The sequence below is a fragment of the Paracerasibacillus soli genome (assembly GCF_042432965.1).
GTDB lineage: Bacteria > Bacillota > Bacilli > Bacillales > Amphibacillaceae > Paracerasibacillus > Paracerasibacillus soli.
The window spans coordinates 1-57,671 of sequence record NZ_JBHLWL010000035.1 but is presented as its reverse complement, the minus strand read 5'-3'; the positions used below and the strand labels follow the sequence as shown (position 1 = coordinate 57,671).

The following is a 57,671-nucleotide window of genomic DNA, read 5'->3' as shown; positions in this document are numbered from 1 at the left end:
ATTACAAGGGTCCTGCGTAATCCTATTAAAGGCAAAGATGGAGAGAATAAAATATGTTAGGAAATGACGGATTGGTATTATAATTTATTGCTCCTTCTGATTACTGCCATCAAATAGACCCAGTTGTGCCATCTTTTTGATCCACCTGTGACAAAGGTTGTCCTCCCACAGATATATACTATCTTAGCCACAGCTTTAGCTGCTTGCCCTTGGCCGCCGTGCCACTTTTTAGTGATCATCGGAAGAGGGGTCAGGGGCTCCACAGGGGAACTTAGAAGTGATTGTCCTGTGTGGGTACGCTATTGATGCGAATGAGCCTCCAAAGGCTTTATTTCCGCCAATTGCCATCAAACCACTACAATGGACACAAATAGGGTTAAGGGCGGTGGGGCTGTTGCTAATTTAATATACTAGCTTTCCTTATGAAAGGGATGGATCAAAATAATGTAATAAGTGAATCAATAACATTGCAAGGTTGGATAATCTTGATGGCAATAATCACTTCAGAAAAAAATCAGGATTACCGAATCATATACCTATATAAGATATGTTTTAAAATAGCTGTTGGTAATCTTAGAAAAATGCTCTATGTACGGAAATATGTCATAAAAGATAAAAAAGACACCACTTTTGATTGCTTATGTTTTAGTACATTGAAAGTACCTAATATGCAATAGTTTTAATTCAGGGTAGAATAAAGGGCACCCATCTACAGGTGTTACCTTCTATTCGGCTTTATCTTATGTCTATATCCTAATCGCAATATTCGACCCAACTCGTCCATTGGTTTGTTATTGATTATTTTAATTACATAACTTCTTTTTAGTTGCTTACCATTATGTGTAATTCCTTCCTTGGAAGCTATTTCTATAATTCTTTTGATGCTATTTAGGGCGTATTGCCTTTATTATCCACTTTTAAAGTGTATCAGTCTCATAGTTCCCCACTAAATCTATATAGTTCTTCAATCTATTCACTTCTCTCACGGCCTTTTCTAATGTTATAAGTTTATTTGCCAGCATTAATATACCATTCTTCTTTTAATTGTTTTGGGTTGGAAAAATAATAATATAAGGGGGATTATAGCTTTCTTTGCATATAGCTAACTAAAACGCCACGTTTTCTTCTATCTATTATCTCGATATTATCGAAAGTTGAAGTAATTTGATATGATAAAGGTATTAAGGTGCGAATTTAAAAGATAGTTTTTAATTCAAATTATCTTTTGAAGAGGAAACTAGAAAAAAGTGTTTAAAAGGTGGGGTTGTCAGATGGAAACTATATTAATGAAGGAAATAAAAAAAGTTTTATTGTACTTTCCGGAGTATTGGGAAAGAGACACATTATTAAAAAACAAAGTGGTTGAGGATGTACGGGAATACCGGACTGATTTGATAGAAGCGTTGCTTTCGAATGATTACATACAAACAGCCTATTCGGTAAAAGTCCGAAATGGTATTGTGTTCAAGACGGATGAATTTGTTACAATGCTTCGATTTAAAAATTATTGGGAGAATAGTTACACTCGTTTCCGTAATGAGGTTGGTTTGACAAGCGAAGGCAAATATTTGAAATATGATTCTGATGTGGTTTTGGATTTTCCTTACAAGGATTGTGTTTTGGAAGGTGGCATGACAAAAGAGGATGTCGGAAAAAGCGAAATCTATTATCATAGCGTATTAGCTAGAGAAGAAATTGACGTAATGCTCTCACCTAAAGTTCTAACTAACATAAAAAAATATGATGTAGAAGGCGAACATGAAATTACTGAATTTGAAGAGACAGACAATCTGATTTTAAAAGGAAATAACCTAATTGCCTTGCATTCCTTGAGAGGACGATATGCCGGTAAGGTTAAATTAATTTATATAGATCCTCCATACAATACTGGCAATGACGGTTTTAAATACAATGATCGTTTTAATCGTTCGTCATGGTTAATATTCATGAAGAACAGACTCGAAATAGCTAAAGAGTTATTGTCTAATGACGGAAGTATATGGATCAATATTGATTCAAATGAAAGTCATTATCTTAATGTGTTGTTGGATTCTGTTTTTGGGGAAGATAATTTTCTTGCCGACGTAATATGGAATCACACAAAACAAAGTAAAAATGACGAACGTTTTTTTTCAAGGCATTATAATCACTTAATAGTTTATGCTAAAGATAAAGAGAACTTGGATCCTTTCAAGTTACCTCGAACGAAAGAGAATAATATCAATTATAAAAATCCAGACAATGATCCAAAAGGTCCTTGGAGAGCTGGAGATGTAAGAAGCCCCAATCTGCGACAAACATTAAAGTTTAATATTATAGCTCCAAATGGTACTATTATCCCCCCACCTGACAATGGGTGGCGTTGGTCTAAAGAGTCCGTGGACGAAAAGATAAAAACAAAAGAAATCATTTTCAAGCCAGACAATTCAGGTATCATAAGAAAAATATATTTATCGAATCAAACTGGAAGAACGCCTGAAAATATTTGGGACAGTACAGATGCAGGGACAACACGAGAAGCGAATAGTGAATTGAAGGGTTTATTCGGAAACTCAGTTTTCTCAACCCCTAAACCTGAAAAATTGATTAATAGAATTATAAAATTAGCGTCAAAAGAAAATGATATTGTTCTTGATTTCTTCATGGGGTCCGCCACGACACAAGCTGTTGCCTTGAAAATGAACAGGCAATTTATAGGCATCGAACAAATGGATTATATCCAAACGGTTTCGGTTCCACGGCTACAAAAGGTGATCGAGGGTGAACAAGGGGGGATTTCTGAGGATGTCCAATGGAAAGGTGGAGGAAGTTTTATCTATGCAGAAATGCAAGAATTGAATACGAAATACGTCCAGCTAATTCAAGAAGTGGAAAATCATGAAAGATTAAATAAGATTATCCAAATAATGATTGAATCTGCTTACTTAAACTTCAAGGCTGATATGGAAAAAATCACAAATGAAAATACTAACTTTGTCAATCTTTCTTTGAATGAAAAGAAATGCTTGTTGATAGAAGCATTAGATATGAACCAACTCTATCTAGGCTATACAGAAATAGATGATACTAAGTTTGATGTAGACGAGTCTGTGAAGAAATTCAATCATTCCTTCTATCGAAATAATGGTGGTGATAGGCATGAGTAAAGAAATTCTACATGCCGTTATTAGCCGTAATTTTGAAGATTTGACGAAGTTGCATGAACTTCCTTTAGAACTCCCCTTGTATTTACAGGATAATTTGAATCATAAAATCCGACCGTATCAGGAACAGGCATTACAACATTTCATTTATACACAGCGTTCAGATGCTGCGGATATAGCGTACAATCATTTACTATTTCATATGGCGACGGGTTCCGGGAAAACATTAGTTCTCGCTGCAAGTATCCTTTATTTATTCAAGGAAAAAGGTTATCAGAATTTCATCTTTTTTGCAGATAGTGATGCCATAGTAAAAAAGACACGAGACAACCTAACAAATACTGTTTCACCTAAATATTTGTTCAATCCAAAGGGTATATTTATAGAGGGACAACCTATTTACATTCAAACAGTAGACATGTTCCCACTGCAACCAACACCGAACACCATCTACTTGAAGTTAACAAGCATTCAGAAGTTGCATGGCGATTTGATGGAACCGAAGGAAAATGGATTAACATTTGATTATATAGAAGAATTGAAAATCGTTATGCTTGCGGATGAAGCTCATCATTATTTTGCTGATACTAAGCGGGATAAGAAAAAATTAACGAAAAAGGAAGCTGATATGCGTTCATGGGAACGGACTATAGAGAACATTTTATCTTTAAAACACTCTAATCGTCTTTTAGGCTTTAGTGCAACTTTTAATTTAGAGAATGATTTATTGTTTTCAAAGATGCAAAACAAAGTTGTCTATCAATATGATTTGAAGAAATTTATGGAACATAAATACTCAAAGAATGTTGTACTTCTTCAAGCAAATGAAGATGATGAACAAAAGATGTTGAATGCCGTTTTATTAAGTCAATTTAGGAAGTACATTGCCAAGGATAGTGGGATTGATTTGAAACCAATCATCCTGTTCAAATCAAATACAATCGCTATATCAATTGAAACCAATCAGAAGTTTATTTCCATGATTGAAAGTCTGTCTGTTAACCAGTTGCAGGAAGCCATAATAAAAGGACTAAACATTTATGGCAAAAGTTCAAGCATTTGGAGCAAGATGTATCAGTATTATAATAACATGGAATTATCTAGTGTTGTTCAACATATACAGTGGGATTTCACAGAAACTTATCTGAATGCGAACGACTCTCAGTTTCAAACAGAAGAAAACACATTGTTGTTAAATACACTGGAAGAAGCCGATAACCCAATACGTACCATCTTTGCTGTTGCCAAACTAAACGAAGGTTGGGATGTGCTAAATCTCTACGACATTGTACGGATTAGTGAAGGAGCAACGGGAACACGAAACACTACGGATAGTGAAGCCCAATTAATTGGTCGTGGAGCGAGATATTATCCATTTGTTGAAAAGGGGGAAAGGTCCTATCAAAGAAGGTACGATGATGTAAGTAGAGATTTAAAGGTGATTGAAACTTTACACTATCACACGATCAATGAAAATGCCTACATCAACAATTTGAACAAATCACTTGAGGCTGCCAATATTCAAGTAAAAGAAGATGGAAGTACTCGCTATGACGCAAAGATAAAGTCGAAGTTTAAAAAGACCAATTTGTATCGTTACGGAAAAATTTATATCAATCAGGTTATCCCGACATCACCAGAAGACTATCAAAGATTATCTGACTATCATGTATCACCCTATTTTGAATCAGATTATGAAACTGCTATCGAAAAAAGATATGGGGCTGACAAAGAGGTAATTATGTCTCAGACTAGAGAAGTGGAGTTAAAGCCAGAGCGGATACTTTTACAAAAGGCAATCCAAAGAAATCCATTTTACTGGTTTTCTAACTTAAAACAATTCGTACCAAGTATTTCTTCCATAGATGATTTTATTGACAGCGACAACTTTTTAGGGAGTTTGAGAATCCACCTGACAATGCCTTCTGGTTTGTCTATTGACAAGTTGTCTTCCTATGAAAAGCTGAGACATGTTGAGAAGTTTCTTGTCTATGCCGAAAGTAAAATTCGTTTAAATTATATGAAGTTGAAAGGCACTCCTAAGTTTGAAGGAATAAGATTTACTGAATTGATAAACGACTATCATGTTGAAGTGAATCAAGTGCGTGGAAATACCCGCACAATGAGTGAGGTCATCCGCACGAAAAATATGAAGTCTCATGATTGGTTCATATTCGACAAAGCTATCGTCAACGGATTGGAACAGGAAATGATTGATTTTATCAACAACTACATGGATGAATTGGAATCTAAGTACGACGAAGTCTATCTAATCCGTAACCATAAAAAGGTGAAAATAACCGAAATCGGAAAGACGAGAGGATTCATGCCAGATTTCCTTCTCTATTTAAAGGATACGGAATGCACCTATCAAGTGTTTTTGGAGCCGAAAAATAAAACGTTACACGAAGCGGATCAATGGAAAGAAGACTTTTTACTGACCCTATCCACCCATCCCGACATTGAGGTGCTGAGCGAAAATGAAGATGTTCGGCTGTTGGGAATTAAATTTTTCTCAGATGATAGCGTGAAACGCCAAGAGTTCCGGGAGGATTTTCAGGAAAAGCTGGTTGATACGTCTGTCAAACTGTAGATATAGTTTTATAGGAAAGATTCTTATTTTAAACCGTCCAACTACTTATGAGGGACGGTTTTTTAATAGTAAAACAGTTTCGGGTGCTTTATATATATTATTTATTTACTAAATTTATATAGGTCGTCACACCCTTGTTTGAAGGAGTCACGGTACAAATTTTTCTACCATATAAAAACATAAAAACAATTTGCCAAGGTAAAAGGGACTGCGTAAGTGACCTATTAACAAGATGTTTTTATTTCTCCCTACTCCAGTTTTGCCACCCCTAAAAGTTTTTTCGGTTTTTTCTACTAAAAGCTACAATCCTATTTACGAAGATGGTAGGAAGGCCTGCGGTTTATCTATCAAACAGTGACAAAAGTGGAGTCTATATTTAATACTACACCTCAAAAATTGTCACTTTTAACTTTATATCATCCACTAAACTGTACTAAAAAAAGTGACAGGTTTTAGGGGCGGGCTCAAACCTTGCTCGAACATGAAAATTTAATATAGTGTTATATCTTTTGAAAAAAAATCTATCATAAAGTACCAAAAGAAAGGGAAGTGATAGATATGAAAAAGAAAACTAAGAAATACAGTGACAATTTTTACGCAAGCAAGGCTAACGAGCTAAACGTAAAATCGCCAAAAGATGCAAAACAAATCTATGAGGGTTTAAAGCATTATACTAGACTAACTGATAAATATGGACATGATCAAGTTCAAGAATGGTTTAATGTTTTACAAGAAAAAAATAACGAATCGCTTGGAGGTGATAAATAATGAGTCAATCACCTCATACAACAAAAGTCTCACAAACTCCTGAATTTCCTCAAAATAACCTACTGATTACCCCTTACACTCATCGCTATAAAACAAAACCATCAAAATATGAAGCAGCTAAAATGCAAAACTACTTCAAATCAGTAAACATTGGAAACAAAACAGAGTACAGTCATATGGATGAACATGAATTGGCCCATAATGTGCTAGAAACTGGAACACCACATATTGTGGCAACTTGGCTTGATTCACCAAATAAAAGAGATGAAGTAAAGGGCTTTATGTCAAATATTTTCGAATTCGACATTGATGACATTAAGCACTTATCTTACGAAAGGAAAAAAGAACTTGAAAAGAGGTTATTTAAAAACTTCTATATGGTTCAAAGATCATTCTCAAGTAGTGATGATTTCAGTGATCCCCGATACCACGTATATGAGCGGGTTATTCCCTTAGAAAACTGTTCTTATGAGCAGTGGGCATATGCGTATAAGAGAAGAATGGAGTATTGGGAACAAGAATTAGGGATTTCCTTTGACAGTAGCCAACATTTGCTAAAGCTAATTTATGCTTCCGGTAATAAGGTCCGCATCAATAGGAAACAAAAACCGGTAAATCTTCAGCCCTACGTTGATGAGTTTCATAAGGAAAAGAAAAGAATGAAATCGAAAAAGAGAAAAGTTAGTGATAAGCGGGTTGCCAGGAAACTAGCCGACAATAGATTCAATAATCATTACCAAACAATTGGAGTTAACTTCGATGCTATTGTTAAGGCACTTGAAGAATTACCATTTATTGATGATTATGATGCGTGGTTTAATCTTTTACAGACCTTCTATAGCATGATGCTTGAAGGGCTAATTGATAGAAACCAAGCATACCAACTATGTGAAATCATTGATGATGGTGAAGGGAAATACCAAGAAGAGCTCTACAAGATTGAGGGTTATGGATATGTTGAAAGAACAATGGGAAGTTTCATTTACGATTTGCACACATTTGGTATTGATACAAAAGGGATTTTTCAACTAAGTGAGAAATGCGAAATGAAAATTGATAAGGAATGGGAAATCGAAGGATACCTTTCGGAAAATAAACAGGTTGCCAAGGAATTTAAAGATTTGCTACTAAATAATCCAGGAAAACGTATCTTATTTGTCGGTGATACAGGAATAGGTAAGTCCAAGTTCATTTTAGATGTACTTGATGAATTTAATGGAAGATTACAGACCTTCAAAAAAGTTTACAGAAGTATTAGCAGCTTATCCTATTCGATCATGTCGATCCCGAGAAGAAACTTAATCAATAACCTCAAGAATAGTTTTTCAACAGAAAAATCAGCCGTTTTAACTGGTTCGGATGAAATGATTAAGGGACAACGTGAAAGTATTATTGCGAACAACGACAAGTTTCTTACAACGCCGGATCATGCACATGTTATTCTCGATATGAAATTGATTGAAGGTGAAAATGTAAGACGAAGTGGCTATGATTTAGCAACGTTAGAAGTTTTGAAAGATCATCGTATCATGATACTCGATGAGTGCCATATGTTAGCTAATGATTCAACATTCAAGTCGGAAACGATTGAAAGGTATTTGGCTGAAGAAGAAAATCATTTGAATAATGATGGTGTAGTATTGCATATGACAGCCACACCCGAGAGCCTAACCATTGAGGGTGTTTATGACTTGGTTATCAAGGTGACACAAAAAAACCGAAAGAATCCTTTTCGCAAGGCCGGATTTAAAGTTCTATCGGGTAAAGATACCAATGAAGTAGATTCAATGATGCTAAAACTAATTAGAGAAGCAATTAAAAAGGATCCGTCAAGAAAACTTCTGGTATTCATTGAAAATAAAAGATTGATCGAGGACTTCAAAAAAGACTTGGCTAAGAAGGGAATCAAAGCGGTTGGAATATATTCGAAGAAAGAGAAGGAACGGAGTGAAGGAGAATTGTCTATAATCGAACTTGGACATATTCCGAAAGGTGCTCAAGTTATACTTGGAACAACGGCAATGAGTGCTGGGATTAGCATTGTATCAGGGTTCGATGAACAGGCTGAAACATGGGTGTACTGTAGTAGTTCCAGTATGAACCATGAGTTTACCCGTCTTGTGCAAATGTCCAATCGTTTTAGAATAAGTAACGCTGTACCATCTTATGCGGCATTCAAGCTCTTCTTCCAAGAGAGTGCTTCGGAAAAACAAGGTAATGTATTTCGTTACCATGCTTATGTAGAAGAGCAGGCAAGGAAGGCAAGAAATTCAAAAATCTACATTGAATTGTCACGGGGCGGGGATGATTCAGTTGTCGGTGATCTGGACGAAATAGAACGCAACTGTGGGTTGTATTCGAATAATGATGGTAATGTACGGATTAATTATCCTGCAATTGAATCTGAGGGAATTATGATTAAAACGTATAACAATTATAATAATTGTCGTTCTCTTATTAAAGAATTGGAGGATAAGTTTAATTGCCAGTTTACAGATTCGAATGAATCCGTAACAGTGAACAAAAATGAATTACTGAAAAACAATAAAATCAAAGGTGATTCCAAAAGTATCATTAAACAAATAGCCTCCAATAAAAGCTATTTCAATCAATTAAAGGAAGAGTTTATGATTGGAAGAAAAGACGGGGAACTTGAAATTGTTCGCAGTATCCTAAAGGGAGGAAGTAAAAAGGACTTGAATCATTTCCTTGAAACGGAACCCGATTATGGGTTGGTCAGCAAAGTATTTCAGGTCCATCAAAATCCACCGAGACGAAAAACGTACTGCTATATTGATGATCTTAGGACAATTGAAAGGATTAAAGCCATTAGGAGGAGAGGGCAATTCACCTTAGAGGTTCAGTTGATGGAAGTGCTGGACAAAGTGTTTGCAAGAAATAAAAAAAGACTAGAATTTAAGTCTGGTGAGGAGGTAAGTGATTTCTTGAAAAGGTGCCTTGCGAAAAAACTCAAAGAAAAAGGACTTGAATTGGATGCCAGCCGATTCAAGCCTCAAACCTTCAAGAAAATGCTTAACATTGAAGTAAAACCATCAAATGGGAAGGAGCTTTATACATTGCTTGGTTTCAAAGATGAAATGTATATTACGCTCACTTATGGTCTGCATACCTTGAATGAGGAGGTAAAGGAAGTTGCATAATAGCAGCTTCCTTTTCTAATGACTTATTTATCATATCTCGGCAAAAGGAGTTTTATTACTTTTTTGTGATAATTATAAAAAGGACCAAGAAGGCCCTTTTTGTTTGAAAAACTTTAGAAGAGGTCCATGATAATATCCTTGTCTGCTTCATCAATAAAATCAGTAACCTTCTTAGCTGCTATTTCTTTCATAGTGTATCCATCTTCCTTTAGTTTTTTGATGACATACTCATATATCTGTTCCAATTCAAGGTTTTCCCTATTTTTCATGTCCTTCCGAACCAATTCCCGAATGTAGGCACTCAAGCCATTTTGCTTTCTCTTTTCCTTAACAAAATGGATTAATTCTAAGTCTTTTGAGGGAATGCTAATGGTATACCTGACATTAGGCATATTTAACCTCCAGAATTTTGAGGAACGAGAGACAATTGCTGTACTGAGGATTTTCCATGATAAGAGCGTGGGGGAATTCTTGCTTGACATACCTTCTAAGTGTCATTGCTCCACCGCCAACAAAGTGGATGTCGCTCATGTTGAACGTATATTGCCGACTTTGAGCGAACTGTACTATTTGTTGCAAGTGATCGTATTTTAATTCCTCGATCAACACTTTACTTTCTTCGAAAACCTTCCCTCTATTTGCAAAGTACCCACTTCGAAGAACCTGTTCTAAATCATCGGAAGAGACGGATAGGCCATATCGTTCATTGATTACTTTTCCAATCTTTCCTTTCAATACATTCATTCCTAAATCACTTACCACCATGGTATTGATTAAGGGATTGATGCCTGAAAATTGACAAAAAGTACAATTGAGCCCCCCTACGTCTATCACTATTGAACTTTTGTTACGAAATTCATCTGATTGGGCATAAATTTCTCCCATACCTTCAAATGCTAGAGTCACATCTCGTAATTGAAATGAGGTTGCTTTTCCGTTAACAATCAAATGGTTTGTTCGATTTTGATTTTCAATCGCTTCTTTGTACTTCTCTTTTTGAATGGAATCCTTGTAAATGGAAATAGGCACATTGATGGCTAACCGAATGTCAATATCTGGAGGAGTCTTCGCCTTTTGAAGTAGCTGAGCGATGGCAGTATATATGGAGAGTTGATGGAGGAGTGAAGTTTTGCTCAGTGAAAAGTTCGAATGGTCTTCACTTACCATGTCGCCTAGTAGATATTCATTACCGTGATAGTGAATGTGAAAAGAGCCTTTTGAAATATCTACACCTAGTCTTTCTGCATGTTGCATTTTGGTACGAAAATTTGTCATATAGGTACTACCCTTGTATTTGGCGATACCTTTACTTTGATATTTGCCACAGTCCACGGCAATCAGTATTGTTTCTTTCATCTAAACCACTTCCTTTTCTTTTAATAGATTTAACAACTTATACTATGTTGTTCTTTCATAAATATAAGAGAAAATCATATAAATGATGTTCGAGCAAATATGATATTTTCATAAGTTTCATATTACTTAATTGTTAGAGGTACGAATAAAAAGGTGGGATATAGCGGTCTAGTCTATACAACTGAAAATCAGGATTACCGAATCATATACCTATATAAGATATGTCTTAAAATAGCTGTTGGCAATCTAAATGAAAATGCTCTATGTACGGAAAAATGCCATAGAAGAGATAAAAAAGGCACCACTCTTGACATTGAGCCTCTGTGAGCATGAATATACCGCCGAATATCCAGCAGCTGGTAACCATCATACCCAAATCTCCATATAAAGTTGTAGAGAGGTAGGATAACAAAATGTACATAACTATCACTTTTGTACATGCTTAAACAATCATTTATAGCATCGGTTAATTACACGTGTGAAATTTCAAAGCAAATCCAAATGTGGCCTACTAAGTCACTTTTAATTCGGTTGATTATATACATTAAAGTCATAGGACGAACGAAAGTGTAATGGGGGGGGAGGAAATAACGTGATTAACTTAAAACAATAACCAGCTACGTGAGAAATAAAGTGATATTAATAAAATATCTGGATGCTAAACTGGTTAATGTATAAAAATAACAAACACCATCGCTATTTCTTTTTATTAGGAACTTATAGAATAGGATTACTAAGATATGATTACGCTTCGGTAAATAGGTAGAACGTAGTCGAACATAGAAAACAGGTTAATAATGATTTTTAGTAATATAATATAATTATAGATTGAAAGAAGGAATAGGGACAAGAGTCAACGGGATCTACAACAGGATACGAACTAAGAAAGGCAATTGGTTCGTTTATCATTACGGTGGACCAATGACTGAAATGGCAGTTTCTGATGGTATGAATTCATAGTCTGGCAGCGAAGATTTTAAACCAGTTAACGTGAATGAAGTCTATGATTTTTTGGAGAGATACAATGGTTACAAAGCTATTGAAAAGTATTTTCCAAATTAAATTCAAGATGCTTAATTAACGTGGCAACGTATCTGATTCAAAGAAATTTTATGAAGCCCCCACTGCATTACTTGAGTATTGCTGCAAATTAACCCTCGAAGTTTTCATTAGGTTACACTAATTACTTTTCCAGAAATCAATCAATTAATTCACTGAAAATGAAGGTGAAGGGGATAAAGAGAACTTATCTTAATAAGTTAAGGATCTTTATCTCCTAGCAATTGAAAATCATTAAGGAGATGGTATAAAATGAATGAAACAGTCGAACAAATACAAGATTGGTACAGAAATGAAAGAGAATTGTCTAATTACAGCATTATAGACGTTGAAGATAAGTTAAAGTACCTCGCAGAAAAAGGACTAATTTGGATTCTAAAAGACATGAAAGATATTAACGAATTAGAGAAGATTGTCATTGATTCCTTTTTGAATAAGTATAGAGCAAATCAGGTTTACGATAATCTCAATGACTTCCGCAACTTACAGCCTTCAAATAAAGCGTCCACAAAAAAACCCCCTCTATTGTCCCCAAAACCCACATCCCAACAAAAAACAATGAAGAAAACCCTTAAAATAAGAGATGTAAAGAAGTTTGACGGTTATTTAAAAGCAAAAGAGCTAGAAGAAAAGATAATAGAAATTTGCAAGACCTTTCCTTCGTACGATGGAAATATTATTGATCAGATTGGAAGAAGTGCAGAATCAATTAAAAAAAGAATAGCAATGGGTGAACAAATCTATATTGGCGAGAAGTTTTATCAATATTCGATTGCAATAGGGTCTGCAAAGGAGACATCCTCATGGTTGCAAATTTCATTAGGTCAAGGGTATATATCACAAGAACAATATGATGAATTAGATAACCAGGTTACTCAAATAGTGGCTATTTTAACAAAAACCCTGGTTAACATTAAAGATAAAGAAGGTAAAGGAATGGATTTGCCAAGTCCTTATACTCCCAAAGTAAAAGGCTTTGATGCCTATGAGCAAGCCTTGCTTTTAGTGGAGAAGGTCTATGGGATGACAAGAAGACGTGAATTTTGGGGAGAAAAGGGCTTACAAAAAGAAATGATAAAATATGCAACATCTTGTGTAGCTAACATTTCTGAATCACATCAACTTTACGTTCTGGTAAAGTTTCGATTCTTCAATGATGCCTTACAAGCGTTGGATGGTCTTGATAGTATGTTAGACACGTCCGTGAACAAACAGATTGTAACAGGAGAGGGCATAGCGGATATTAGGAAGCTGCGGGAATCAATTAGAAATATCCTCATGAAGAGACTTGGTAACATAAGTAAAGAAAAGGATAGTTGAAGTATGGAGGGATAAGGTGAATAAATCTTACCGTATCCCTCTGATGTTTTATTAGCAGTACAGTTAAAGGAAAGAATTCATTTCTCATTTAACAAAATAATTAAATGAGGAATTGAATGGGGATTTCTCTTTTACTCAAAAAAGAGTGAAAATGAGTGTCGTAGAACTATAGGTAGTTAATTGGCCATGCTAATCCAGAGAGAAAATCTACTATCCTTTGTTTTAATTTGATGTTAATTTTTGAACATTGAATGTAATTCCTTTTTTTAGCACTTCCGTAAGCTCTAAGGAATTCCCTGGTTTTGAATTTAATTCTTTCTTTTTTACTGGAGTTGAAGGTTTCTCTCTATCAGCACTCAAATATCGTTTTTGATTAACGAGTAACGTAACGGATCCTTACAATGTTGTTAAGGCAGTTTAAGACTTAGTAAACTAACTAGAAACAACACTAAAAAAGTTATGTATATAGTTTTCTTGTTCCTATTCCATAACATGGGGCGGGTAAGCCAGCGTTCATTGCTATTAAAAATATAGAACTATCTTCATAACTAACAATTATGTGTAGGGATTATTTTTACAGTCCATTTCTTGTCATATTGATGGGAATTCACTATAATTGTGTTATAGTAATACTTACAAATTACAAATGTCATTGACTTAAAAAAGTAACCGAGGCGTAAAAAAAAATCCCCGGCTTCCTTTGAATATAGTCAATGGCATTTTTTTGTTGGGGATTTCTCAGGAGGATTTTTTATGAACGACAAAATCAATATAGTAGTCGAATACATTGATGAGCATTATCGAGATGATATAAACTGTGAAAAAATTGAAGGGCTAACAGCAGGGTCTATCAAAACTTTTGAGGAAGTGTTCCAAGAAAAGTCTGGCATAAGGTTTAAGGATTATAAACTCCGTAGGCAGTTGACCTTAATTAAAGAGGAAATAATGAAATTAAATCTATCATTAGATGATGCGGATGTCACGCCTTTTGAAAACCAGTTGATTTACTCCTTTTACTTCCAGCGTGAATTTGCTATTTCCTTAGAGGCTGCGATCGAGCATAAGTATCTTTCCCTTCAGCCAAAGTATAAATCACCAGAATGGGAAAAAAATGATAGTGTAATTTTTAAGTTACTAAAAAAATATAAACCGAATGATGCACTTAGGTTCTTACTATCTTTACCACCTTGTTATTTGAATGCGTCAGATCAACTTGGTTTTTATGCCAAGGGTGTACCTAGATTGGGATATGAAAGATCTTATCCTATCTTTCCGGATTTAGATGATCCAATTTCGAGATTGAAAAACCTCTACACTTTAGAAAACGACATTTTAATTAAAGATTCGAAAAACCGCTCAATTAGATATGCAATTGTCAATAGGCACCTGATTTATAAATTGATCCTGGAGCACGAAGCTAAAATAGAGTACTCACTATCAGAATTGAAAACCATATTGTCATTTTTACCTTATAGGAATGTAAACTTTCAATTTAACAAGGAGCGACCAGTGGTTAAAGAAAGTATACTTAATGCTTTACATAATCATAATTTTGACGAAGACCAATGCGAGAGCCTTCTGGATCTTCTGGTAAGGATAGGCGTGGACTACAGTAAGCCAATAAATGAAAGGAAAGAAGGACAGGAAGGGTTATCCAACTGACTATTTTTTTGAGAGCCTGGAAATGGAAAAACTTATAAATGAGATAAATGAATTGCTGATACAAGGCTTAGTGTATTTGAATGGTATTGAATAGGGTTTAGTTAGTACTTTTGAGATATAGTGGTCAGTAACAATAATAGTGAATAAATAATTGAAGAACAAAGGTGTTACAGCTTTTGGGGAATTCTGTCTTAAAAAAAAGATAGGATTTTGCCCCCGGGTAGTAACACCTTTTTGTGAATCTAAAAATAGGAGGGAATTAGAAGTGTTATTGAATTTTATTCAACAATTGCAAAGAGAAGGCAAGAGTTCACACACAATTCTAGCATATAGAAGTGATATTAAGCAGTTTCAGGAATGGTTAGAAGATACGGTTGGATATAAAACTGAAATAATAACTGAAACAGATCTACGTGAGTATCGTCAGTATTTGAATTTAAACAGAAAACTAAAAGTAACCAGTATAAATAGGAAATTAAAGGGTATTGTTCGCTTTCAACATTATTTATTTGAAAATAATGTTTGTAAGGAAGGGATAGAACTGCGAAATGTTCTTCAGAAAAATAATATTGAATTGGATTATGAAGTTAATGTTGTTGAAAAACAGGAGCAGTACCGGTTAAAACGGACTATTGAAGCTACTGGAAACAAAAGGGATATATTAATATATTATTTTCTTTTTGGAACAGGGGTAAGATGCAACGAGCTGGTTTCGGTTGAAATTGACGATATTCATCTAACTGGGCGTAATGGAAAAAGTAATTATAGTTATGTATTAATACGAAGTGGTAAGGGAGATAAGTTACGAAAGGTTAATTTGAATGCAAGTGTTGTTTCCGCTATTAAAGATTATTTTGAGGTAAGGCCAGATGTATCATCAAAAAAGCTATTCCAAGGTCAACGGGGAAGTTTAACAAGGCTTGCTATTAATAAAGTATTGGAAAAATACAGCAAGAAAGCCCAACTAGAATATGTCGTAACCCCACATATGGCCCGTCATACATTTTGTACAAATTTATTAAAAGATGGAAAAGTGGATCCGAAAACGTTGGCCATATTAACCGGTCATAGTTCCGTTGATACACTTTACCGTTTTTATATCAATAGTAGTGCTGAAGACAAACAAAATGCAGTAGATGGTTTGTATCTTTAGGGAGTAGATTTATTAAAATGAATAAAGATTTTTTTTATTTTAATAATGAGTGTTTAAACAAATAATTAAAAATTAAAGATTAAAAAGGGAGTAATCAACAATGGCTAACGGCAAATGGAGCAAGGCAAAGTTAGAAAGATATTTAAAAGAAGGAAGAGGTCAGGGAATTGGATCAAAATACAAGGGATGGATCAACACATATGAATTCTCTTCCCGTGGTCGTGCAACGAGATTATTTGGAATAAAAACTAATAGAATTCACCAACTTCATTCGGATAATCAGTATAGGGCTTTCTTAATCTTTGAATTTAATTCCAAAGTAACGGATATTCGAGAATCATTTCCCCTACTCGATATTCAAGAAGTAATTGATAATAAGGATGATTTACGTTTTGATAAATTTACCGACAAAGAAACAAAGGAACCTTACGTTTTTACGACAAATTTCCTTTTAACTGTAAATCAGCCCGACGGAAGTGAAGAGTACCTAGCTAGAAGTATTAAAAATACATCGGAATTAAATCGTAAAATTACGTTTGAAAAGTTAGAAATAGAAAGAAGATACTGGATGGCCAAGGGGATAGATTGGAAGATTTTGACGAATAAACAATTGCCAAGGCAACTTGCTAAAAATATCGAGTGGGTGCGGGAGACATTGCTAGAAAGTAAAGATGATGTAGATAAAGAGAAGCAGTCACTATCCTTATATAGGGTAATTTTGGAGAACGATGAATTGCCTGTAAAACAGGTGCTTCAGTTATTTGAAAATATAGAGGGATTACAAAGGGGAACGGGATTGTATTTATTTAGATACCTCATTGCAAAAAAGGATATTCAGGTTGATATGACACGAATCATTGATCTTAATTCTAGCATGATAGATTTAACGGGGAGGAATCGTGATGGAGCTTAAACAGAATATGTTGTTACAATTTAGTGATGGAAAAATCATTAGAATCATATTTTGTGATCGCTTATCTTCTATTATATATGTCGTAGATATGGATGCTTTAAGATGGCCATATGTGATGAAGATGGAAGTGCTTTATTCGCTAAGCGATAAAGGTGAAATAGATTTAATGGACGAAGATATATTCTTTCGTGTTATTGCAGAGGAAGAGCTTAGTGATGCGGAAAGTAAAAGAAGGGATACAGCATGGGAAATTGTTAATCATGTACTGGATAAAGTAGAAAACGAAAAACAACTTCTAGCAAGTAAGTACAGGGAAAGGGCGATAAAAGATACCTTGGAATCCTATAAAGTTAACTACACCACTGTAAAGAATTATTTAATTCGGTACTGGAAGGGTGGTAAAACCCGAAACGCACTACTGCCAAATTTTCATTTGAGTGGTGCTAAAGGAAAGGAAAAGAACGTCGGCGAAAAAAAGAGGGGAAGACCAAGAAAATCTGGTTCAAAACAAGGGGTAAATATTGATGGAAAAATTAAAAAGTATTTTAAGATAGGTTTAAATCGCTACTATTACAACGAAAGACAGAATTCGCTTAAAGCCACATATGAGTTGATCTTGAAAGACTTCTTTACTGAAGAAAAGATGGACCATGAAGGTAGAACGGTACCGGTTATTATGGATCCAACAAGGATTCCAACATATCACCAATTTTTATACTGGTACAAGCAAATCAATAATCCTAAAAAGGAATTGATTAGTAGAAAAGGAACAAGAAACTATTTCCAAAATTATCGTGCGATTATCGGGGATTCTACGCAGGATGCTGGACTAGGGCCCGGTAGTTTATGGCAGATTGATGCAACACCTTTCGATATTTACCTTGTTTCTTCAAGTAACAGAAACATCATTGTCGGAAGACCAATACTTTATTTGGTTGTCGATGTGTATTCACGCTATATCGTCGGAATGAACATTAGCTTTGAACCCTTCAACTCTTATACCGGTGTAATGGTTGCACTAGCAAACAGCATGTCCCCTAAAGAAGACTATTGTAAACAGTATGGTATATCACTGGATAAAGGTGAATGGGATGTTGCTTGTGTTCCACAACGTATATTTGCTGATCGGGGTGAACTAAACGGAAAACAAATTGAAAGTGCAATTGAAGGTTTAGGCATTTCTATTTTGAACGCACCGGCATATCGTGCAGATTATAAGGGTATTATTGAGCAGGCCTTTGCACAATTAAACATTAAGGTGAAGCCCTTTGCCGATGGAATTGTAAAGAATGGCATAAACGTCGTTGAAAGAGGCGATGAAGAATACAGATTGAAGGCTAATTTAACTTTAGATGAATTCACTAGGGTTGTGATCAAATGTGTACTTTTCCATAATAATCACCATGTTTTAAACGAATATGTACTGGATGAAATGATGATTAGTGAGGAGGTAGAAAAAGTACCATCGAAAATATGGGACTATGGAATGAAAAATATGAAAGGACAATTACGTACCTTACCGGAAAATATAATAAAACTACATCTTCTTCCGACAGCAATCGGATCAATTAATTCCCGTGGTCTAAAGTATATGAAAATGTTATACGCATCAGACTACACTTTAATAAACAATTGGTTTCAGAATGCCCGAATCGACGGGAGTAGAAAGGTAAAAATCTGGTATGATCCAAGAGATTTATCACACATCTATGTGATTAATGAAGATGGTGAATTTCATAAGTTAACATTACTTGAGCATCTTACCAAATTTAAAAACAAAGGAATAGAAGAAATCAACCAGATAATTGAATATGAGGAATCCTTGGACAGCAAAAGTAAGGAAAATGAGCTTCAAGCTAAAATGAAATTATTTGATGATATTGAAGATATTGTTGGAAAAGGAAGAAAGAAAACCAAGGCGGAAAAAGATGATAGTTTGAGTAAAACCCGACGATTGAAAGGAATAAGGGAGAATCAACAAGTGGAAAGAGAATTGCAAAGGAATCAGATGAGGGAGATAAATGATACAGACCAGAATGACTATGAAGTTCCAGTTGATTCAAATATGTTAGAAGTTCAAAATGAGGACCTAGGCATGTTTAGAATGCTACAGAAGTTAGATTGGGATGATGAAGATTGATGCAAAATGGCATATATTTACCAAACGGGATGGAGGCTATCCAAGCCCATTATACGGAATTTCCTTTGGAGGAGTTCAATCAAAATCCTTTAATACAAGCATTGCCACCCTTAGCCAATAAACAAACTATAATAAGAAAACTAATGGTGAAGCCAATCTATAAAGAGGAAGATAAATATGCCGAGAGTGTTTATCGTCTGCATATGGTGAATCGCTTGTATCAGCTCTTTCAGCCGTTGCCCAAGCATGTTGATGTTTGGAACATGATTCATTCATTAATCGTGCAGGGGTATATGGCAAGAAATCCATTTGATAAAAAATATAAACAATATATAAATGAGACTGGTAATGAGATTATCAATCGTTCCTTTGATATTAATAGTAGAAGAAACTTTAGAACAACAGCAGGGTGCGGTACATTTTTGGGATTTTCGGGTATGGGCAAAACAACCACAATCAATAGAATCCTTAGCAATATCCCACAAGTTATCATTCATAATGAGTACAAAGGGAAGCATTTTAATCAAATTCAATTAGTTTGGCTCAAATTGGAAGCCCCAAGTAATTCGAGCTTAAAGGCATTATGTCTACAATTTTTTATGAAGATAGATGAAATCCTTGGTACCAATAATTATAAAAAGTATGTGTCCCGCAACATGTCAGTAGATAACATGTTGCCTTTAATTAGTCAGGTAGCACACAATATAGGGCTTGGTCTTTTAGTGATCGACGAAATACAGCATATAAAAAGACGTGGTGCCGATCAAATTATGAACTTTTTTGTTAGCCTAATCAATACCGGTGTGAATGTAGCTTTAATAGGAACACCAGGGGCATACCGGTTATTTGGGGAAGAGTTAAGAATCACAAGGAGATTAACTGGTAATTCAGAAATAATCTATAACAATATGGGGTTTGGAAGTGAGTTTAAGTTTTTACTAGAATCTATTTGGAATTACCAGTGGACCCAAAAATTTGTTCCATATAATGAAGAATTTGCAAAAGTGATTTATCAAGAAACATTAGGTATATCGGACTTAATGGTTAAGCTAATTGTCTTTTCACAGCAAACAGCAATAGAAACAGGTAAAGAGGAATTAACGATAGAATTGATAAGAAAAGTTGCAAAGGAAAAGTTCAGACTGATGAAACCAATGTTGGATGCCATACGGTCAGGGAATCCCCATAAAATTGCAAAGTATGAGGACATCAGAAGGATTGATTTGGAACAAGCAACGATTCCAACAAGCAAACCGACAATAAGTAGTGAATCTAAAAAAGTAAAGAGAGTTAAAAGCAATGACAAAATAGAAGTAAATGAAAAAGTGGAAAGTCCAGGCAAAAAAGCAAAGCATTCTAAAGAATATATGGAAGGTGACTTACGTTTCTTACTTCAGGAAGGAGTAAAAAATGAAAAATCCCCATACGAGGTTTTACTTGAAAGTGAATATATTGAGGATGTTGAAAAATGGATTCGGGTGAATGTAAGATGATCAATATTCTCCCGGAAATATACAAAAATGAACTTTTTTATTCAATAATTGCTAGGTATCGAAGGATGTGTGGAATGGTGAGTAAGCGGGCACTGATGAGGGATATATTTGGTGAGGTTAATACCATTACATCTTCCTATTTCCCTCAGTACATCGACCGCTTTGTAAACAACCTGCCGCCAACTTCAAAAATTACTGTACAGGAGATTATTAATAATCACACGATGTTTCCTTTTTATACAGCATTTCTACCAAAAGCGAAAACAGAAATGATTTATAAAATAATGGAAAAGGGCGGGAACAAATCACGAATTAATATCGAACAACTAATTGGCTTTGGTGGGAGCAAAGTAAAAAGATCCAATTACTTAAAATATTGCCCAATATGTTTCAAAGAAGACATTGATACATTAGGGGAAAGTTATTGGCGTACAAATCACCAGATTGTTGGATCCTTATATTGTTTAAAGCATCATGTTCTCTTAAAAGACAGTTCGGTTTTAAGTACTGGTAGCGGCATTCAATATTGGTGTGCCGATCAACAAACTTGTGATGCAAAGGTTTTGATGGATCCTTATCCTATTAAGATTAAAGAGTTGAATATAGAGTATGTACAAAATGCGGAACTATTGCTGCACAATGGGTACCCAAGAAAGGAACTGGATTATATTATTCGATTTTATATAGACAGGTTGAGGGAAAAAGGATTGGCTTCTAGTAATGGTAGTTTATATATGAAGGAAGTGCTTAGTCAATTTATGCTCTACTATCCTGAACAATACCTGGAGCTGATGCAGAGTAGTTTTACTCCAGACAGTCCTTCTAATTGGCTTCGTTTATTTGTCACAGGTAGTAATAAAAATAGAATCCCTTTAAGACATTTGCTTTACATTCAGTTCCTAGGAGTAGATTTGGATACCTTTTTTCGCAGTGACGTAGTAGTGGGGAAGAAACCTGATACAAAAAGTTTTAATCCTATTTTCGATATAAAAAAGAGAAGAGAAAAATGGATGAAATTGGTCACGGAAAATCACGGAGCAACCCGTAGTGAATTAAAAGAAATAGGAAAAGGGCTTCATACGTGGATATTCAGGCATGATCGAGAATGGTATGAAAAAGTGACACCAAGAAACAAGGCAAGAAAAAGGAGTGCGGATTCCATTGATTGGGAACAGCGGGATACAGATTGCTTGAGGATTGCAAAACAAGCAGTTGAAACTATTTTAAATAGAGATGGTAAACCCACAAGGATTACCCCTACAAATATTAGAAATACTTTGGGAATTGGTAGCTGGTTTAATAATAAGAAGTTAATAAAGACGAACCAATTTTTACAGGAGGTAAAAGAGAATACAGAGCATTTCCGAATTCGGAAGATTAAGTGGGCTATAGATGAAATGCTTAGTAATGAGGATACAATAACACCGTATAAGATTCAGTTATTTGCTGGATTTGGAGGGAGTAATAAAGAGATAAGGGAGCTAATACTACAGACATTGGAAGAATATAAATGAATGATAAAAGAAGCTATTGATTATTCAGTGGCTTCTTTTCATTATTAAAGATTAAGTAAAGGAATGGTCCTATCGTATATGGTAATCGAAAAGTGAGCTACTGTAATGTTAGTGAGTTTTTTTCCATAAAACTCATTTGGATTTATACAGTGAGGCGGGCATGATACCCTGATTGGGGTGCGAGGTCCTTTCTACCCACACACTTTCGCAAGGAAGTTATGCCAGAGTAGCTCGATGTCAATCCTATGCTGTACTCTTAGTTTGTGAATTCCTCAAGTATTAGGCAGCTTAAAATTGGCTGCGAAATGGCTCAAATTTCAATTGCGAAACACACTTGTATGAAATAATTATTAATATGCTATGATTGAAATAAACATTCTATATAATTTGGGGGATTACAAAATGGATGGTACCAAAACTTTATTTAAGGAGAAACTGCCGAAGTATCATCATCTAAAAAAAATACGAGATAGACTATGGGCGGAAGATGAGAAAAGCAGCGTCTCAGTGATGGTTGGGTCAGGATTTAGCTTGAATGCAAATAAACTTGATGATTCACTTGATAGCATGTTGACTTGGTTAGGACTTAAAAATAAAGTCCTAGAAGGATTAAATCATTCTGAATTACCGAATAGCGAGAACGTTTTGGACATTAGTGAAAGTTATGTGGATGAATATGGGCGAGATAGTTTAGATACTCTAATAAAACAAGCTGTTCCCGATCAAAACTATGAACCAGGTGAAATTCATAAAAGTTTATTAAGACTCCCTTGGTCTGATGTGTATACAACTAATTATGATACGTTGTTAGAAAGAACATTGCCATACATTATTGAAAGAAATTATCATGTTATTTATGATGTTCGGGATATTCCCAACTCGGTAGCCCCTAGAATCGTGAAATTACATGGAAGTTTTCCTTCAAATAGACCGTTTATTTTTACTAGAAGTGATTTTGATTCATATTATACTGAATTTGCTCCATTGGTTAATATGGTACAACAATCAATTATGGAAACAACCTTTGTATTATTGGGCTTCTCTGGAGATGATCCCAACTTTGAAAGCTGGACAAAATGGGTACATAAGAATTTGGGAGAGCATATGCCAAAAATTTATATGCTGGCCTATGATGAGCACAAAAGAGAAAGTTTACTAAAAGAAAGAGGAATAACTCTTATTGATTTTAAAGAAGTATATAAAGAAAAGAACACGGGAAATGTGTATGAGCAAATGTTTAATGATGTCTTTCAATATTTAGCCTATAAGGAGAAGAAAGATGAAAGGGATTGGCCTTATAAAAGTTATTTAGGAAGTTATTTTAAAAAAATTGATAACGCATTAGATACCTTTATTTATAATAGAGAAAATTACCCTGGATGGCTAGTTATGCCCGACATAATCAAAAAAAGAAGTACTGAGTCAGTACAATTAGCTTGTAATGAATTGGAAAGGTTAGCGGCAAATAGTGAAAATGAAATATCCAAACGAATATCGGCAGTAAATGAAATAATTTGGGTGTATGATACTTTTCAAATTCCTATTGATTATGGTCTTCATAAAATGATGAAGAAATTAATTGACGAGAGTACCGCAACGGATTGTCCTGCAGGTATAGAGAGCATTATTGTTAGATTACTCAAAGAAGCTAGACTTGATTATAATGAAAATGATTTTAATACGTATCTTGAGATACTAGAAAATAGGGATTTGAACGAGGATGTTACGAATCGGCTTATATTCGAACAAATTTTGATGAAGACCGCAAAATTTGAATATAATGAAGCTAGGAGTTTACTCGATGAATGGTCATTAACAAATAAGGATATTGAATGGATGGTTAAAAAGGCGGTCATTTTTTCAAGGATTGGTGAAAAGGAAAAAGCTATAAAAATATTAGAAAATAACTTAACTACTGTTAGAAAAATAATAGCAATAAAAAATAATAACTATCGTTTACTGTCCTTAGAGGGAATTATACTATCAATTCTCATCCGTTTAGAAAGAAATACTATGCAAAATAGTAAAGAGAGATTATTAATATTAGAAACAAGACTCAGTAATCCATTGAGAGAATTAGACTTCATGTTTAGTAGGATAAAACCATATGAAGATAAGACGAGACTACTTGAGAAAAAGGAATTTGATCCGAACCGTATAACACGAACAAGTAGATTTAATAATACCCTGGATTTGGAATTGATTGACTCGTACAGCATGCTAATGTTATATGAAGAGTTTGGTTTAGGGTCTACTGGTCAAAAGTTTGCAAAGAATGCTATTAATATTGCGTTAAAAAATGCAGAAAAATTATATCCTTTTTATTCCTGGATAATGTACTTACGCATCGGTGACGTTAAAGAAATCAATCAATATTTCTCTAGGGATGTTATTTATAAAACAGACAGAACTAGCCTATCGCTATTTGCTGAAATAGTTATGGGGGGAATCCTTAGTAAACAGAATACTAATTTAATGTTAGAAGTATTGTCACGTATATACTTTGCCTTGCGAAAAGAAGAAAAGGTGAAGGTCGATAAAGTAGTTATAGAATTATATGAAAATAGAAGTTTTCAGGAGGGAAATCGTAATAATAAAAAAATATTTGAACATCTTTTTAGAAGGATATTATTTGATAAAAATAATGATGAGAAAGGAACTTTTATAAGTGAAGTTTACAAACTTCCTATTATTGGTGACCCTCAAGGAAGTCTCTCTGAGATGATTTTAGATGAATATAGCTTTTATGATCCTTCATTTGAATTTGACTTTTCAGGTCATATAGAAATAGATGTTGACATTGCCGAGGTTAATAGATTACTAAAAATCTTAAAAGGAGAAAAAAGTAATATTCGTGATGCTTCTCTGAGGAGATTAGCTAACCTTTTAGCAACTGACAATTTGCCCGATGAATTTGTAGCCACGTTTAGAACGGGTATAGCTGATATTATCAGAAAAGAAGAATCTAATTACTGTAATGGTTTATTAGAATCTTACCTAGTATTAATAACTAATGATATTGAACTGCAGGAAAAATACAGTCATTTACGTATTCAAGAATCAATACCAAAATCCCATGACAGTACAACTGGGGTAACTTCAATTGGTATTGGTTTAGATACACTATTAAGGGATTTAAGAAATATTTTCCCAGGATTTAAAAACAAAGAGAATTACTTTTTATCTTTAACTAATGAGACATATACTACTTGGTTGAAGAATTTTTATGAATGGTGGGAGAGCCAGGAAGAATGGTTGCTCAGAGAACAAACTGAAAGTTTATTCGGGAAAAGTGATGACTTATTAATCATGATTATATTTTTGAAGAACTCTTTTTTGCCGAATATCCCAATTAACTGCCTGACTACTTCAGATAAGGATAAACTCGAAGGAATATATTTAAAATTGTGCGAAATAAAGCCAGAAATGGCTTTATTACTAATACCGGTATTATTGAGGATTGGTATAGACACACAAAATGGGCTAGAAAAAATATATGATGGATTAATGGGAAACAATATAGAGATATTTAACTCGTCAGTAGCTGCAATTTATGATTTATCAGTTTTGAAAAGTCTTGGTGAAATAACAGTAGACTTTTCAATGTTAAAAACAACCATGTTAGATCTTTTCATCTATCGTAAGGAAGTAACCTTGCTTGAAACGACAAAATCAATAAGTAATATCACACAAGATGTTCCCGATTTTTTTAATGATAATGAATATCTAAGTATTGTAAGTACCTTGAAATTAATATTAGATGATTTTGAGTACAACTATTATCATAATAGTTTAATATCAGGACAAGAAAATGAATTGTTATCTGAATTAGCAAATCTTGCCGGACAAATATACGTCCTGGGAAAGACAACCTATAAAGAAGAATTAAAAGATTGGAAGACCTTTATAGAAGAAGACAGGTTGCCAGAAGTTAGAAGATATAGTGATTTATTCGAATAGGGTTAAGTTGGGATTATTTTATACAGATAGATGAGTAGGGGGTTATCGGAAGCCTGCTGATCATCGACTAATAGCTGGTTCCCTTTCTTATCTCTATAACTCTTCATTCTCTACTATGTCTAGTTAAAAAATAAATCACCTAGTAAAAATAAACATTTCCGATTCTGACCCTGATTTCGTTATAATAAACATTTCCGATTTCGGGGTCTTTTTCTTGAAAACCCTTGCTACTACTAGGTTTATTCTTTTTTCGGGCTTCTTTTATTTCGGTTATCTTTATTCCAACTCTGAAAAAACAGTGAAAAAGTGTGTGAAAAACAGGCGAAAAAGCGGTGTTTTTGGGGTTGAAAAGTGTGAAAATGGGGGTTCGGTCGGAAATCTTTATTTTAACTCGGACGAAGGAATGCGGGTTTGGGAGTGGCGTTTTCGGTGATTTATTTTTTCATGTAACAAAATTGTCTAATTAAAATAAACATCTCTCAGTTAAAATAAACATTTCCGATTCGGACTCTATTTTCGTTAAAATAAACATTCCCGATTTCGGGTCCGGATCCAATAATTTCTCGGGTTTTTCCAATAAAAGCCCGGGATTTTTTATGCCCATAATTGGGCAAAGAGGAGAGATAAAGGAATCTTACTTCTATCACTCTCTGCTATGCTATCCCTTGTCATTACTGTGTATATTCAATATCTCACCCATGATTAATTTCAATAATTAATTCAATACGTATTCAATATTTATTCTTCTTTTCCCTTTCATCTTTTCTCGCTTTTTTCTTCTCTCTATTCTCGGAGAACTTTAATTTAAAATCGTAAAAAAGGTGAAAAGACAGGCATAATAGAGGGAAGAAAATGCGTATTTTTGAAAGAAAAAACATCAAAAATGAGGGTTCTGTCGGTAAGCTTTATTTTAACTCGATCGGTGGAATGCGGGTTTGAGGGGGAGATTTCGAAGGAGTTTATTTTAATTTCACATAGTAGTAAAAAGAAATTTAGTCTAGCTTGTAATAATACACCCATAATATGGAAATGAGGGATAAGAGGTAAGGAAATATATATAATGTTGTTGTGTATTGCGTAGATAAGGCAATAACTGAAATATTCATATCAATTACCATAAAGTGGAACTATATTTCTTCTGTTTATTATTTAAAAACAGGACTTTTTACCGATATATAATATGAAGTCTATATAGAAAAGAGATGCAAGAATATGTAAAAACAAAAATGGATGGTAGGGATTATTTCTACATTGGCCATCATTTTAGTAGGTTCACTTGCTTGGGGCATGTTACAAAAGGATTCTAGTTTAGCCGCTTCTAGTAAAACAAGTAAGCCAAGTATACATAATGATTCAACCAAAATCGCTTCTACCACTCAGAAAAAAGATGGTACAAAAGTAGAAGTTACACAGTCAAAAGGTAAAACACCGAAAGCGACTGTAAAAGTGAATAAAAATAGTAATTCGAAAAAGGATACTGTGAAGAAAGATACGACCAAAAAGACTACTACAACTAAAACAACTAAAACTACCAAAAAAGCTAATACAACAAAGAAACAGCCTAAAAAAGTTAATGTTGTGAAGAAACAACCAAGTAAATCAACAAAACCAGTGGCAGTATCACATAAAAAACCAGCTACTAAGCCGGCAACTAAGCCTGTAACGAAGCCAGCTGCTAAACCGGTATCGAAACCGAAACCAAAGCCAGTTACAAAGCCAAAGCCTAAACCAGTAACAAAACCAAAACCACAACCGAAACCACAGCCTAAACCAGTGGCATCAAGTTACATTTCGGCTTCTCAAGCTCGTAGCATTTTAAGTGCATCACCGCTATCAGGAAGTGGAAGTAGTTATTCTCTACGTGATAGTTGGGGACCAATTGTAAGTGTTACGGTTGGTAGTGATCATGTGAAAAGTGTGAGCTTTAATGGGACGACATATTATACTGATAAAAATACTACATTACAAGATTGTATAGATGGTTGGGGGGAGAAAGAGGGGAGAGAGATATATGAATTTGGTTTGAAAGAAATGAAAAAAATTGAATCTGCCGTTCGGGCCGCTGCCAATTCTGTTTATGGTAAAGGAACAGCTAAAGCCAATCAATTGTACAGTCAAATGATGAATGGTGCGAAATCTGGTTCTTTCTATAAATCATTCTAAGAAAATATAGCCAAACATTAAAAGGGATTCCCAATAAACGGGGGTCTCTTTTTTTGTATTTTTATATATAATTATTATCCGACAAACTTCTGCTTCTTTTTGTTATATCTTTCATTCTTCAATCTAATATAGGATATATCACTGTTATTCAGGTTATTTATTATTGTCATTCTAATATCGAAGGGAAGTGTAAGACAATATGAAAAAGAACATAAAGACGATTGTTGTTAATAATTTATAAATTTTGAATGCTACAACAAAACCATAAGTGCTATAATTGATATACATATATTATGGATTGCCTATAAAAGATGGTATTCCGTAATGGGGCTATATTTTTGAAAGGGGCGGAGAGGGGTATTCGAAATGATACAGATTTTCTTTGTTATATTAATATGGATTTTGCCGACCTTTTTTATGATAAATGCTTACTTGAAAATGGATGAAGAGGAAAAGCAAAGATTTAAAGATGAATTTAAACAGCCTCTAGCTCTTTTCGGGGTAGGATTATTAGTTCTGGGGCTGTTGCTTACATTCTCAGGCATTATACTAGGTGCCAAGTGGATTCAGCATATTGGTGTTATTAAGGTGTTTATTAGTTGGTTTACTACAAGTGTCGTAAGTTGGAAAAGGAAAAAGACAGGCTTTATAACAAGTATTGCACTGATATTTTTAGGTGTAATCGGAATTGTGACTTATAGTTATCTGATTTAAACAATAGGGTGCGATAACAGTAACCATGTTGGCACGGAAGGATTTATCGTTGTAGAAAAACTATGCTAAGGAGATATCACATTGAAAACAGAAGAAATCAAAACTCAATCAGAGACAGAGAGATTGGTATTAAGACCTTTACAGAATCAGGATTATGAACGATGGCTGGAGGGTTGCCGTGGACGACTTCCTTCACAATATAAATACGATGACGAAAAAATGGACCTGAGTGGATGGACACAGGAAAAATTTAACAATGACGTAGTTACAAATCTTCAACTGTTAGCTGATCGGGACGAAGCGTACGTTTTTGGCGTTTTTCGAAAGTCGGATAAGAAACATATTGGTAAGGTTGAATTTTGCACGATTATGAGAGACGAATTCCAGTGGGGACTCTTAGGGTATACCATTCATAATCAATATTGGCGTAAAGGTTATGGGAAAGAGGCAGTAAAAGAAGCGTTGAATATGGCTTTTCAAAACCTTCATTTCCATCGCATTGAGGCTCATATAAATGTCGATAATAAGCCCTCTATCAAATTAGCCGAAAGTGTAGGAATGGAATTTGAATGCACTAGGAAAGGATTCATATATGAATTTGAAGAGTGGACCGACAATCTGGTGTATTACATGAATTCAAAATAAGCTACCTACATTGGTGTCTAGTTAAAATAAACAATTCCTAATTAAAATAAATATTTCCGATTTCGGATCGGGATCAAATAATTTCTCAGGTTTTTCCAATAAAAGCCCGGGGTTTTTTATGCCCTTTTCAATATCCTTTCAATATCTTTTTAATAGTTTCTTCATAAAAATATTATTACTATAATCCTCGTCAATACAGGGTTTATCAAACTCCCACTCAGGATTGATACCAATAAATAATCCAATACTTGTCCAATATTTTTTCTACTTTTCTCTTTTTGTTTTCCTTTATCCAATCTTCCTTTCATTATGCAACAATTTTCGGAGAACTTTATTTTAAAAATGAAAAAAAAGATGAAAAACAGGCCGAAAAACGGTCATTTTGAACCAAAAATTGTCCGAGATGGGGGTTCTGTCGGTAAACTTTATTTTAACTCGAACGGTGGAATGCGGGTTTTCGGAGGAGTTTATTTTGATTGTACAGGAATAAATATTGATATAACAAGGTTTTAAGAAGAAGCATCTATTTTGTCAACTTGGCGAAATAGATGTCTTTCTGTTTGTGGAAACAGAAACAAATCAAGAGCGTCTGAAAAATAACAAGGTTGAGTAGCCAGAAACAATAATCAACGAGGGAGTGGATAGAACAGATATTGACTTTAATTTAACGAGTAACCTTTTAAATTAATACGTTAATCAGTATCATTACGTTATAATAGAGATATTATGATAGTTTTGTCGTACATTCATGAACGATTTCTTATAAAATGAAAAATTATTTTAAGGGGAGGGTAAAGTAAAGGTGCTTGAAAATAAATTGGCTATTACGAATTCAGCGGAACTAGCACGTGTGGAGGAAAAAAATAGTAAGAAAAAGGCTTTGGAAATGTTTGAAACTGGTTTTTTAAATTCTTTGGAAGTTGGAACATATAAAGCATTATCGAAAGTTCATTATTATCTATTCGGAGACATTTATGAGTTCGCTGGAAAAATACGAGATGTAAATATTGCAAAAGGTAATTTTCGTTTTGCACCTGTGATATATCTAGAAGTTGCCCTTCAAAATATTGAAAAAATGCCTCAATCCACTTTTGATGAAATTATTGAAAAATATGTTGAGATGAATATCGCTCATCCTTTTAGAGATGGAAATGTACCATCAAGACACCTGCTAAGAACCGCATAACAGCAGGCAAACAACTTCATATCAAAATTTAAAATTGAATAAATACATATAAAGAGCCATTTGATTTTTCATATCAAGTGGTTTTTGTTATGTATATGGAGCAAGACGCTTACTAATTCCATTATGGGAAATAGGAGCGTCTATTTTTTTACCCAATTTTGAAAGGACGTGATACCACGAAAGCAAAAAATCAAGGTCGTTCCCCACCCAATAGACCATCAAACAAATTAGATTCATGAAACCATTAAACAGAAAGGATAGGTAAAAATATGGAACTTAAATTTGTCATTCCCAACATGGAAAAAACATTCGGAAACTTAGAATTTGCTGGCGAGGATAAAATCGTACAGCGAAGAATCAACGGACAGCTTACTATCTTATCAAGAAGCTATAACCTCTATTCAGATGTTCAAAGAGCAGATGATATTGTGGTGGTACTTCCTGCTGAAGCTGGCGAAAAACATTTCAGTTTTGAAGAAAAAGTAAAGCTCGTCAATCCACGTATTACTGCCGAGGGCTACAAAATCGGTACTCGTGGCTTTACGAACTACATCTTAGAAGCTGACGACATGATTAAGGAATAGAAAGAAAGAGAGGAAAACATTATGAGATTAGCCAATGGCATTGTTTTAGAAAAAGACGCTACGTTTGGGGAATTAAAGTTCTCTGCACTCCGACGTGAAGTAAGAATCCAAAATGAAGACGGGTCGGTATCAGATGAAATCAAAGAGCGTACCTATGACCTTAAATCCAAAGGACAAGGACGTATGATTCAAGTGAGTATTCCTGCCAGTGTTCCACTGAAAGAGTTTGACTATAACGCACGAGTGGAGCTTATCAATCCTGTTGCTGATACGGTGGCTACTGCTACTTTTCAAGGGGCAGATGTGGACTGGTATATCAAGGCTGACGATATTGTGCTAACAAAGGATTCTAATTCCTTTAGAACACAACCTCAACCAAAGAAAGAACCTGTTATAGATAAACAGTAGCACTTCCGTTAGAGAGAAAGGAGGATTTTACCCATGAAACAGCGTGGTAAAAGGATTCGCCCATCGGATAAAGATTTAGTCTTTCATTTTACGATTGCTTCACTTCTGCCTGTTTTCCTGCTGGTTGTCGGACTGTTTCATGTGAAGACAATCCAGCAGATCAACTGGCAGGATTTAGACCTACTACAAGTAGATAAGATTGACATTCCCTATTTAGTTATCAGTTTCAGTGTCGCAATTCTTGTTTGCTTGTTAGGTGCTTTTATATTCAGAAGATACAAGTACGATATGTTCAAACAGCTACAGCACCGTCAAAAGCTGGCGAAGATGATTCTTGAAAACAAGTGGTATGAATCAGAACAAGTCAAAACTGATGGTTTCTTCAAGGATAGTACCAGTCGGACAAAGGAAAAGATAACCTACTTTCCCAAAATGTATTATCGCCTTAAAGATGGCTTGATAAGTATACGTGTTGAAATCATGCTGGGGAAATATCAAGACCAGCTCTTACACTTGGAAAAGAAGCTGGAAAGTGGCTTGTACTGTGAGCTGACCGACAAGGAGCTAAAGGATTCTTATGTAGAATATACCTTGCTCTATGACACCATAGCCAATCGACTTTCCATTGATGAAGTACAAGCCAAAGATGGCAAGTTACGCTTAATGACGAATGTCTGGTGGGAATATGACAAACTCCCTCACATGCTGATTGCTGGGGGAACTGGTGGCGGTAAGACCTACTTCATTTTGACACTGATTGAAGCTCTACTTCATACCAATTCAAAACTGACTATCCTTGACCCAAAGAATGCTGATCTTGCAGACTTAGGCTCTGTGATGGGAAATGTCTACTACAGGAAAGACGATATGCTTTCCTGCATTGACCGTTTCTATGATGAAATGATGAAACGCAGTGAAGTTATGAAAAAGATGGAAAACTACAAGACAGGCGAAAACTATGCTTACTTAGGATTGCCAGCTCATTTTCTTATCTTTGATGAATATGTGGCTTTTATGGAAATGCTGGGAACAAAGGAAAATACCGCAGTGCTTAACAAGCTCAAACAGATTGTTATGTTAGGTCGTCAAGCTGGATTCTTTCTGATACTGGCTTGTCAAAGACCCGACGCAAAATATTTAGGCGACGGAATCAGAGACCAGTTTAATTTTAGAGTGGCTTTAGGTCGTATGTCTGAAATGGGCTATGGCATGATGTTTGGAAGTGACGTACAGAAAGACTTTTTCCTAAAGCAGATTAAAGGACGTGGTTATGTTGATGTTGGAACAAGTGTCATCTCTGAATTTTATACTCCCCTTGTACCTAAAGGACATGATTTCTTAGAGGAAATAAAAAGGTTATCCCACAGCAAACAGGACACGCAGGCGACGTGCGAAGCGGAAGTCGCAGGTGTGGACTAATCTTGCTGGCTGGTGTGGCGACAGCCACGCCAGCACTTAACCCCCCGTATCTAACAGGGGGGTACAAATCGACAGGAAACAGGCAAAAAAATAGTAGAAAATCCTTTGGTTACAAGGGATTTAGAAAATTTCGGTGTATGTCAAATGAGCTTTAAAAGTTGACATACGCCTTTTTGATTGGAGGAATTTCACTGAATGAACAAACTTGGGTACAGCATTTAAAGGAAAAACGCTTATCTTATGGACTTTCTCAAAACCGACTGGCTATTGCTACAGGCATTACAAGGCAATATCTTAGCGACATTGAAACTGGCAAGGTCAAGCCATCAGACGAATTACAACTGGCACTTTTAGAAACGCTGGAACGCTTCAATCCCGACGCTCCCCTTGAAATGCTCTTTGACTATGTAAGGATTCGGTTTCCAACAACAGACGTACAGCATGTGGTCGAGGACGTTTTACGATTGAAACTTTCCTATATGCTCCATGAAGACTATGGCTTCTATTCCTATACCGAACATTATGCTTTAGGCAATATTTTCGTCCTATGCTCTCATGAGCTGGATAAAGGGGTTCTAGTGGAATTGAAAGGTCGTGGGTGCAGACAATTTGAAAGCTATCTCTTAGCACAACAAAGAAGCTGGTATGAGTTCTTTATGGACGCTTTGGTGGCTAGTGGCGTGATGAAACGCCTTGACCTTGCCATCAACGATAAAACAGGGATTTTGAATATTCCCATACTGACGGAAAAATGCCGACAGGAAGAGTGTATTTCGGTGTTCCGCAGTTTCAAGAGCTATCGCAGTGGCGAACTGGTACGCAAAGATGAAAAGGAATGTATGGGAAACACACTTTATATCGGTTCATTACAAAGCGAAGTCTATTTCTGTATCTATGAAAAGGACTATGAGCAGTACAAGAAAAATGATATTCCCATTGAAGACGCAGAGGTTAAAAACCGTTTTGAAATCCGACTAAAAAATGAGCGTGCCTATTATGCAGTACGTGATTTACTTGCCTATGATAATCCAGAGCATACAGCTTTTAAGATTATCAATCGGTATATCCGCTTTGTGGATAAGGACGATTCAAAAGCACGTTCCGATTGGAAACTCAATGAAGAATGGGCATGGTTTATTGGAAACAATCGTGAACGATTAAAACTAACCACAAAACCAGAGCCTTACTCTTTCCAAAGGACACTAAACTGGCTATCTCATCAAGTCGCCCCGACCTTAAAGGTTGCTATTACACTTGATGAAATTAACCAGACGCAGGTTGTGAAAGACATTCTCGACCATGCGAAACTGACAGACCGACACAAGCAGATTTTAAAGCAACAGTCGGTAAAAGAACAGGACGTGATAACGAACAAAAAATAACTTAAATACAAATTTACTGAATACAGAAAGGAGAACATTTTTATGAATTTTGGACAAAACCTTTATAACTGGTTTCTATCAAATGCTCAATCACTGGTACTTTTAGCAATCGTTGTAATTGGCTTGTATCTTGGCTTCAAGCGTGAGTTTAGTAAACTGATTGGCTTTCTCATCATTGCGATTATTGCGGTGGGCTTGGTGTTCAACGCTGCTGGAGTAAAAGACATTTTATTAGAGCTATTTAATCGCATTATCGGTGCTTAAATTAAACCGTTATTTTGTGGAATATAAGTGGTTTTCTTATGTTCCGCAAAAGAATGGCACACCAAACGAAGTGCGGTAGGGATTTTTGAATCTCTACACAGAAAGGACGTGAACACATGGACGATATGCAAGTCTATATTGCCAACTTAGGTAAATACAATGAAGGAGAATTAGTCGGTGCTTGGTTTACCTTTCCCATTGATTTTGAAGAAGTCAAAGAGAAAATCGGCTTGAATGATGAATACGAGGAATACGCCATTCACGATTATGAGTTACCCTTTACGGTTGACGAATACACTTCTATTGGCGAACTCAATCGCCTATGGGAAATGGTATCGGAGTTGCCAGAGGAACTACAATCCGAGCTATCTGCTCTGCTCACTCATTTTTCAAGTATTGAGGAACTAAGCGAACATCAAGAGGATATTATTATTCACTCGGATTGTGATGATATGGAAGATGTTGCCCGTTACTACATTGAAGAAACTGGTGCTTTAGGCGAAGTACCAGCCAGTCTTCAAAACTATATTGATTACGAATCCTATGGTCGTGATTTAGAACTTTCGGGAACATTCATTTCTACCAATCATGGGATTTTTGAAATCACTCATTAAGTCTGTCGGTACATTACTACTGGCAGAGTTTCTTGTTTGCGGGGTAGCTTAAACAGCTATCCCTATTTTTATGAAAGGATTGATTCTATGAAGAAAATACGAAGCTATACCAGTATTTGGTCTGTTGAGAAAGTGCTGTACTCCATAAACGATTTTAGACTTCCGTTTCCCATAACCTTTACGCAAATGACGTGGTTTGTCGTGTCACTGTTTGCGGTTATGATACTTGGCAACGTGCCACCTCTTTCCATGATTGAGGGAGCATTTCTCAAATACTTTGGGATTCCTGTCGCTTTCACATGGTTTATGTCTACAAAAACCTTTGATGGTAAAAAGCCTTATGGATTTTTAAAGTCTGTCATTGCTTATGCACTGCGACCAAAGCTGACCTATGCAGGGAAAAAAGTAACCCTTGGCAGAAATCAGCCACAAGAAGCCATTACAGCAGTTAGGAGTGAATTTTATGGCATATCCAATTAAATACATTGAAAATAATCTGGTCTGGAATAAAGATGGCGAATGTTACGCCTATTATGAGCTTGTTCCTTACAATTACTCATTTCTAAGTCCAGAACAGAAAATACAAGTGCATGATTCTTTCAGACAGCTTATCGCACAAAATCGTGATGGCAAGATTCATGCCTTACAAATCAGTACAGAATCCAGCATACGTTCAGCACAAGAGCGTTCTAAAAATGAAGTCACTGGCAAGCTCAAAGCGATTGCCTATGACAAAATCGACCAACAGACAGACGCTTTAATATCCATGATTGGCGAAAATCAAGTGGATTACCGTTTCTTTATCGGCTTTAAGTTGCTTCTCAACGATCAGGAGTTTTCCATGAAAAGTCTTACCGTTGAAGCCAAAAATGCTTTGTCTGATTTTGTCTATGATGTGAACCATAAGTTAATGGGAGATTTTGTCAGCATGAGTAATGATGAAATCCTGCGTTTTCAGAAGATGGAAAAGCTCTTGGAAAATAAAATCTCTCGTCGTTTCAAAATCCGCAGACTGAATAAGGACGACTTCGGCTATCTGATTGAACATCTTTACGGACAGACAGGTACAGCTTATGAAGATTATGAGTATCATCTATCAAAGAAGAAGCTGGATAATGAAACCTTGATTAAATACTATGACCTCATCAAGCCTACTCGCTGTTTAATAGAAGAAAAACAGCGATACTTGAAAATCCAGCAGGAAGATGAAACCGTCTATGTGGCTTATTTTACCATTAACAGTATTGTCGGAGAGCTGGACTTTCCATCAAGTGAAATTTTCTATTACCAGCAACAACAATTTACCTTTCCCATTGACACGTCCATGAATGTGGAAATCGTGGCAAATTGTAAAGCATTAAGCACCGTTCGCAATAAAAAGAAAGAGTTGAAAGATTTAGATAATCACGCATGGCAAAGTGATAATGAAACCAGCTCCAATGTGGCAGAAGCCTTGGATAGTGTAAATGAGCTGGAAACCAATTTAGACCAATCCAAAGAATCTATGTACAAACTCTCTTATGTGGTTCGGGTTTCTGCTAATGATTTGGACGAGTTGAAACGTCGCTGTAATGAAGTGAAAGACTTTTACGACGATTTGTCTGTGAAACTGGTTCGACCTTTTGGCGATATGCTGGGCTTACATGAAGAATTTCTGCCAGCAAGCAAAAGATATATGAATGACTATATTCAATATGTAACTTCTGATTTCCTCGCTGGACTTGGCTTTGGTGCTACGCAAATGCTGGGCGAAAATGAAGGGATTTATGTTGGCTATAGCTTAGATACAGGACGCAATGTGTATCTCAAACCAGCGCTTGCCAGTCAAGGGGTTAAGGGTTCAGTAACCAATGCGTTAGCGTCGGCTTTTGTTGGCTCGCTGGGTGGTGGTAAATCCTTTGCGAATAACCTTATCGTCTATTATGCAGTGCTTTATGGAGCACAAGCAGTGATTGTTGACCCAAAGGCGGAACGTGGCAGATGGAAAGAAACGCTTCCAGAAATCGCTCACGAGATTAACATTGTGAATCTCACTTCTGATGAGAAAAGCAAAGGACTGCTTGACCCTTATGTAATTATGAAAAATCCAAAAGATTCTGAATCACTGGCTATTGATATTCTGACATTCCTTACAGGGATATCCTCACGAGATTCTGAACGTTTTCCCGTACTACGGAAAGCGATTCGTGCAGTAACCAATAGTGAAGTGCGTGGACTTCTTAAAGTCATTGAGGAATTGCGGGTCGAGGGAACACCAACAAGCACCAGTATCGCTGACCATATCGAGAGCTTTACGGATTATGATTTTGCACATCTCTTATTCAGTGATGGCTATGTCGAACAATCTATCAGTCTTGAAAAACAGCTCAACATTATACAGGTGGTGGATTTGGTATTACCTGATAAGGAAACAAGTTTTGAGGAATACACGACAATGGAACTATTATCCGTTGCTATGTTAATTGTCATTAGCACCTTTGCGTTGGATTTTATCCATTCAGACAGAAGCCTTTTCAAGATTGTAGACCTTGACGAAGCATGGAGTTTCTTACAGGTGGCACAAGGTAAAACCTTATCTATGAAGTTAGTAAGAGCTGGACGTGCTATGAATGCAGGTGTCTATTTTGTTACTCAAAATACAGATGACCTTTTAGATGAAAAATTGAAAAATAATCTTGGTTTGAAGTTTGCCTTTCGTTCCACTGATATCAACGAAATTAAAAAGACCTTAGCTTTTTTTGGAGTTGACCCAGAGGACGAAAACAATCAGAAGCGACTTCGTGACTTAGAGAACGGACAATGCCTTATCAGTGATTTATATGGTCGTGTCGGTGTGATACAGTTCCACCCAGTCTTTGAAGAATTACTTCATGCTTTTGATACCAGACCGCCTGTGAGAAAAGAGGTGTAATGATGGTACAGAAATTAAAATCAAACTGGACTCTGAAGCGTCTAAATAAAGTGGCAATGACAGTGGTTTTATCACTCGTGATTGCCATTTTTCTTTTAGCAATGTTGGGAACAGTGGTTCAAGCTGCGGGCTTGGTAGATGATACGGTCAATGTAGCAAATGAATACAGCCGATACCCACTTGAAAACTATCAACTGGATTTTTATGTTGATAATAGCTGGGGCTGGCTACCGTGGAACTGGTCGGACGGGATTGGAAAACAGGTCATGTATGGACTATATGCTATTACCAATTTTATTTGGACAATCAGTCTTTATGTTTCCAATGCGACTGGCTACTTAGTTCAAGAAGCCTATTCCCTCGACTTCATTTCTGCTACAGCAGATTCCATTGGCAAGAATATGCAGACCCTTGCAGGAGTTACGCCTAGCGGACTATCAACAGAGGGATTCTATGTTGGATTCCTCTTACTCTTGATTTTGGTTCTTGGGGTTTATGTTGTCTATACAGGACTGATAAAAAGAGAAACTACAAAAGCGATTCATGCCATTGTGAACTTTGTCATGGTATTTATCCTATCAGCTTCCTTTATTGCCTATGCTCCCGACTACATTAAAAAAATCAATGATTTTTCATCAGACATCAGTCAAGCCAGCTTATCATTAGGAACGAAAATCGTCATGCCCCATTCAGACAGTCAAGGAAATGACAGTGTGGACTTGATACGTGACAGCCTATTTTCCATACAGGTTCAACAACCGTGGCTACTGCTTCAATACAACAGTTCAGACATTGAAAGTATTGGTGCTGACCGTGTGGAAAGTCTACTTTCAACCAGTCCAGACAGTAATAATGGAGAAGACAGAGAAAAAATTGTAGCAGAAGAAATCGAAGACAGAAACAATGTGAACATGACGATTACAAAAACTATTAACCGTTTGGGTACAGTCTTCTTTCTCTTTGTATTCAATATCGGGATTTCTATATTCGTATTCCTACTAACAGGAATCATGATTTTCTCGCAGGTACTTTTTATCATCTATGCCATGTTTCTACCTGTTAGCTTTATTTTAAGCATGATTCCGTCCTTTGATGGTATGTCAAAACGAGCCATTATCAAACTCTTTAATACCATTTTGACACGAGCTGGAATCACGCTGATTATTACGACAGCCTTTAGTATTTCAACCATGCTCTATACCTTATCGGCTGGTTATCCGTTCTTTTTGATTGCCTTTTTACAGATTGTGACCTTTGCAGGAATCTACTTCAAACTGAGCGATTTAATGAGTATGTTTTCGCTTCAAAGCAACGATTCTCAAAGTGTGGGAAGTCGTGTGATGAGAAAACCTCGTATGCTTATGCACGCTCATATGCACCGCCTACAGCGTAAACTTGGACGCTCCATGACAGCTTTAGGTGCTGGCTCTGCCATTGCCAGTGCTACAGGAAAACAAGGACAGTCGGGTAGTTCTGGTAGGACACAAGCAGATCACACCCGTCCAGACGGACAGGAAAAATCAACACTTGGAAAACGTATCGGACAAACAATCGGAGCAGTTGCTGATACCAAAGATAAAATCGTTGATTCTGCTGGTAATCTCAAAGAACAGGTTAAGGATATTCCGACCAATGCAAGATATGCAGTGTATCAAGGAAAATCCAAAGCAAAAGAAAATGTTCGTGACCTAACTTCCAGTATTTCTCAAACCAGAGCAGACAGAGCCAGCGGACGCAAGGAACAGCAGGAACAAAGACGCAAAACCATTGCAGAGCGTCGCTCTGAAATGGAACAGGTCAAACAGAAAAAACAGCCAGCTTCTTCCGTTCATGAAAGACCAGCTACTAAGCAAGAACAATCTCATGATGGACAGACCGCAAAACAATCTTCTATTCAGACTTCACGCATGGAATCTCAACAAGCCAAACAGGAGCGTCCAGCAGTTAAGTCCGATTCTTTAAGTTTAAAAGCGGAACGACAAAACCGTACTACACAAGAAAGAACAGTTCAAAAGCCAGCAACTTCAACTACACCAGCAGACAGAGCTTCACAACGTCCAGTCACAAAAGAGCGTCCGTCTACTGTTCAAAGAGTTCAAAGCCAAAACCTTAGAAATAGACCACCAATAAAATCCGCCACTATCAAGAAAGGCAGTAAGAAACCATGAAACTGAAAGCTTTAGTGATTGGTGGTTCTGGGCTATTCTTGATGGTCTTCTCACTACTTCTGTTTGTTGCCATTTTATTTTCAGATGAACAAGATGGCGGTTTTTCAAACATTCACTATGGCGGTGTGAATGTTTCCGCAGAAGTGCTGGCTCATAAGCCTATGGTAGAAAAATACGCTAGAGAATATGGCATTGAAGAATACGTTAATGTACTGCTTGCTATTATACAGGTGGAATCGGGCGGTACTGCCGAAGATGTTATGCAGTCCTCGGAATCCCTTGGTCTACCACCCAATTCATTGAGTACAGAAGAATCTATCAAGCAAGGTGTGAAGTATTTCAGTGAATTATTAGCCAGTAGAGATAGGCTCGGTGTGGATTTGGAATCGGTTATTCAGTCCTACAATTATGGCGGTGGCTTCTTAGGGTATGTGGCTAATCGTGGAAACAAATATACCTTTGAACTGGCTCAAAGTTTCTCTAAGGAATATTCAGACGGCGAAAAAGTGTCCTATCCCAATCCAATAGCCATACCCATCAATGGGGGCTGGCGATATAACTATGGCAATATGTTTTATGTTCAGCTTGTTACGCAGTATCTTGTCACAACTCAATTTAATGATAATACGGTACAAGCCATCATGGACGAAGCACTGAAATATGAGGGTTGGAAGTATGTCTATGGCGGAGCTTCCCCGACTACTTCATTTGATTGTAGCGGACTGACACAATGGACGTATGGCAAAGCTGGGATTAAATTACCACGAACCGCACAACAACAATATGATGTGACCCAACATATCCCACTATCCGAAGCAAAAGCTGGCGATTTGGTTTTCTTTCATTCTACCTATAACGCTGGCTCTTATATTACTCATATCGGGATTTATTTAGGCGATAATCGAATGTTTCACGCAGGAGACCCTATCGGCTATGCCGACTTAACAAGCTCCTATTGGCAACAGCATTTAGTAGGAGCAGGACGAATCAAACAATGAGAAAGGAAGATTCAATGATGAAATTCAGAAAAAATCAGAATAAAGAAAAACAGATACCAAAGGAAAAGAAACCTCGTATCTACAAAGTCAATCCTCGTAAAAAGGTTGTGATTGGCTTATGGGTGCTTTTAGGGCTTAGTTTCAGCTTTGCAATATTTAAGCACTTTACAGCCGTTGATACCCACACCATTCACGAAACAACCATCATAGAAAAGGAATATGTTGATACTCATAATGTAGAAAATTTTGTAGAGAACTTTGCGAAAGTTTACTATTCATGGGAACTAAACGACCAGTCCATTGATAATCGTATGGAAAACTTAAAAGCCTATCTGACAGAGGAACTTCAAGCTCTCAATATTGATACAGTCCGAAAGGATATTCCTGTATCGTCTTCTGTAAGAGGGGTTCAGATATGGATGGTAAAAGCAGATGGCGAAAACCAGTTTGATGTGACCTATAGTGTAGACCAGTTGATTACAGAGGGGGAAAATATAAAGACCGTCCATTCTGCTTATGAAGTGACAGTCTATGTAGATGGTTCTGGAAATATGGTACTGACTAAAAACCCGACCATTACCAGCATACCTAAGAAATCAGACTATAAACCAAAAGTCATTGAAAGTGATGGTACAGTTGATTCCATTATGACAAATGAAATCATTGAGTTTCTAACGACATTCTTCAAGCTCTATCCTACAGCAACAGCGAGTGAACTTTCTTACTATGTGAATGATGGTATTTTGAAATCTATCGGAAAAGATTATATTTTTCAAGAACTCGTGAATCCTATCTACAATCGTAAAGATAATCAAGTCACGGTATCACTGACAGTAAAGTATCTCGACCAGCAGACCAAAGCAACGCAAGTATCTCAATTTGATTTGGTGCTAGAAAAAGTAGGAAATAACTGGAAGATTATAAAATAACTTTTAGTACATGGTTATAGCTATTTTGTAACCACGTTCTCCTTTGACAAAAAATGGATATATCTTTACAAATATACTCTTATGTGCTAATGTTAATATAAGTATATAAAAGGAGTTAATAAATATGCGGCAAGGTATTCTTAAATAAACTGTCAATTTGATAGTGGGAACAAATAATTAGATGTCCCTTTTTAGGAGGGGTTAGTTTTTTGTACCCAGTGATAAGAGTATCTGTCACTGGGATTTTTTATGCCTTTTTGGCTTTTGAATGGAGGAAAATCACATGAAAATTATTAATATAGGTGTTTTAGCTCATGTTGACGCAGGAAAAACTACTTTGACAGAAAGCTTACTATATACTAGTGGAGCGATTGCGGAGTCAGGAAGCGTGGATACAGGCACAACAAGAACGGATACTACATTTTTAGAACGTCAGCGAGGAATTACAATTCAGACAGCAGTAACCTCTTTTCAGTGGAAAGATATTAAGGTAAATATCATAGATACTCCAGGACATATGGATTTTTTAGCAGAAGTATATCGCTCGTTATCAGTTTTAGATGGGGCAATCCTACTAATTTCTGCGAGAGATGGAGTACAAGCACAAACTCGGATATTATTTCATGCACTAAATAAAATGGGTATTCCCACAATCTTTTTTATCAATAAGATTGACCAAAATGGGATTGATTTATCAACGGTTTATCAAGATATTAAAGAGAAACTTTCTATGGAAATTATAATCAAACAGAAAGTAGAGCTGCACCCTAATATGTGTGTGATGAGCTGTACGGAACCTGAGCAATGGGATGTGGTAATAGAAGGAAATGATTATCTTTTGGAGAAATATACACTTGGGAAATCATTGGAGATATTAGAACTCGAACAAGAGGAAATCAGAAGATTTCAGAATTGCTCCTTGTACCCTGTTTATCATGGAAGCGCAAAAAGCAACATAGGGATTGAGCAGCTTATAGAAGTGATAACGAATAAATTTTATTCATCAACATACAGAAAGAAGTCTGAACTTTGCGGAAATGTCTTCAAAATTGAATATTCGGAAGAAAGACAACGTCTTGCATATGTACGCCTTTATGGCGGAATCCTGCATTTGCGGGATTCGGTTAGAATATCGGAAAAGGAAAAAATAAAAATTACAGAAATGTATACTTCAATAAATGGTGAATTATGTAAAATTGATAAGGCTTATTCCGGGGAAATTGTTATTTTGCAAAATGAGTTTTTGAAGCTAAATAGTGTTCTTGGAGATACAAAGCTATTGCCACAGAGAGAGAGAATTGAAAATCCGCTCCCTCTGCTGCAAACAACTGTTGAACCGAGCAAACCTCAACAAAGGGAAATGTTACTTGATGCACTTTTAGAAATCTCCGACAGTGACCCGCTTCTACAATATTATGTGGATTCTACGACACATGAAATCATACTTTCTTTCTTAGGGAAAGTACAAATGGAAGTGACTTGTGCTCTATTGCAAGAAAAGTATCATGTGGAGGTAAAAATAAAAAAGCCTACAGTCATTTATATGGAAAGACCGTTAAAAAAAGCAGAGTATACCATTCACATCGAAGTGCCACCGAATCCCTTCTGGGCTTCCATTGGTCTTTCTGTAGCACCGCTTCCATTAGGGAGCGGAGTACAGTATGAGAGCTCGGTTTCTCTTGGATACTTAAATCAATCGTTTCAAAATGCAGTTATGGAAGGGATACGATATGGCTGTGAACAAGGATTGTATGGTTGGAATGTGACGGACTGTAAAATCTGTTTTAAGTATGGCTTATACTATAGCCCTGTTAGTACCCCAGCAGATTTTCGGATGCTTGCTCCTATTGTATTGGAACAAGTTTTAAAAAAAGCTGGAACAGAATTGTTAGAGCCATATCTTAGTTTTAAAATTTATGCACCACAAGAATATCTTTCACGAGCATATAACGATGCTCCTAAATATTGTGCGAACATCGTAGACACTCAACTGAAAAATAATGAGGTCATTCTTAGTGGAGAAATTCCTGCTCGGTGTATTCAAGAATATCGTAATGATTTAACTTTCTTTACAAATGGACGTAGCGTTTGTTTAACAGAGTTAAAAGGGTACTATGTTACTACTGGTGAATCTGTTTGTCAGCCCCGTCGTCCAAATAGTCGGATAGATAAAGTACGATATATGTTCAATAAAATAACTTAGCACATTTTATATTGTTATATAAATGTGGCTTCTTGTTAAACGAAACGAGATGAAATATTCTTTAATACAGATTTGAATTAAATGTAAAGGAGAAGATAATTATTATAAACTGTGAGTGGGTACTGTGTCCCATCTGTGGAAATAAAACACGTTTGAAAATAAGGGAAGATACTGAATTGAAGAACTTTCCTCTCTATTGTCCTAAATGTAGACAGGAAAATTTAGTTGATATAAAGCAGTTCAAGTTAACTGTGATTACAGAGCCAGACGCAAAGACGCAGAGCCGATAATCTGAGATTAGCATTCTCATTTTATCGGCTCTTTCTGTTTTATGTATTGTTATTATGATTAGTTTTTGATGTTTCTTGATTCATTGATACCACTAGCTAAGGCTTCAATCAACGATAGTTCTTTATCTGTGAAGTTATCCAGTAGTTTTTCTACCTGTAATCTTCGGGTACTTTTCGTCAGATCATTATGAGGTAAGAAAAACTCATCAACGGACACATCAAGTAATGATACAAGGTCATAGAGGACTTGTATGCTTGGGTGTTGCCCTTTATTTTCAATATTAGTTAGGTAACGTGGGTCAATCTCAATCAATGCTCCCACTTGTTCACGAGTTAAACCTCGCTTCATTCGAGCTTCTTTGATTGCTAAACCAAAGGCTCTAAAATCGAATTTATCTTCTTTCTTACGCATAATAGACCACCTCTATACATTTTACTGTTCCTGTTGAATTTGAAACAGGTATAGAAAAACGTGTTAAATAGTTTTTCAGTTCCTATTAAATTACATTCTTAAAAGCACTACTCAACTTCAATAAAAAAACCGTTGTTTGGAAATGCTATTCGTGCTGTAAAAATATAAATCTCACTTTCAAATGGCGGTTTAATGGAGATAAACGTCGCCATGAGATATATTACATATAGTCTGATTCCTAGGTTGTTATCAAAAAAAGTTATCCACCAGCAATAGACAAATACGTCTATCGATGTGGTTTTATACATCATATAACAAGAATAATTAAAGCATATAAACAGAGAAATCAATCTGTCTATGTGCTTTTTTTGTATCTCTGGATATTTTTTAATGTTTTTTCAATTCTTAATGCAACAAATCGCCCTTTCACATTGGGAGTAAGAGTGAAAGGAGATAAAAGAGCAAAGCTCACTTCCTTTCCAAAGAAAGGGGGTGAGAAACATGAAACCATCTTCTTTTCAAGAGAGAATTGAACATCAGTTTGATTTTATCTGTATGCGAGCTATGGACGACGAGCGGAAGAATTATTTCCTTTATCTTTCAAGGCTGGCAAAGCGTGAAGTGTCCTTTTCGGATATTGGCGATTATCTCGTCAATCAGTTTGCAACGACAGACAGCTATTCATCTGATTTTCAAATTTTTACGCTCAATGATATTTCTGTTGGTATCGAAAATGATTTATTGAGTGAAGCACTAAAAGAATTGCCAGACAAGAAGCGTGAAATCCTACTGCTGTTCTATTTTATGGACATGAGTGATTCAGAAATAGCGGATTTACTGAAATTGAACCGCTCTACTGTCTATCGACATAGAACCAGTGGACTAGACTTAATCAAGAAGTTTATGGAGGAGGAAAATGAAGAATGAGAAAAGAATATTCCAGAATTCCGTTTCCAATGATTGTAAGGGCTTGTGATGGCGATACAGAAGCGATTAACCAGATTCTTCATCATTACAGAGGGTACATTACAAAACGCTCTCTTAGACTGATGAAAGATGAGTATGGCAATCAAAGTATGGTCGTTGATGAAGTTTTACGTGGACGAATGGAAACCAGACTGATTACAAAAATCCTGTCATTTGAAATTGAGTGACACTGCCCTATTTCTTTGTTCCTTGAAAACTGAATAATAGCAGTCGAATACATTTCGATAAGAAAAGAGCCAGCGGAGCTGACCGCCATGACCTATCCCCTAAAGATAGCGAGCGATTCAGTCAATGATCCAAGAAGCAATCTTTAGCAGGATTGCCAGCGAAGACATTCCTATCGTGATAATGATACTCCTGTACAGTCACAGTCCGAGCGTTCAAAGCGTCGCAGGCAATGAGTACAGTTGGACGAGAACCGTGCAAGGGTGAAATTCCCGTGAGCTTTGCTAAAGCTGTTCGATTGCTTGTAAAACTCCATGCTGTTTCTGTTTTATGTAGAAGCAGTATAACCGTGATTATCTTTGCAACAAAGTGAGGTGAAGCTATGCAAGAGAATAGTCAAAATAAAACTATGTGTATTGATAATACAAAATTTTATGTGATTTCAAAATTTATAGGAGCTGTAACACTTCAACATCTTATAAAGAGATTGATAAAAAATGAGGTAGGACAGGTCGTTAAATGACACTAAAACAGTCAAATAAATAGCTGAAACCCCTATGAGGGCGTGGTATAATGGAATGGATATGAGTTGTTTGTTTGCTGTGGAAAGGAGCTTACATTGTTAAAACAGCAAGCAAATAATAAAGAAAAAGTTGCATTATACTCTCGCCTTTCACGAGATGATGGGTTGGACAAAGAAAGTAATAGCATTGCTAATCAAAGAGAAATGTTGAAGCGATATGCGAAAGAAAACAAGTTTTATGTATATGATGAGTACATTGATGATGGATTCAGCGGAACAACTTTTAACAGACCTGCATTGAATCGAATGTTTGAAGATATTGAAGCAGGAAAAGTTAATGTAGTTCTGGTCAAGGATATGTCACGTCTAGGACGGAACAATGCACTATTCATGTACTATGTGGAAGAAGTTTTTCCAGATTTAGATGTTCGCTTTATCGCTATCAATGATATGGTTGATACTGCACAAGATGATAACGAAATTATGCCCTTCAAATCTGTCTTGAACGAATATTATGCTCGTGATATATCAAAGAAAATCCGTAGTTCAATACGAACAACAGCTTTGACTGGCGGTTTTACAGGTGCATTTGCTCCTTATGGTTATTTAGTTGACCCAGAGAACAAAAAGAAATTGATTGTTGACCCTGAAACAGCGCCGATTGTGAAGCGGATTTTTGAATTATCACAACAAGGTACAAGTACACATCAAATCGCAAGGATACTTTGTAAAGATGGAATTTTAGTTCCTAGAGCCTATCGAGCAAAGAAAAAAGGGATTTTGGAGCAAAGCAAAGGATTTACGTTTCCTACTGATTGGGTTGGAAAGAATGTTAAGATGATTTTGGAAAATCAAGTTTATCTAGGACACATGGTATCTCATAAATCACAAACCAAATCATTCAAGAACAAGAAAATCGTTCCTGTGCCAAAAGAAGATTGGATAGTGGTTGAGAATACTCATGAAGCTATTATCGATAAGGAAACTTTTGAGATAGTACAAAAATTTATTAGTGTAAAGAAACAGCCTAACAAAACAGGGAAACCCAATATCTTTGTGGGATTGGTTAAGTGTCCAGATTGTGGAAGAAATTTAGCGTATTCCAATCCAAACGGAAATGAACCAAGATTCCGTTGCAGAACATACGCAAGAAATACCGAACTTTGCACTACTCACGCAATTTCATACAAAGCTTTATATGAAATTGTTCAAAATGATATTAAAAATCATGTAAATAGTATGGAAGAACTAGGAGACCATTTTATCAAAGAAATGCGAGAGCTAAGTGAAACGAGCGGAAGTCAGAAGATTCATCAATTCAACCAAGAATTAGTTTCCTTAGAGAAACGGATTGATGAAATAGACAGTATTTTTACCAAACTTATAGAGCAAAATGCTTTAGGGAAAATAACTGATGAAAGATTCTCTAAAATGTCTATGAACTATGAAACTGAACAAGCAGAGGTAGTGCAAAGCTATAGAGAATTAAAGTCAAAAATAAAATCCGAAGAGGAGAAAGTACAGGGTACGGATAGATTCCTTGAAACTATTAGTAAATACAAAGATGTTACAGAGTTAAACCGTTCTATGCTGTGTGAGCTGATTGATTCAATTTACGTGTATCAAGCAGAGGGAATCGGTAAAGAACGTACTCAAAAAGTAGAAATCAATTATAGGTTTCTAGCAGTGTCTCATTGATACATTCTCTGAAGGCAATGGAAGAAGTATGAGAATATGGCTTGACAATATATTGAAAAAGGAATTAAAACAAGTTATTGATTGGAGTAGAATTGATAAAGAAGATTATCTTTTAGCAATGGAAAGAAGTCCAATAAAAGATGTTGAAATTAAAGTTCTTTTGAAAGCAGCTTTAACGGATAAAATCAATGATCGAGATGTTTATATGAAAGGAATCGACGCAAGTTATCATTATGAAGGGTATTATGTTTATAGGACGAAAGATTTACAAGATGAGTCTTAAATGTTAAAACTAAAAGATTATAAAATAAAACATATTTGTTAGATGTAAAGGAATTATTCAAGTGATAGGAATAGGCAGGAGTAATGGAATGAAAATATATATTTGTCCCGTTTGTGGATATGACGGTTTAGATGAGAAGCCGTATGGTGAAAATTTTAATCCTTCTTATAATATTTGTTCTTGTTGTGGGTTTGAGTACGGATATAGTGAGGATCATGATGTTGATTTAGGCTATATTGTTATACCAAATGAAATGAAGGAAGCTGCTTTTCAATTATATCGAAAGCAATGGATTGAAAATGGTGCTCCTGTTCATACGCCTACGGAATTTCCGGAAGAACATCAATTAAATAATAAAGTGAGACGTGAAGTAGTCCTAACACAATTTGAAAGATTACAATTGCCAATTGATAATCTTGAATTTATGATGGATGATGATTTGGTTGTTGAAGATGATGAATCAAGTGTGGAACAGGCCCATACGGTATGGATGATGGATGAAGCGAGTAAAGGCGCAACTGACAAACAAATTAAACAGGCAGAGAAACAATTAGGGGTAAGATTGCCAACTCTTTATGTGGAGTTATTAAAAAGTCAAGATGGTGGCTATATTCAATACGAAGCATTCCCAACAGACTTCTCAACTTCTTGTGCAGATGATCGTATTAATGTGAATGAATTATTTGGAATTGGAACTGAGACGAGTATATTAGATAGTCCGGTTTTAATAGAAGAATGGGATTTACCTAAAAATATCATTCTTATTTCGGGTGATGGACATACATGGATTGCGTTAGATTACAGAGAGCATTCAAAAAACCCACCTGTTATTTTAATTGATGAAGAAGTTGGAGGTATACAAACACTGGCAGCAAGCTTTGAAAGCTTTATAAATGGATTGACGGTAGAAGAGCCAATGGATTGGGTTGATTATGTCTTATATGAAGCAAGTCAATTAGATGAGAGAACAAAAATGTCTATTGCAGCAGAAGTACGTAATGGTCGCTCAAATGAAGAGATACTAAAGGAAATCGACAGGGTTATTACAGGTGGAAAGGCAGAAACAATAGAGAGCTTTTTTTCGGAATTGATACAGATAGATGACTCTACACTAGAATTGTATATGATCAAGCAAATTTATGATCATGATTGTAGGAATGTTAGGGAAGTAGTAGCAGAACATTTAGCAGCTTGTGCAATTAGAGGGAACGATTCACTTGCGCAAAAAGATGTGAAGGAATATTTAATTGCAATGGAACAAAAAGAAAGCGATGAACATATTCGATATTTAATTGAGTTAGGTTTAGAGAATATAAGAAAAGGTGATTTATCATGAGTCTAATAAGTTATATTGGTTGCAATGTGAAGCTTCCAGAAAAAGGCTATGAGGACAATCCTATTGATGGAGGGATTTTTCTAGGACCGACTTATGCTGATGTAGATGAGAAAGCCGAAGTGAAAGAAGCTCAATTTTCGACTGAATATGTATATGAAGTCACTTTTGATAGTTGGGGAATGGAATTAACTCCTTATCAAGATAAGGATACATATGAGAAAAGTAAACTCGGTTTAGAGAAAGTGTGCGACATGATGGAGACCTATTTAAGTGTAGGCGACTATTTTGAGTTTTATACGTGCTGGATTGGCGATGAATATAATCCGAGGGAAGCAGACATAACGCTTACTATACGAGGTTGGTATACAGAAGGAATGGAATTAAGGGAACAAACATTGATTCGATTTGTTAAAAGTGAGTCGTAAAAATAAGTTTTAATTGATAACGAACATATAGATTTTATTGTGACCTGTTCCCACATACTACCGTTTTACTAAACATCTAAATACATCAATTTTATCCACTCAAGCCATGTGGGGTATGTGGCGTTGTGTGGCGTTGCTCGGAAAAATTGTCCCATTAAAATAGAAACTTCCAATTTAAAATAAAGATTTCCGATTCTGACTCGATCTCCGTTAAAATAAACATTCCCGATTTCCAGTTCAAAACCAATATTATCTCGGTCTTTCTTCAATAGGAACCCGGAATTTTTTATGCTTTTTTGATATAAAACAATATCTTTTCAATATTTCAATATAACGAAATTATCGTCGATTGGCCTGAAGAAATAGCGCATATCTTACATGTAAATGAAATTTTTGTTGATGCTGATAATGTAGATGTTTTACAACCCATATTAGTAAAGTCCCTGCACTATCCCTATTTGTAATAGGTCCCCTCCGTTGGATATTTATTCTATATTTAGACTAACACGACATAACCTATTTTCCAATTGGGAAAGTAAGTAAAATTCCGACAAAATACTACAATTTTCACTCTATGTTTTTAGCCTATTCCCGTAATTATTTCCAACTTTAGGAAACAATAGGTAATAATCCCCGTCTTTTTGTAAGAAAATGTTGCGTTTTATCCAAATGATAAGTTCTTAGTAACCTTGACACAATGAATTTATAGATTTATAGTATATTAAAAGTAAAGTTTCCTTTACTCAGAGGTGATTAATATCAAAAACAGAATTCGTGAATTACGTGAAGAAAATAACTTATTTCAAAAAGATCTAGCCCAATCATTAAACGTTTCACGACAAACAATTATTTCTATAGAAAACGGCCGTTATGACCCATCACTAAAGTTAGCATTACAAATTGCGAAACACTTTAATTGTACAGTAGAGGATATATTTCAATTAGAATTGGAGGATGAATAAATGAAAAGCTCTAAGTTGATAGCCCTGTTGATTAATGTAGTGATTCTAGGTATTGCGACGGTATTATTATTTAATGGTAATCAAGAGGGATTAGTATTTGGGTTAATTATATTTGGGGGAATTATTAATTTCCTAGTAGAATTAAGAATAACAGGTTTAGAGGTAGAAAGTGATGAGCGGTCTAAATGGTTATTATTAAAGGGAAATGATTTTGCTCACCGCATGACGTATTGTGGAATTATTGTATTACTATTAATACACTTTTTCTTTGTCAATCTACAAACAGGTTTTGTATTAATTTTATTACTAGTTATTTTATTTTTATCCGAAGCATTGGGCACACTGTTTTATTATTACAAAAAGTAACAAAGAAAAATTAAACGTATGAGTTTAATTTTTCTTTAAAATGGAAGCAAGACTTCGGTGATAGTTAAGATTGAAGAGGGCCTCAGGAATAGGCAAAATTTTACTTAGAATTAGAAAAGATTTGCTAGAATATTTCCTTGAAAAAGCTTACTTTAATAAGCAGTATGGGAAGAAAGAGAGATAGCTTGAATGCTAAAGAAATAAAAGAAGAATTTAGAAGGAGATATGCAAAAGTAAGGCGCAATTGCAATTTCCAGTACATACAAACCCTAATAGCTAAGTTGGGGATTTCCTTTTCTATGAAAATCTTCTATCTACTATGTCTAATTAAAATAAACATTACTGATTCCAACACCATTTCCGATAAATAAACATTTCCGGTTGGGGGATCTGAGACAATAATTTCCTTGGGATGCAGTACGCATAGTGACAATTTAAATTCACTATCGTAACTTCGTCTTTTCATGTTAGGGTACTCCTGTTGATAAATTGTTAGATACTATTATAAACTAGTTTCTCTCAATTTACTGTGTCCACTTTTAGACTAACATCAAAAGTATAGATGTTTAATAGTTCTAGTTAGTACTTTTGTCACATGTTATAACTGTCACAACTCTAAATTTGCTAGGGTTCACTTATCAAGAGTAAAATACAAAAGAATCATTTAAATCAATACTTTCACTTTGAGTACATGTATTTGAAGTGAAAGGTAATTATTTTAAAAATAGTAAAACCTGTATCTTAAATTACTTAATAGTAACATAAAATACAGGCTGATTTTTATTCATTTTTATTTAACTAAAGCACCCTTTATTTTAAGTATAATTCTCACAAATTGGATATATGAAGATTAACGAAATTACTTTCTATTTTTCATCACATCAGCTAATGCCTTAGAATTTATATCTTCTTCCGCACTTAGCTTTTCAATAATGTTGTGGTAGTCTTCTTTATTTCGATTTTGGCTTAGTTTATAAGCTGCTTGCACTTCTTGAATTTTAATTTTAAATCCGACTATACCTTTGATTTGTTTTTTCGTTTGGGAAGACAGATTTTCCCATAAAATTGCGTTCGTACGATGAAGTTCGTATTTTTGCAATAATCCTATAAGATCCTCTTCTAACTCTTGTTCATTCATAATATTAGCCGTGCCATATACATGAACGGCTTGATAATTCCATGTCGGCACATTTTCATGTTCATACCATGATGATGAAATATACGCATGTGGACCTTGAAACATAACAAGGACATTCTTATTCTCACCCTCGAACGTTATCCATTGAGGATTCGCATAAGCCATATGTCCAGTTATATAGTAATTATCACCTTTTTTATTTAATAATAAAGGCAAGTGAGTAGCAATTGGTTTCCCTTGTTCAGTTGTGACAATTGTACCAAAAGAATTCTCTTGAATGAAATCCCGAATTTCATTAACGTTAGTCACCTTAAATTTTTTTGGAATATACATAGAAATCCACCTTTCCAATAGGGTTATACGAGTGTTTTGCTCATGATCAAATCTGTTTGCTCTTCATCACCCATAAAAAAGGAGTGGGTTCCGATTTTAATAAATCCCATTTTCTTATAAAAGGCAATAGCATTTTCATTCTTTTCCCATACACCTAACCAGATTTTCTTTTTATTATGTTCCTTCACAACTTCCAATGCTTTATTAAACAGAACTTTACCAAGCCCATGTCTTTGAAATTTGATCTTAATATAAATCCTTTCGATTTCAAGTGAATCATGGCCCATTTCTTCAGACTGAGCATCATTGATATTGATTTTTAAATATCCAGCGACTTCATTTTTAAAATAAACAAAATAAAACTCTGAAGAAATATTGGATAATTCATTTTCTAATTGTTCAAGGTTAAATGCCCTTTCCAAATAGATCCTCATGTTTTCCGATGAATTTTGATCCTTAAATGTTTCATTAAATGTTTCATAACTAATTTCTTGAAGTTTATGTAAATCTTCAAGAGTGCACTTTTTCATTCTATTAGTCATTTTACTTTTTCGCCCCTTTATATAATCAATAACTTCTCTTGTTTCCCTTTTTTACATATTCCCAGTCAACCTCTATATTCTTTCTAACTCTTTGAAGAAGGTGAGAAATGATTTCTACTTCTCTTTCGGAAAAACCTGCTAATGCTACACTATTCGAATGATCATTCTCTCTTTTTATATAAGGATAAACATTTTTTCCTTTCACAGTTGGAAAGAGTTTTTTAATTTTTTGTTATGCTTTTCATCTTTTCTTTCAATAAATCCATTTACACACAGTTACTTCAAGGACATTTCAGACTCTCATTTTTACTATAGTAAAAGTGCAACCGCACATTGCAAAAGTAATAACGCCAAAATAATATTTATTATTCGATAATGTTTGAAATATGTATTGTGTAATAACCCTCCGAAAAATATCCAAGTTAGGGTAGCAATCATACCTACTGTGGCAATAATCATTTCAAAAAATAATAGCTTGCCTAGTGATGAGTAATAAGGTGTAATATATCCTGTTAATGCGGTAATCCCGAATAAAAATATTTTCACATTAACAATTTGCAGGACAAAGCCAATCCAAAAAGAGGGTTGTTTGTCAGATGTTTTATTGTCAGGCTTACTGATTGCGACCTGATAGGCAAGCCAGAAAATATAAATAGCTCCCGCATATGTGAGCATATTCATAATTGGATTTATGAAGTTTTCTAATCCAAAAATAAAGAAGGCACATAACGCCTGTACAAAAAAATAACCGGCAAAGATCCCGAAGTATAAAGGCTTTCCTTTTTTCCATCCATAATTCGTCATTGTATTTAATGCCAGAATATTACCCGGACCCGGTGTAAAAGCATTTATTAGTGCGTAGATAACAAATGAAAACAATACTTGAACTCCCATACAACATCCACTCTCCAATTTAAATCATCATACATAATTATAAGGGAGTTTCCTGGATATAGCATAATACTTAAAAGTCATGTCCTGATATAACTGAAATTTATAACAAACTGATTAGGAAGACAAATTTTCATTTATAATTCCTGTTCAACCTTTTTTAAAGCTTCCACATATATTTCACCAAGTCCCGATAACGTGACGTCTCTATGCTGTATTATTCCTACACGTATAAGTTCATCTACATTAAGAGGAACAGCAATAATATTATCCCCATGAAGATATTTAGGAAAAACACCCGAAGAAATTGTGTAACCGTCGAGACCAATCATAAAATTTACAATAGCTGCCCTATCACTGACTTTGATGCTTTTCTTCACACTTCTAGTACTTAATATTTCTTCTGAAAAATAAAAAGAATTGTACTCACCTTGTTCGAAAGAAAGGCAAGGGTAGTCATCTAATTCTTCCAAATTAATCGATTCTTTGTCAGCTAATGGATGGCTTTTACTAATAAACACGTGTGGTTTTGCCGTAAATAACTCTGAAAAGGTCAAATCCCTTTCTTTTAACAATTTTAATAAAACAGATTCATTATAATTACTTAAATAAATAATCCCTAATTCACTTCGTAAAGTTTTAACATCTTCAATGATTTCATATGTTTTCGTTTCACGAAGAGTAAACCCATACTCAGAAGCCCCAAATTGTTTTACAAGTTCCACAAAAGCATTGGCCGCAAAAGTATAATGCTGGGTTGAAATGGAGAAATGTTGCTTAGCTGGTTTTTCACTTAAATACTTTTCTTCAAGCATGTTAAACTGCTGCAATACCTGTCTGGCATAACCCAGAAACTCGGCTCCTTCATTAGTAACAGTAATTCCTCGATTCGTTCTAATGAATATAGTAATTTTAATTTCCTTTTCCAATTCTTTAATCGCATTCGATAATCTTGGCTGGGAGATGAATAAACTTCTTGCTGCTTCATTCATGGATCCCTTGCTTGCTACTTCTAATGCATATTTTAATTGCTGTAAAGTCAAATTGAACACCTCTCTTTCAAAGTTCCAATCATTTATTTAACAATAGATTTTACCACTTTTATATCGAACACATTCAAATTTATAGGATCCTTAGGAAGTTTTTTTCCGTTAAATGGTCCAATAGTTGTTCACAAGTTAAAATCCACTATTAAACTAACCTGCCCGTTAGTTTAAGTAAAAACTTTCACAATTTGTCTACAGGTTAATAATTAAATTACTCTTTATTATACAGATCTCCATATAATTTTTGAATTTGGTTCTGTAATTTTTTATTTTCTTTTTCTAATTCCATAACTTTTCTTTTTAAGGTTTTAATAAGGATTTCCTCCGAACGAGAATTTTTTTTTGATTTTGAGACTACGCTTGATGTTATTTGACGCTCACGAAGGGATTCGATTCTTTGCCTAATATCATGTTCCTTATAAAGCCATGATTTAGAAACATTAGCTTCCTCTGCTATTGAATTAAAATTAATAGCTTTACCTTCAATCGAAAATTTAGAAATCGCTTTGTCTACTTTTTCTCTTGTCTTTTGTGATTTCTGCTTCGCCAAACGTACAATTTCTGTTGTATTTCTAACTTGTTTATCCATCGATAATTACCCCGTTAAACTTCCAATGATTTGTTCTAAACGCTCTTTAATACGGCTATTAGTTTCTATTTGTCTTTGCCATTGTTTAACCTTAGCTATGGCTAATAACTCTTCTGTACGCTCTAACTGTTCTTCGTGCTGTGGTAAGAATTGCTTACTGGTACTGGTACAGAAGTGAGTGCAATCTAAGCATGCATTCGCAAGTGGACAACCACCTGTTATTACTGGCAATCTACAATAACCATTTGGAAGCACTTGTGCATTTATATTTTTCTTGAACCATTGAAGCTCTACATCATCGACTTCACTATCATCGTCTAGCTCGAGCACATCTCCATTATTGGTAACCAGTTTTTCCTGAAATTTAGTAAATTCCTTTTTTAGAGTTTCATCAAAGATATGAGCGTATCTGCTTGTCATTTCTGGGCTATCATGCCCGCCTCTCCACGTAAAGTGAGCGTTTCTCTACTTAATCCTACTCATTTCTGCTTGGTGCTTGCGCTTATATTCGTTAGGAGTAAGATAGTCCAGAGACCCATGAATTCGAATATTATTAAACCAATTTACGTAATCAAACAGCTCTAGATCTAGTTCCTGCTGACTTTCGAAAACTCTACCACTAACGAATTCAGTTTTAATAGTCTTAAATGTTGCCTCGGCAACCGCATTGTCATATGGTGTTCCTTTTTCACTTAGGGATCTTTCAATACCAAATGTTTCTAGTGCCTCGTCTATAAGTTTGTTCCCCTATCGGTGAGGAACAGTTCGAGGCGATTTAAGTTGTATTTTACTGTTGAAAAGGCACGTTGAACTAGCTCAGCACTCTTATTAGGACCAGCGCTGTAGCCAATAATTTCACGAT

Annotated in this window: 43 protein-coding genes and 7 pseudogenes; 38 read left to right on the top strand and 12 right to left on the bottom strand. The window is 35.4% G+C overall.

What is annotated here, in order from left to right; all coding sequences use genetic code 11:
• The first annotated feature begins 1,271 nt into the window (after positions 1 to 1,271).
• The 4 genes from ACFFIS_RS10025 to ACFFIS_RS10010 all read left to right on the top strand — a co-directional run bounded on the left by ACFFIS_RS10025 (position 1,272) and on the right by ACFFIS_RS10010 (position 9,665).
• The gene (locus ACFFIS_RS10025) at positions 1,272 to 3,146 is read left to right on the top strand and encodes a DNA methyltransferase (RefSeq protein WP_390187308.1); all 1,875 of its coding nucleotides are present in this window, start codon (positions 1,272 to 1,274) and stop codon (positions 3,144 to 3,146) included.
• Positions 3,139 to 5,736 (top strand): DEAD/DEAH box helicase family protein, encoded by a 2,598-nt coding sequence (locus tag ACFFIS_RS10020; RefSeq protein ID WP_390187307.1) that lies wholly within the window; start codon positions 3,139 to 3,141, stop codon positions 5,734 to 5,736. The genes ACFFIS_RS10025 and ACFFIS_RS10020 overlap by 8 nt, the downstream gene beginning before the upstream one ends.
• Positions 5,737 to 6,294: 558 nt before the next feature.
• On the top strand, positions 6,295 to 6,504 hold the full coding sequence (locus ACFFIS_RS10015; protein WP_320378225.1) for a hypothetical protein: 210 nt from the start codon (positions 6,295 to 6,297) through the stop codon (positions 6,502 to 6,504).
• Positions 6,504 to 9,665, top strand: coding sequence for a DEAD/DEAH box helicase family protein (locus tag ACFFIS_RS10010; RefSeq protein WP_390187305.1), 3,162 nt, complete (start codon positions 6,504 to 6,506; stop codon positions 9,663 to 9,665). Before ACFFIS_RS10015 ends, ACFFIS_RS10010 begins: the two co-directional genes overlap by 1 nt.
• Positions 9,666 to 9,778: 113 nt before the next feature.
• Here ACFFIS_RS10010 and ACFFIS_RS10005 read toward each other — a convergent pair whose 3' ends face one another.
• Positions 9,779 to 10,057, bottom strand: coding sequence for a hypothetical protein (locus ACFFIS_RS10005; RefSeq protein WP_390187303.1), 279 nt, complete (start codon positions 10,055 to 10,057; stop codon positions 9,779 to 9,781).
• Complete coding sequence (locus tag ACFFIS_RS10000) at positions 10,050 to 11,021, bottom strand: ParM/StbA family protein (RefSeq protein ID WP_390187302.1); 972 nt, start codon at positions 11,019 to 11,021, stop codon at positions 10,050 to 10,052. The genes ACFFIS_RS10005 and ACFFIS_RS10000 overlap by 8 nt, the downstream gene beginning before the upstream one ends.
• Before the next feature lie 1,311 nt (positions 11,022 to 12,332).
• Between ACFFIS_RS10000 and ACFFIS_RS09995 the strand changes: the two genes are divergently transcribed.
• The 26 genes and pseudogenes from ACFFIS_RS09995 to ACFFIS_RS09865 all read left to right on the top strand — a co-directional run bounded on the left by ACFFIS_RS09995 (position 12,333) and on the right by ACFFIS_RS09865 (position 45,113).
• Positions 12,333 to 13,400, top strand: a complete 1,068-nt coding sequence (locus ACFFIS_RS09995) for a four helix bundle protein (RefSeq protein WP_390187300.1) — start codon at positions 12,333 to 12,335, stop codon at positions 13,398 to 13,400.
• Positions 13,401 to 14,153: 753 nt separating this feature from the next.
• Complete coding sequence (locus ACFFIS_RS09990; RefSeq protein ID WP_390187297.1) at positions 14,154 to 15,062, top strand: hypothetical protein; 909 nt, start codon at positions 14,154 to 14,156, stop codon at positions 15,060 to 15,062.
• 265 nt (positions 15,063 to 15,327) lie between these two features.
• Entirely contained in the window at positions 15,328 to 16,215 is an 888-nt protein-coding gene (locus tag ACFFIS_RS09985) for a tyrosine-type recombinase/integrase (RefSeq protein WP_320378233.1), read from the top strand.
• A 100-nt stretch (positions 16,216 to 16,315) separates the two neighbouring features.
• Entirely contained in the window at positions 16,316 to 17,128 is an 813-nt protein-coding gene (locus ACFFIS_RS09980; protein WP_390187293.1) for a TnsA endonuclease N-terminal domain-containing protein, read from the top strand.
• Positions 17,118 to 19,268 (top strand): TnsB C-terminal domain-containing protein, encoded by a 2,151-nt coding sequence (locus ACFFIS_RS09975; RefSeq protein ID WP_390187291.1) that lies wholly within the window; start codon positions 17,118 to 17,120, stop codon positions 19,266 to 19,268. The genes ACFFIS_RS09980 and ACFFIS_RS09975 overlap by 11 nt, the downstream gene beginning before the upstream one ends.
• Positions 19,268 to 20,761: an AAA family ATPase gene (locus ACFFIS_RS09970; RefSeq protein ID WP_390187289.1), complete on the top strand. Its 1,494-nt coding sequence runs from the start codon at positions 19,268 to 19,270 to the stop codon at positions 20,759 to 20,761. Before ACFFIS_RS09975 ends, ACFFIS_RS09970 begins: the two co-directional genes overlap by 1 nt.
• Positions 20,737 to 22,275: a TnsD family Tn7-like transposition protein gene (locus ACFFIS_RS09965; RefSeq protein WP_390187286.1), complete on the top strand. Its 1,539-nt coding sequence runs from the start codon at positions 20,737 to 20,739 to the stop codon at positions 22,273 to 22,275. The genes ACFFIS_RS09970 and ACFFIS_RS09965 overlap by 25 nt, the downstream gene beginning before the upstream one ends.
• A 402-nt stretch (positions 22,276 to 22,677) precedes the next feature.
• Positions 22,678 to 26,235 carry an SIR2 family NAD-dependent protein deacylase gene (locus tag ACFFIS_RS09960; protein WP_390187283.1) on the top strand — a complete coding sequence of 1,186 codons (3,558 nt, stop codon included), beginning with the start codon at positions 22,678 to 22,680 and terminating at the stop codon, positions 26,233 to 26,235.
• Positions 26,236 to 27,486: 1,251 nt separating this feature from the next.
• Positions 27,487 to 28,398 (top strand): hypothetical protein, encoded by a 912-nt coding sequence (locus ACFFIS_RS09955; RefSeq protein WP_390187281.1) that lies wholly within the window; start codon positions 27,487 to 27,489, stop codon positions 28,396 to 28,398.
• Between the two features lie 366 nt (positions 28,399 to 28,764).
• Positions 28,765 to 29,112: a Fe3+-siderophore ABC transporter permease gene (locus ACFFIS_RS09950; RefSeq protein WP_390187280.1), complete on the top strand. Its 348-nt coding sequence runs from the start codon at positions 28,765 to 28,767 to the stop codon at positions 29,110 to 29,112.
• A 75-nt stretch (positions 29,113 to 29,187) separates the two neighbouring features.
• Entirely contained in the window at positions 29,188 to 29,757 is a 570-nt protein-coding gene (locus tag ACFFIS_RS09945; protein WP_390187342.1) for a GNAT family N-acetyltransferase, read from the top strand.
• Between the two features lie 802 nt (positions 29,758 to 30,559).
• Positions 30,560 to 30,910 (top strand): annotated as a pseudogene (locus tag ACFFIS_RS09940) (Fic/DOC family protein); the annotation flags it as partial.
• Positions 30,911 to 31,212: 302 nt separating this feature from the next.
• The gene (locus ACFFIS_RS09935) at positions 31,213 to 31,527 is read left to right on the top strand and encodes a YdcP family protein (protein WP_002324559.1); all 315 of its coding nucleotides are present in this window, start codon (positions 31,213 to 31,215) and stop codon (positions 31,525 to 31,527) included.
• 21 nt (positions 31,528 to 31,548) lie between these two features.
• On the top strand, positions 31,549 to 31,935 hold the full coding sequence (locus ACFFIS_RS09930; RefSeq protein WP_002324558.1) for a YdcP family protein: 387 nt from the start codon (positions 31,549 to 31,551) through the stop codon (positions 31,933 to 31,935).
• 33 nt (positions 31,936 to 31,968) lie between these two features.
• A complete protein-coding gene (locus ACFFIS_RS09925) occupies positions 31,969 to 33,354 on the top strand; it encodes an FtsK/SpoIIIE domain-containing protein (RefSeq protein ID WP_002324557.1) in 1,386 nt (461 codons plus the stop codon).
• A 176-nt stretch (positions 33,355 to 33,530) separates the two neighbouring features.
• The gene (gene mobT, locus ACFFIS_RS09915) at positions 33,531 to 34,736 is read left to right on the top strand and encodes a MobT family relaxase (RefSeq protein ID WP_025186485.1); all 1,206 of its coding nucleotides are present in this window, start codon (positions 33,531 to 33,533) and stop codon (positions 34,734 to 34,736) included.
• Positions 34,737 to 34,778: 42 nt separating this feature from the next.
• The gene (locus ACFFIS_RS09910; protein ID WP_001009056.1) at positions 34,779 to 35,000 is read left to right on the top strand and encodes a hypothetical protein; all 222 of its coding nucleotides are present in this window, start codon (positions 34,779 to 34,781) and stop codon (positions 34,998 to 35,000) included.
• A gap of 116 nt (positions 35,001 to 35,116) precedes the next feature.
• The gene (locus ACFFIS_RS09905) at positions 35,117 to 35,614 is read left to right on the top strand and encodes an antirestriction protein ArdA (protein ID WP_002324555.1); all 498 of its coding nucleotides are present in this window, start codon (positions 35,117 to 35,119) and stop codon (positions 35,612 to 35,614) included.
• Between the two features lie 87 nt (positions 35,615 to 35,701).
• A complete protein-coding gene (locus ACFFIS_RS09900) occupies positions 35,702 to 36,094 on the top strand; it encodes a conjugal transfer protein (RefSeq protein ID WP_002324554.1) in 393 nt (130 codons plus the stop codon).
• Positions 36,078 to 38,525 (top strand): conjugal transfer ATPase TcpF, encoded by a 2,448-nt coding sequence (gene tcpF, locus ACFFIS_RS09895; RefSeq protein ID WP_002324553.1) that lies wholly within the window; start codon positions 36,078 to 36,080, stop codon positions 38,523 to 38,525. Before ACFFIS_RS09900 ends, tcpF begins: the two co-directional genes overlap by 17 nt.
• A 2-nt stretch (positions 38,526 to 38,527) precedes the next feature.
• Complete coding sequence (locus tag ACFFIS_RS09890) at positions 38,528 to 40,693, top strand: CD3337/EF1877 family mobilome membrane protein (protein WP_002324552.1); 2,166 nt, start codon at positions 38,528 to 38,530, stop codon at positions 40,691 to 40,693.
• Positions 40,690 to 41,691, top strand: coding sequence for a bifunctional lytic transglycosylase/C40 family peptidase (locus ACFFIS_RS09885; protein ID WP_002324551.1), 1,002 nt, complete (start codon positions 40,690 to 40,692; stop codon positions 41,689 to 41,691). Before ACFFIS_RS09890 ends, ACFFIS_RS09885 begins: the two co-directional genes overlap by 4 nt.
• On the top strand, positions 41,688 to 42,620 hold the full coding sequence (locus ACFFIS_RS09880) for a conjugal transfer protein (protein WP_002324550.1): 933 nt from the start codon (positions 41,688 to 41,690) through the stop codon (positions 42,618 to 42,620). The genes ACFFIS_RS09885 and ACFFIS_RS09880 overlap by 4 nt, the downstream gene beginning before the upstream one ends.
• 214 nt (positions 42,621 to 42,834) lie before the next feature.
• Positions 42,835 to 42,888, top strand: a pseudogene (locus ACFFIS_RS09875) (hypothetical protein); the annotation flags it as partial.
• Positions 42,889 to 42,903: 15 nt separating this feature from the next.
• Positions 42,904 to 44,823, top strand: a complete 1,920-nt coding sequence (tet(M), locus tag ACFFIS_RS09870) for a tetracycline resistance ribosomal protection protein Tet(M) (RefSeq protein WP_011860841.1) — start codon at positions 42,904 to 42,906, stop codon at positions 44,821 to 44,823.
• 95 nt (positions 44,824 to 44,918) lie between these two features.
• Entirely contained in the window at positions 44,919 to 45,113 is a 195-nt protein-coding gene (locus ACFFIS_RS09865; RefSeq protein ID WP_011860842.1) for a cysteine-rich KTR domain-containing protein, read from the top strand.
• Positions 45,114 to 45,171: 58 nt separating this feature from the next.
• Here ACFFIS_RS09865 and ACFFIS_RS09860 read toward each other — a convergent pair whose 3' ends face one another.
• Positions 45,172 to 45,525: a helix-turn-helix domain-containing protein gene (locus ACFFIS_RS09860; RefSeq protein ID WP_002324548.1), complete on the bottom strand. Its 354-nt coding sequence runs from the start codon at positions 45,523 to 45,525 to the stop codon at positions 45,172 to 45,174.
• A gap of 501 nt (positions 45,526 to 46,026) precedes the next feature.
• Here ACFFIS_RS09860 and ACFFIS_RS09855 point away from each other — a divergent pair.
• From ACFFIS_RS09855 to ACFFIS_RS09820, 8 genes and pseudogenes are all read left to right on the top strand, one after another.
• On the top strand, positions 46,027 to 46,452 hold the full coding sequence (locus ACFFIS_RS09855) for an RNA polymerase sigma factor (protein ID WP_002324547.1): 426 nt from the start codon (positions 46,027 to 46,029) through the stop codon (positions 46,450 to 46,452).
• On the top strand, positions 46,449 to 46,679 hold the full coding sequence (locus ACFFIS_RS09850) for a helix-turn-helix domain-containing protein (protein ID WP_002334012.1): 231 nt from the start codon (positions 46,449 to 46,451) through the stop codon (positions 46,677 to 46,679). Before ACFFIS_RS09855 ends, ACFFIS_RS09850 begins: the two co-directional genes overlap by 4 nt.
• Positions 46,680 to 47,296: 617 nt before the next feature.
• Positions 47,297 to 48,898 (top strand): site-specific resolvase TndX, encoded by a 1,602-nt coding sequence (gene tndX, locus ACFFIS_RS09845; RefSeq protein WP_002324544.1) that lies wholly within the window; start codon positions 47,297 to 47,299, stop codon positions 48,896 to 48,898.
• Between the two features lie 4 nt (positions 48,899 to 48,902).
• Positions 48,903 to 49,181, top strand: a pseudogene (locus ACFFIS_RS09840) (protein adenylyltransferase Fic); the annotation flags it as partial.
• 427 nt (positions 49,182 to 49,608) lie between these two features.
• A pseudogene (locus tag ACFFIS_RS09835) lies at positions 49,609 to 50,085 on the top strand (SMI1/KNR4 family protein); the annotation flags it as partial.
• A 428-nt stretch (positions 50,086 to 50,513) separates the two neighbouring features.
• A complete protein-coding gene (locus ACFFIS_RS09830) occupies positions 50,514 to 50,942 on the top strand; it encodes a hypothetical protein (protein ID WP_320378246.1) in 429 nt (142 codons plus the stop codon).
• A gap of 749 nt (positions 50,943 to 51,691) precedes the next feature.
• The gene (locus ACFFIS_RS09825) at positions 51,692 to 51,904 is read left to right on the top strand and encodes a helix-turn-helix transcriptional regulator (RefSeq protein ID WP_390187264.1); all 213 of its coding nucleotides are present in this window, start codon (positions 51,692 to 51,694) and stop codon (positions 51,902 to 51,904) included.
• A complete protein-coding gene (locus ACFFIS_RS09820; protein ID WP_320378247.1) occupies positions 51,905 to 52,270 on the top strand; it encodes a hypothetical protein in 366 nt (121 codons plus the stop codon).
• 310 nt (positions 52,271 to 52,580) lie between these two features.
• Here the strand turns inward: ACFFIS_RS09820 and ACFFIS_RS09815 are convergent, their stop codons facing one another.
• The 9 genes and pseudogenes from ACFFIS_RS09815 to ACFFIS_RS09775 form a co-directional block, all read right to left on the bottom strand.
• Entirely contained in the window at positions 52,581 to 52,736 is a 156-nt protein-coding gene (locus ACFFIS_RS09815) for a hypothetical protein (RefSeq protein WP_390187261.1), read from the bottom strand.
• A gap of 393 nt (positions 52,737 to 53,129) precedes the next feature.
• On the bottom strand, positions 53,130 to 53,741 hold the full coding sequence (locus ACFFIS_RS09810) for an FMN-binding negative transcriptional regulator (RefSeq protein ID WP_390187260.1): 612 nt from the start codon (positions 53,739 to 53,741) through the stop codon (positions 53,130 to 53,132).
• 23 nt (positions 53,742 to 53,764) lie between these two features.
• Positions 53,765 to 54,283 carry a spermidine/spermine N(1)-acetyltransferase gene (gene paiA / locus ACFFIS_RS09805; RefSeq protein ID WP_320378249.1) on the bottom strand — a complete coding sequence of 173 codons (519 nt, stop codon included), beginning with the start codon at positions 54,281 to 54,283 and terminating at the stop codon, positions 53,765 to 53,767.
• A 25-nt stretch (positions 54,284 to 54,308) separates the two neighbouring features.
• Positions 54,309 to 54,553, bottom strand: a pseudogene (locus ACFFIS_RS09800) (winged helix DNA-binding protein); the annotation flags it as partial.
• A gap of 39 nt (positions 54,554 to 54,592) precedes the next feature.
• Positions 54,593 to 55,177: a LysE family transporter gene (locus ACFFIS_RS09795; protein ID WP_320378250.1), complete on the bottom strand. Its 585-nt coding sequence runs from the start codon at positions 55,175 to 55,177 to the stop codon at positions 54,593 to 54,595.
• Between the two features lie 134 nt (positions 55,178 to 55,311).
• On the bottom strand, positions 55,312 to 56,217 hold the full coding sequence (locus tag ACFFIS_RS09790; RefSeq protein WP_390187257.1) for a LysR family transcriptional regulator: 906 nt from the start codon (positions 56,215 to 56,217) through the stop codon (positions 55,312 to 55,314).
• Between the two features lie 214 nt (positions 56,218 to 56,431).
• A complete protein-coding gene (locus ACFFIS_RS09785) occupies positions 56,432 to 56,809 on the bottom strand; it encodes a DUF6262 family protein (RefSeq protein WP_320378252.1) in 378 nt (125 codons plus the stop codon).
• A gap of 6 nt (positions 56,810 to 56,815) precedes the next feature.
• Positions 56,816 to 57,247 (bottom strand): annotated as a pseudogene (locus tag ACFFIS_RS09780) (transposase); the annotation flags it as partial.
• 27 nt (positions 57,248 to 57,274) lie between these two features.
• Positions 57,275 to 57,671: pseudogene (locus ACFFIS_RS09775) on the bottom strand (transposase); the annotation flags it as partial.

What these genes read in the sequence shown, in the direction of transcription:
- paiA (WP_320378249.1), bottom strand. Translation starts at nt 54,283, where the DNA reads ATGACTAATAGAATGAAAAAGTGCACTCTTGAAGATTTACATAAACTT.
- ACFFIS_RS10025 (WP_390187308.1), top strand. Translation starts at nt 1,272, where the DNA reads ATGGAAACTATATTAATGAAGGAAATAAAAAAAGTTTTATTGTACTTT.
- ACFFIS_RS10005 (WP_390187303.1), bottom strand. Translation starts at nt 10,057, where the DNA reads ATGCCTAATGTCAGGTATACCATTAGCATTCCCTCAAAAGACTTAGAA.
- ACFFIS_RS09950 (WP_390187280.1), top strand. Translation starts at nt 28,765, where the DNA reads ATGATACAGATTTTCTTTGTTATATTAATATGGATTTTGCCGACCTTT.
- ACFFIS_RS10010 (WP_390187305.1), top strand. Translation starts at nt 6,504, where the DNA reads ATGAGTCAATCACCTCATACAACAAAAGTCTCACAAACTCCTGAATTT.
- ACFFIS_RS10015 (WP_320378225.1), top strand. Translation starts at nt 6,295, where the DNA reads ATGAAAAAGAAAACTAAGAAATACAGTGACAATTTTTACGCAAGCAAG.
- ACFFIS_RS09990 (WP_390187297.1), top strand. Translation starts at nt 14,154, where the DNA reads ATGAACGACAAAATCAATATAGTAGTCGAATACATTGATGAGCATTAT.
- ACFFIS_RS09970 (WP_390187289.1), top strand. Translation starts at nt 19,268, where the DNA reads ATGCAAAATGGCATATATTTACCAAACGGGATGGAGGCTATCCAAGCC.
- ACFFIS_RS09855 (WP_002324547.1), top strand. Translation starts at nt 46,027, where the DNA reads ATGAAACCATCTTCTTTTCAAGAGAGAATTGAACATCAGTTTGATTTT.
- ACFFIS_RS09830 (WP_320378246.1), top strand. Translation starts at nt 50,514, where the DNA reads ATGAGTCTAATAAGTTATATTGGTTGCAATGTGAAGCTTCCAGAAAAA.
- ACFFIS_RS09860 (WP_002324548.1), bottom strand. Translation starts at nt 45,525, where the DNA reads ATGCGTAAGAAAGAAGATAAATTCGATTTTAGAGCCTTTGGTTTAGCA.
- ACFFIS_RS09900 (WP_002324554.1), top strand. Translation starts at nt 35,702, where the DNA reads ATGAAGAAAATACGAAGCTATACCAGTATTTGGTCTGTTGAGAAAGTG.
- ACFFIS_RS09960 (WP_390187283.1), top strand. Translation starts at nt 22,678, where the DNA reads ATGGATGGTACCAAAACTTTATTTAAGGAGAAACTGCCGAAGTATCAT.
- ACFFIS_RS09785 (WP_320378252.1), bottom strand. Translation starts at nt 56,809, where the DNA reads ATGGATAAACAAGTTAGAAATACAACAGAAATTGTACGTTTGGCGAAG.
- ACFFIS_RS09890 (WP_002324552.1), top strand. Translation starts at nt 38,528, where the DNA reads ATGGTACAGAAATTAAAATCAAACTGGACTCTGAAGCGTCTAAATAAA.
- ACFFIS_RS09910 (WP_001009056.1), top strand. Translation starts at nt 34,779, where the DNA reads ATGAATTTTGGACAAAACCTTTATAACTGGTTTCTATCAAATGCTCAA.
- ACFFIS_RS09980 (WP_390187293.1), top strand. Translation starts at nt 16,316, where the DNA reads ATGGCTAACGGCAAATGGAGCAAGGCAAAGTTAGAAAGATATTTAAAA.
- ACFFIS_RS09880 (WP_002324550.1), top strand. Translation starts at nt 41,688, where the DNA reads ATGAGAAAGGAAGATTCAATGATGAAATTCAGAAAAAATCAGAATAAA.
- ACFFIS_RS09935 (WP_002324559.1), top strand. Translation starts at nt 31,213, where the DNA reads ATGGAACTTAAATTTGTCATTCCCAACATGGAAAAAACATTCGGAAAC.
- ACFFIS_RS09905 (WP_002324555.1), top strand. Translation starts at nt 35,117, where the DNA reads ATGGACGATATGCAAGTCTATATTGCCAACTTAGGTAAATACAATGAA.
- ACFFIS_RS09995 (WP_390187300.1), top strand. Translation starts at nt 12,333, where the DNA reads ATGAATGAAACAGTCGAACAAATACAAGATTGGTACAGAAATGAAAGA.
- ACFFIS_RS09815 (WP_390187261.1), bottom strand. Translation starts at nt 52,736, where the DNA reads ATGAAAAGACGAAGTTACGATAGTGAATTTAAATTGTCACTATGCGTA.
- ACFFIS_RS09850 (WP_002334012.1), top strand. Translation starts at nt 46,449, where the DNA reads ATGAGAAAAGAATATTCCAGAATTCCGTTTCCAATGATTGTAAGGGCT.
- ACFFIS_RS09885 (WP_002324551.1), top strand. Translation starts at nt 40,690, where the DNA reads ATGAAACTGAAAGCTTTAGTGATTGGTGGTTCTGGGCTATTCTTGATG.
- ACFFIS_RS09810 (WP_390187260.1), bottom strand. Translation starts at nt 53,741, where the DNA reads ATGTATATTCCAAAAAAATTTAAGGTGACTAACGTTAATGAAATTCGG.
- tcpF (WP_002324553.1), top strand. Translation starts at nt 36,078, where the DNA reads ATGGCATATCCAATTAAATACATTGAAAATAATCTGGTCTGGAATAAA.
- ACFFIS_RS09820 (WP_320378247.1), top strand. Translation starts at nt 51,905, where the DNA reads ATGAAAAGCTCTAAGTTGATAGCCCTGTTGATTAATGTAGTGATTCTA.
- ACFFIS_RS09925 (WP_002324557.1), top strand. Translation starts at nt 31,969, where the DNA reads ATGAAACAGCGTGGTAAAAGGATTCGCCCATCGGATAAAGATTTAGTC.
- ACFFIS_RS09975 (WP_390187291.1), top strand. Translation starts at nt 17,118, where the DNA reads ATGGAGCTTAAACAGAATATGTTGTTACAATTTAGTGATGGAAAAATC.
- ACFFIS_RS10000 (WP_390187302.1), bottom strand. Translation starts at nt 11,021, where the DNA reads ATGAAAGAAACAATACTGATTGCCGTGGACTGTGGCAAATATCAAAGT.
- ACFFIS_RS09930 (WP_002324558.1), top strand. Translation starts at nt 31,549, where the DNA reads ATGAGATTAGCCAATGGCATTGTTTTAGAAAAAGACGCTACGTTTGGG.
- ACFFIS_RS10020 (WP_390187307.1), top strand. Translation starts at nt 3,139, where the DNA reads ATGAGTAAAGAAATTCTACATGCCGTTATTAGCCGTAATTTTGAAGAT.
- ACFFIS_RS09795 (WP_320378250.1), bottom strand. Translation starts at nt 55,177, where the DNA reads ATGGGAGTTCAAGTATTGTTTTCATTTGTTATCTACGCACTAATAAAT.
- ACFFIS_RS09965 (WP_390187286.1), top strand. Translation starts at nt 20,737, where the DNA reads ATGGATTCGGGTGAATGTAAGATGATCAATATTCTCCCGGAAATATAC.